This window comes from Aeromonas sp. QDB17 (assembly GCF_027705305.1).
Taxonomy (GTDB): domain Bacteria; phylum Pseudomonadota; class Gammaproteobacteria; order Enterobacterales; family Aeromonadaceae; genus Aeromonas; species Aeromonas caviae.
Genome location: NZ_JAPDBP010000018.1, coordinates 1 through 57671 on the forward strand (window position 1 = coordinate 1; position 57671 = coordinate 57671).

At 63.8% G+C, this 57671-nt stretch carries 49 protein-coding genes; 26 read left to right on the forward strand and 23 right to left on the reverse strand.

What is annotated here, in order from left to right; all coding sequences use genetic code 11:
• Window positions 1-7: 7 nt before the first annotated feature.
• Window positions 8-1333 (reverse strand): RidA family protein, encoded by a 1326-nt coding sequence (locus OKC41_RS15130; protein WP_270672131.1) that lies wholly within the window; start codon window positions 1331-1333, stop codon window positions 8-10.
• Between the two features lie 1071 nt (window positions 1334-2404).
• Between OKC41_RS15130 and OKC41_RS15135 the strand changes: the two genes are divergently transcribed.
• Window positions 2405-3277, forward strand: coding sequence for a hypothetical protein (locus OKC41_RS15135; RefSeq protein ID WP_270672132.1), 873 nt, complete (start codon window positions 2405-2407; stop codon window positions 3275-3277).
• Window positions 3278-3653: 376 nt separating this feature from the next.
• Window positions 3654-4055, forward strand: a complete 402-nt coding sequence (locus tag OKC41_RS15140) for a hypothetical protein (protein WP_223302527.1) — start codon at window positions 3654-3656, stop codon at window positions 4053-4055.
• 110 nt (window positions 4056-4165) lie between these two features.
• Here the strand turns inward: OKC41_RS15140 and OKC41_RS15145 are convergent, their stop codons facing one another.
• Both OKC41_RS15145 and OKC41_RS15150 read right to left on the reverse strand, forming a co-directional pair.
• Window positions 4166-5296 (reverse strand): anhydro-N-acetylmuramic acid kinase, encoded by a 1131-nt coding sequence (locus OKC41_RS15145; protein WP_201894324.1) that lies wholly within the window; start codon window positions 5294-5296, stop codon window positions 4166-4168.
• 64 nt (window positions 5297-5360) lie between these two features.
• On the reverse strand, window positions 5361-6671 hold the full coding sequence (locus OKC41_RS15150) for a peptidoglycan DD-metalloendopeptidase family protein (RefSeq protein WP_069784477.1): 1311 nt from the start codon (window positions 6669-6671) through the stop codon (window positions 5361-5363).
• Between the two features lie 114 nt (window positions 6672-6785).
• Between OKC41_RS15150 and tyrS the strand changes: the two genes are divergently transcribed.
• On the forward strand, window positions 6786-7985 hold the full coding sequence (tyrS, locus tag OKC41_RS15155; protein ID WP_039040151.1) for a tyrosine--tRNA ligase: 1200 nt from the start codon (window positions 6786-6788) through the stop codon (window positions 7983-7985).
• 81 nt (window positions 7986-8066) lie between these two features.
• On the opposite strand, the gene ygjK is transcribed toward tyrS, so the two are convergent.
• From ygjK to OKC41_RS15175, 4 genes are all read right to left on the reverse strand, one after another.
• Window positions 8067-10547, reverse strand: coding sequence for an alpha-glucosidase (gene ygjK / locus OKC41_RS15160; RefSeq protein WP_201894323.1), 2481 nt, complete (start codon window positions 10545-10547; stop codon window positions 8067-8069).
• Between the two features lie 184 nt (window positions 10548-10731).
• Entirely contained in the window at window positions 10732-11544 is an 813-nt protein-coding gene (locus OKC41_RS15165) for a helix-turn-helix transcriptional regulator (protein WP_017786423.1), read from the reverse strand.
• An 11-nt stretch (window positions 11545-11555) separates the two neighbouring features.
• Entirely contained in the window at window positions 11556-12089 is a 534-nt protein-coding gene (locus tag OKC41_RS15170) for a YbhB/YbcL family Raf kinase inhibitor-like protein (RefSeq protein ID WP_039040154.1), read from the reverse strand.
• 178 nt (window positions 12090-12267) lie between these two features.
• The gene (locus OKC41_RS15175; protein ID WP_010673886.1) at window positions 12268-13524 is read right to left on the reverse strand and encodes an adenylosuccinate synthetase; all 1257 of its coding nucleotides are present in this window, start codon (window positions 13522-13524) and stop codon (window positions 12268-12270) included.
• Window positions 13525-13714: 190 nt separating this feature from the next.
• Between OKC41_RS15175 and OKC41_RS15180 the strand changes: the two genes are divergently transcribed.
• Window positions 13715-14617 carry a LysR family transcriptional regulator gene (locus OKC41_RS15180; RefSeq protein WP_041212603.1) on the forward strand — a complete coding sequence of 301 codons (903 nt, stop codon included), beginning with the start codon at window positions 13715-13717 and terminating at the stop codon, window positions 14615-14617.
• Window positions 14618-14680: 63 nt separating this feature from the next.
• On the opposite strand, the gene OKC41_RS15185 is transcribed toward OKC41_RS15180, so the two are convergent.
• Window positions 14681-16036 (reverse strand): TAXI family TRAP transporter solute-binding subunit, encoded by a 1356-nt coding sequence (locus tag OKC41_RS15185; protein WP_201894322.1) that lies wholly within the window; start codon window positions 16034-16036, stop codon window positions 14681-14683.
• A 148-nt stretch (window positions 16037-16184) separates the two neighbouring features.
• On the reverse strand, window positions 16185-17324 hold the full coding sequence (locus OKC41_RS15190; RefSeq protein ID WP_010673889.1) for a MalY/PatB family protein: 1140 nt from the start codon (window positions 17322-17324) through the stop codon (window positions 16185-16187).
• A 164-nt stretch (window positions 17325-17488) separates the two neighbouring features.
• Between OKC41_RS15190 and OKC41_RS15195 the strand changes: the two genes are divergently transcribed.
• Window positions 17489-18661, forward strand: coding sequence for an MFS transporter (locus OKC41_RS15195; protein WP_069652864.1), 1173 nt, complete (start codon window positions 17489-17491; stop codon window positions 18659-18661).
• A gap of 71 nt (window positions 18662-18732) precedes the next feature.
• Here OKC41_RS15195 and OKC41_RS15200 read toward each other — a convergent pair whose 3' ends face one another.
• The gene (locus tag OKC41_RS15200) at window positions 18733-19617 is read right to left on the reverse strand and encodes a LysR family transcriptional regulator (RefSeq protein WP_042015608.1); all 885 of its coding nucleotides are present in this window, start codon (window positions 19615-19617) and stop codon (window positions 18733-18735) included.
• A gap of 89 nt (window positions 19618-19706) precedes the next feature.
• Window positions 19707-20462: a YciK family oxidoreductase gene (locus OKC41_RS15205; protein ID WP_042880314.1), complete on the reverse strand. Its 756-nt coding sequence runs from the start codon at window positions 20460-20462 to the stop codon at window positions 19707-19709.
• A 224-nt stretch (window positions 20463-20686) separates the two neighbouring features.
• On the opposite strand from OKC41_RS15205, the gene sohB reads away from it, so the two are divergent.
• Window positions 20687-21694 (forward strand): protease SohB, encoded by a 1008-nt coding sequence (gene sohB, locus OKC41_RS15210; protein ID WP_039040521.1) that lies wholly within the window; start codon window positions 20687-20689, stop codon window positions 21692-21694.
• 230 nt (window positions 21695-21924) lie between these two features.
• Here the strand turns inward: sohB and astB are convergent, their stop codons facing one another.
• Window positions 21925-23262 (reverse strand): N-succinylarginine dihydrolase, encoded by a 1338-nt coding sequence (astB, locus tag OKC41_RS15215; protein WP_270672133.1) that lies wholly within the window; start codon window positions 23260-23262, stop codon window positions 21925-21927.
• Between the two features lie 360 nt (window positions 23263-23622).
• Here astB and topA point away from each other — a divergent pair, with 360 nt between their 5' ends.
• Both topA and OKC41_RS15225 read left to right on the forward strand, forming a co-directional pair.
• Window positions 23623-26244, forward strand: coding sequence for a type I DNA topoisomerase (topA, locus tag OKC41_RS15220; RefSeq protein ID WP_010673895.1), 2622 nt, complete (start codon window positions 23623-23625; stop codon window positions 26242-26244).
• A gap of 115 nt (window positions 26245-26359) precedes the next feature.
• Window positions 26360-26530, forward strand: coding sequence for a hypothetical protein (locus tag OKC41_RS15225; protein WP_164882955.1), 171 nt, complete (start codon window positions 26360-26362; stop codon window positions 26528-26530).
• Between the two features lie 83 nt (window positions 26531-26613).
• Here OKC41_RS15225 and OKC41_RS15230 read toward each other — a convergent pair whose 3' ends face one another.
• The 11 genes from OKC41_RS15230 to rimO form a co-directional block, all read right to left on the reverse strand.
• Window positions 26614-26964: an MGMT family protein gene (locus OKC41_RS15230; protein ID WP_039040524.1), complete on the reverse strand. Its 351-nt coding sequence runs from the start codon at window positions 26962-26964 to the stop codon at window positions 26614-26616.
• A gap of 66 nt (window positions 26965-27030) precedes the next feature.
• Window positions 27031-28584: a PAS domain-containing methyl-accepting chemotaxis protein gene (locus tag OKC41_RS15235; RefSeq protein WP_201894321.1), complete on the reverse strand. Its 1554-nt coding sequence runs from the start codon at window positions 28582-28584 to the stop codon at window positions 27031-27033.
• Between the two features lie 192 nt (window positions 28585-28776).
• Window positions 28777-30633, reverse strand: coding sequence for a beta-N-acetylhexosaminidase (locus tag OKC41_RS15240; RefSeq protein WP_270672134.1), 1857 nt, complete (start codon window positions 30631-30633; stop codon window positions 28777-28779).
• 67 nt (window positions 30634-30700) lie between these two features.
• A complete protein-coding gene (locus tag OKC41_RS15245) occupies window positions 30701-31573 on the reverse strand; it encodes a BadF/BadG/BcrA/BcrD ATPase family protein (RefSeq protein WP_219604556.1) in 873 nt (290 codons plus the stop codon).
• Window positions 31574-31677: 104 nt separating this feature from the next.
• A complete protein-coding gene (locus tag OKC41_RS15250) occupies window positions 31678-33405 on the reverse strand; it encodes a glycoside hydrolase family 9 protein (RefSeq protein ID WP_270672135.1) in 1728 nt (575 codons plus the stop codon).
• 107 nt (window positions 33406-33512) lie between these two features.
• Window positions 33513-34511 (reverse strand): ABC transporter ATP-binding protein, encoded by a 999-nt coding sequence (locus OKC41_RS15255; protein WP_039040529.1) that lies wholly within the window; start codon window positions 34509-34511, stop codon window positions 33513-33515.
• An 11-nt stretch (window positions 34512-34522) separates the two neighbouring features.
• A complete protein-coding gene (locus OKC41_RS15260) occupies window positions 34523-35545 on the reverse strand; it encodes an ABC transporter ATP-binding protein (protein WP_270672136.1) in 1023 nt (340 codons plus the stop codon).
• Window positions 35542-36447 carry an ABC transporter permease gene (locus OKC41_RS15265; RefSeq protein WP_010673904.1) on the reverse strand — a complete coding sequence of 302 codons (906 nt, stop codon included), beginning with the start codon at window positions 36445-36447 and terminating at the stop codon, window positions 35542-35544. The genes OKC41_RS15260 and OKC41_RS15265 overlap by 4 nt, the downstream gene beginning before the upstream one ends.
• A 1-nt stretch (window position 36448) precedes the next feature.
• Window positions 36449-37432, reverse strand: coding sequence for an ABC transporter permease (locus OKC41_RS15270; RefSeq protein ID WP_010673905.1), 984 nt, complete (start codon window positions 37430-37432; stop codon window positions 36449-36451).
• 117 nt (window positions 37433-37549) lie between these two features.
• Window positions 37550-39232: an ABC transporter substrate-binding protein gene (locus OKC41_RS15275; protein ID WP_010673906.1), complete on the reverse strand. Its 1683-nt coding sequence runs from the start codon at window positions 39230-39232 to the stop codon at window positions 37550-37552.
• Window positions 39233-39776: 544 nt separating this feature from the next.
• The gene (rimO, locus tag OKC41_RS15280; protein WP_010673908.1) at window positions 39777-41105 is read right to left on the reverse strand and encodes a 30S ribosomal protein S12 methylthiotransferase RimO; all 1329 of its coding nucleotides are present in this window, start codon (window positions 41103-41105) and stop codon (window positions 39777-39779) included.
• A gap of 267 nt (window positions 41106-41372) precedes the next feature.
• Here rimO and OKC41_RS15285 point away from each other — a divergent pair, with 267 nt between their 5' ends.
• The 18 genes from OKC41_RS15285 (at window position 41373) to fliQ (ending at window position 57588) form a co-directional block, all read left to right on the forward strand.
• Window positions 41373-42464 carry an HD domain-containing phosphohydrolase gene (locus tag OKC41_RS15285; protein ID WP_201889851.1) on the forward strand — a complete coding sequence of 364 codons (1092 nt, stop codon included), beginning with the start codon at window positions 41373-41375 and terminating at the stop codon, window positions 42462-42464.
• A 391-nt stretch (window positions 42465-42855) separates the two neighbouring features.
• Window positions 42856-43224 (forward strand): helix-turn-helix transcriptional regulator, encoded by a 369-nt coding sequence (locus tag OKC41_RS15290; protein ID WP_270672137.1) that lies wholly within the window; start codon window positions 42856-42858, stop codon window positions 43222-43224.
• 88 nt (window positions 43225-43312) lie between these two features.
• Window positions 43313-44377, forward strand: coding sequence for an ACR3 family arsenite efflux transporter (gene arsB, locus OKC41_RS15295; RefSeq protein ID WP_201887801.1), 1065 nt, complete (start codon window positions 43313-43315; stop codon window positions 44375-44377).
• 51 nt (window positions 44378-44428) lie between these two features.
• Window positions 44429-44854 (forward strand): glutaredoxin-dependent arsenate reductase, encoded by a 426-nt coding sequence (gene arsC / locus OKC41_RS15300; protein WP_113977750.1) that lies wholly within the window; start codon window positions 44429-44431, stop codon window positions 44852-44854.
• Window positions 44855-44957: 103 nt separating this feature from the next.
• Window positions 44958-45734 carry a hypothetical protein gene (locus OKC41_RS15305; RefSeq protein WP_201894310.1) on the forward strand — a complete coding sequence of 259 codons (777 nt, stop codon included), beginning with the start codon at window positions 44958-44960 and terminating at the stop codon, window positions 45732-45734.
• 378 nt (window positions 45735-46112) lie between these two features.
• A complete protein-coding gene (gene fliE / locus OKC41_RS15310; protein WP_029314161.1) occupies window positions 46113-46430 on the forward strand; it encodes a flagellar hook-basal body complex protein FliE in 318 nt (105 codons plus the stop codon).
• A 55-nt stretch (window positions 46431-46485) separates the two neighbouring features.
• On the forward strand, window positions 46486-48186 hold the full coding sequence (fliF, locus tag OKC41_RS15315; protein WP_010673916.1) for a flagellar basal-body MS-ring/collar protein FliF: 1701 nt from the start codon (window positions 46486-46488) through the stop codon (window positions 48184-48186).
• The gene (fliG, locus tag OKC41_RS15320) at window positions 48179-49240 is read left to right on the forward strand and encodes a flagellar motor switch protein FliG (RefSeq protein WP_010673917.1); all 1062 of its coding nucleotides are present in this window, start codon (window positions 48179-48181) and stop codon (window positions 49238-49240) included. Before fliF ends, fliG begins: the two co-directional genes overlap by 8 nt.
• 70 nt (window positions 49241-49310) lie before the next feature.
• On the forward strand, window positions 49311-50114 hold the full coding sequence (gene fliH, locus OKC41_RS15325; RefSeq protein ID WP_010673918.1) for a flagellar assembly protein FliH: 804 nt from the start codon (window positions 49311-49313) through the stop codon (window positions 50112-50114).
• Window positions 50115-50188: 74 nt separating this feature from the next.
• On the forward strand, window positions 50189-51520 hold the full coding sequence (gene fliI / locus OKC41_RS15330; RefSeq protein ID WP_029314163.1) for a flagellar protein export ATPase FliI: 1332 nt from the start codon (window positions 50189-50191) through the stop codon (window positions 51518-51520).
• A 16-nt stretch (window positions 51521-51536) separates the two neighbouring features.
• On the forward strand, window positions 51537-51977 hold the full coding sequence (fliJ, locus tag OKC41_RS15335; protein ID WP_039039911.1) for a flagellar export protein FliJ: 441 nt from the start codon (window positions 51537-51539) through the stop codon (window positions 51975-51977).
• 87 nt (window positions 51978-52064) lie between these two features.
• Entirely contained in the window at window positions 52065-53984 is a 1920-nt protein-coding gene (locus tag OKC41_RS15340) for a flagellar hook-length control protein FliK (protein WP_270672138.1), read from the forward strand.
• A 57-nt stretch (window positions 53985-54041) separates the two neighbouring features.
• Window positions 54042-54548 (forward strand): flagellar basal body-associated protein FliL, encoded by a 507-nt coding sequence (fliL, locus tag OKC41_RS15345; RefSeq protein ID WP_010673922.1) that lies wholly within the window; start codon window positions 54042-54044, stop codon window positions 54546-54548.
• 10 nt (window positions 54549-54558) lie between these two features.
• A complete protein-coding gene (gene fliM, locus OKC41_RS15350; protein WP_041212627.1) occupies window positions 54559-55632 on the forward strand; it encodes a flagellar motor switch protein FliM in 1074 nt (357 codons plus the stop codon).
• Between the two features lie 42 nt (window positions 55633-55674).
• Complete coding sequence (gene fliN / locus OKC41_RS15355) at window positions 55675-56070, forward strand: flagellar motor switch protein FliN (RefSeq protein WP_010673924.1); 396 nt, start codon at window positions 55675-55677, stop codon at window positions 56068-56070.
• The gene (gene fliO, locus OKC41_RS15360; RefSeq protein ID WP_010673925.1) at window positions 56067-56450 is read left to right on the forward strand and encodes a flagellar biosynthetic protein FliO; all 384 of its coding nucleotides are present in this window, start codon (window positions 56067-56069) and stop codon (window positions 56448-56450) included. Before fliN ends, fliO begins: the two co-directional genes overlap by 4 nt.
• Window positions 56437-57195 carry a flagellar type III secretion system pore protein FliP gene (fliP, locus tag OKC41_RS15365; protein WP_010673926.1) on the forward strand — a complete coding sequence of 253 codons (759 nt, stop codon included), beginning with the start codon at window positions 56437-56439 and terminating at the stop codon, window positions 57193-57195. Before fliO ends, fliP begins: the two co-directional genes overlap by 14 nt.
• Window positions 57196-57318: 123 nt before the next feature.
• Window positions 57319-57588 (forward strand): flagellar biosynthesis protein FliQ, encoded by a 270-nt coding sequence (gene fliQ / locus OKC41_RS15370; RefSeq protein WP_010673927.1) that lies wholly within the window; start codon window positions 57319-57321, stop codon window positions 57586-57588.
• Window positions 57589-57671: the final 83 nt, after the last annotated feature.

Sequence of the window (57671 nt, forward strand, 5' to 3'; positions counted from 1 at the left end):
CGTTTTGTTATCCGGTTTGAAGCCGTATGACCACTCCCTTTTGTGGGCAACTGTCAGGTGAATACCATCTCCATACAGGCGGGGTGCTTTCGGCGTTGGACATCACCGTATCCATCTGCACCAGTGCGCCGGCGGGCAGCTCGCTGACGCCAATCACGGTGCGGGCGGGCAGGTAGGCCGGGAAGTATTGGGTGTAGATGGCATCCACGTCCGCCAGATCCGCAATGTTGGCAAGCTGGATATTTACCTTGACGATATCGTCCATCACGTGGCCGATGCTCTCCACAATGGTCTTGATATGGCCGAGGCACTGGGCGGTCTGCTCACGGACGCAACCGGTCAGCACTTTGCCGGTGGTCATGTCGAGCGGCAACTGGCCCGCGATATGGTTGTAGTGGGAGAAGGCGACGCTCTGGGTATGCAGCGGGCTTCTCGGTGCCTTGTCGGTATTGCGGGCACGGATCACCAGGTTGTGCCTGTCTTCCACCAGCTGGGGCGGGGTGCCGTCACCGTGGGAGATGACCGCATCCATCTGCACCCGGGCACCCAGCGGCAGGGCAGAGGCCGCGATCACGCTGCGGGCCGGCAGATAGGCGACGGCACGGGCAATGGCCGAATCGGGGAAGAAGGTGGTGTAGACCTCGTTGACGGCGTCCAGATCGGCGAGGTGGGTCAGATAGACAGTCACCTTGACGATATCGTCGAAGGGCACGTCGATGCTCTCCAGCACCGCCTTGATATTGCGCAGGCACTGGCCCGCCTGCTCCTTGATGCCACCGGCAACCAGGGCGCCGGAGGCGGGGTCGAGGGGCAGCTGGGCGCCGATATTGTTGTAATGGGAGAAGGCGACGCTCTGGCTGGAGAGCGGATCCTGCGGCGCCTTGTCGCTGTTGCGGGAGATCTTGAGCAGCGGGCAGGGAGCCTGGGGGAAGGTGCCTTCCCCGTTGGAGAGCAGGGCGTCCATCTGCACCCTGGCGCCGAGCGGCAGACTGGCGACGGCGAGCACTGTGCGGGTCGGCAGCGAGTGGGGGAAGAATTCCCGATAGACGGCGTTGACGGCATCGAGGTCGGCGATGTCCGCGAGGAACAGGGTCACCTTCACCATGTCCTCCATGCCGTGGCCAATGCTCTGGACGATGGCCTGGATATTGGTGAGACACTGTCTGGCCTGCGCCTGGATATCCCCTGCGACCAGCGCGCCCGTGTTCGGATCGACCGGGAGCTGGGCGGCAATATTGTTGTAGTGGGAGAAGGCCACGCTCTGGGTATAGGGCCCCAGATCCTGAGGCGCATTGGGGGTATTTCTGGCGGATTTGATGATGGTACCACTCATGGCGATACTCCTTTTTCGTTTTTGATGTAGGGTCCGGGCCGCATTGTTCTTCCCTGGCCGAATACGGCACGCTGATGACTCGTGATATTGCGGCAACAGTTGCCCGTTCCCGCCACAGGGCGACGGAGAAAAGGAGAACGATCATCACAGTGTCGAGCCCTGTTTCGATGCAGACAGCGCGTGCAACAGACAAGGGAGAGAAGTTGGCCTGGTGATTCAGACGGGAGAATTCTAGGGGGCGGTTATCCCGGGATGCAAACCGGGATCCTGTTTCTATGAAGTGGCTCAACAGAGTGAAATATATTCATTTTGCGATTCAATTCATGACGGGTATGGCAAATAAAGGTGATGATGATCCCGCTTTACCATGAAAGTGGAACCAGATAGCGCCATATTGTCGCGCATCAGGGTTACAGCCTGTGAATCCTCCGTTAATACTTTTGGCGACATTGCAGCTTATTCTCCCGGTTTTGCATAGCTATCTATTTATCGCTCTCTCGACGCCCTGTTCAGCGCCGCCAAAATATGCTGCGGTGAGCACACTGAAATAACATTCACCCTCTTTGCATGGCCACAGGTCATGACATAAATACGGGAGAAAGAGAGGGCGCTTTTTAGTCCCTGCGGCGGAGGCTGACATGGGCGGGTCGCCACACCGCCTATGCCATATCTTTTCAGCGGCGCGAACACAGCCCGCCAGCAGGGCTCATAAGCAAGGGGAGGGGTGCCTTCCCCTTGCCTGCCCCGACTTGCCGCCCCCCGATGCATATCACTCCTGTCATGACCCTCCCTGTGAGGGGGCCCCGGAGTCCGCCCTGCTTTGCCGCCCTGACGTATCCCGCACTCCTTGCGATGCTGCCGGCTCATCTTCCCCGCACCACCCTTATTTGTGTTTTTTGTCATCAACTGCCGTTATTGCGACCTGGGTCGGGGTTTGGGTGGATTATTAACTGTATGATTAATAATGAAATCAGGGACCCTGCCGACGAGCAGCACGGATCGGCACTCATCTGCCCGGGAGTGGCACATGCGATCGCATCGCGATCCCCGTCATCTGACTTCGGAGGTTTTATGCTTGGATTCATTCTGGGTGACATGTACAGCCACACCAGCGGGTTTCGGCCACCCCCCCGCCTAGGCAAGCACTTCCCCCTCGCCCCCGACTATCAACTGCGCGGTCGCACCGGCGCCGCCATCCTGACCATGGAGACCCTGCTCGATACCCCCTATCCCCAGAAGAAGTTCAGGGCCCTGATCTATGGCGCCTTTATCGAGCGCCAGCGTCGCCTCTTTGCCGAGCAGGTGGTCATCGGCCGGATGGAGGAGGGCCAGGACCTGGCGATCGCCATTGACCTCGCCTTTATCAGCACGGCGGTGCCCATCGGTCTGCTCGCCATCTCGGAGGAGATCGCGCTGCTGACCACCCCCCGTCCCACCCAGACCCATCCTCATCAGGCGGCCTTGAGCCAGGCGCTAGACTGCACCGCCATGCTGATGTTCTATGCCAAGGTCATTCGCCAGCGCAATGCGGTGCTTGAGCACATCGGCCACCAGTTCGGCTACAGGCCGCAGGCCGGGCTGGTGGCCAGGGTGGGCCACGGCGGGGAAGATGACTATGCCGCCTTCATGGTCAATGTGATGACCTGCATCGCCCATTCGGGCTCCTTCAAGGAGGCGCTGGAGAATGGCGTCAGGATGGGCATGCACGAGCCCGCCTTCTTCTGTATCGTCGGCGCCCTGGCCTCGACCCTGTGGGGAGTCCCCAAACCCTGGGCCCATGAGATCTCTCGATTCATCCAGCGCCAGCATCCCCACTATCTCCAGATCCTGCTGCGGGGCGAAGCCAGGGTGGGCCGCAGACAGATCAACCTGGAGCCTCCCAAACCGCCGCTCTGTGCACCGGTCAAGCGCCAGGTAAACCGCTTCCTGAAGTGGGCCTTCTAGGGCCATGGGAGTGCTCTCGAGGTGCGGGTCCATGGTGCCATCCCATCGGCCCGCCCCTCCTGAGGGTCATCACGGGGCTGTAATCTCACTGACCCCTGATCCCCCGGCTACCTTGCCCATGAGAGGATGGCCAGAAAAGCCAACGGCTGCACGGGGGACAAGGGGCGGGTAGAAGGTGATCCACCTCGCCTTTTGATGTGAACGTCTTTTGATGTTTGGCGCCATACGATACCATGCGCAGCGTGTGTTCCTGTTGGGGGAGGTGCCGCTCATCGCCCCGTGGCTGGCCGCTGGTCCTGTCATGATCACGGGATGCACAACCCGGGGCCGCCACGGCAACCCCTTATCGCCATAGCCAACAGGACGGAGTATCAGGATGGCCATTGCCATTGAACAGTCGGACAACACACTGAGGGTCAACAAGGATCGCTACGATCTGGGCCGCATCGTCGGCGTGCAGGTAAAAGCTCTCGGCTGGATGGATAGGCTCAAGAAGAGCTTGTTGCTGGGAGTGGTCACCTCCAGTGTGCTCTTTTACTTCACCCCTTCCTACGAGCAGGCGGGCAACTGGCTCATCGTGCTCTTCCTGCCCCTGGTGGGTTTTCTGTCTGGCGCCCTGATGGGGCTGCTCTCCAGCACGAAATATGAGTTTTGCATCGAATTTTCCCACGCCGACGAGACGGGCGTGCAGTGGATCACCGCCGCCAGGAGTCGGCATGTCGCCGATTATGAGACCTTCAAGGCGCAGGCGGCCAGGTTGAAAGAGCGGCTCGGGTAGGGAGCACAGAGTGACGGGTCTGCGCCATCTGGCGCCAGGCATAACAACAAGCCCGATCAAGTGCACCTGTTCGGGCTTGTTTCATTAGGGGAGGGCGCTCGGGGAGCGGCTCAGGCGGGATAGAGGGCGCCCAGCACCGCCGGGCGGCTCGCCCCGGTCACCGCAGGCAGGTTGCCCGGCTTTCGCTGGATAAAGCGCTGTGCCAGCCAGGCAAAGGCGGCCCCTTCCACCCAGTCCGGTGCAAGGCCGAGCTGGGCGGTGCTGGTCAGATGCCAGTCGGGCAGCAGGGCAGCAAGCTCCGCCAGCAGCGGGGCGTTGTGGGCGCCGCCGCCGCAGACAAACAGCTCGGGCCGGGTTGGCGCATCACGGTGGGTGGGCAACTGGCGGGCGATGCTGTGGCAGGTGAGGGATTGCAGGGTACGCTGCACATCAGCGGGGGCGTATGCGCAGCCGTCCAGCTCGCCGTCGAGCCAGTCGAGGGTGAACATCTCACGCCCCGTGCTCTTGGGGGCGGGGGCGGCGAAGTAGGGGTGAGCCAGCAACTGCTCCAGCAGCGCAGGGATAAGCTTGCCGCTGGCGGCCCACTGGCCACCGGCATCATAGCTGTCACCGTGCGGATGGTGGCGGCGATACCAGCCGTCGAGCAGGGTGTTGGCGGGGCCGGTATCGAAGCCATATACCCCTGAACCAGAGCCAGAGCACCCGTCGGTCTGGCCGGGCAGCACCGAGATATTGGCAATGCCGCCGAGGTTCAGCACCACCCGCAGGGCGCCGGGGCGAGCAAAGAGCGCCTGATGGAAGGCGGGCACCAGGGGGGCCCCCTGACCGCCGAGGGCCATGTCCATGGTGCGAAAATCGGCCACCACGTCGATGCCGGTCAGGGCCGCCAGCAAGGCCGCGTTGCCGATCTGCAGGGTAAAGCCGAGCTGGGGGCGGTGGCGTATGGTCTGGCCGTGACTGCCGATGGCGCGAATCTCCTGGGGAGTCAGCGCCGCCTTGGCGAGCAGGGCCTGGGTGGCGGCGGCAAATTCGCGGGCCACCAGGTTGTCGGCGACCCCCATGCGGTCGATTTCGTTCTCCCCCGGGGTGCAGAGGGCGTGCAGCTCGTGGGCGGTCTCCGCTGGCCAGGGATGGCACAGCGCCGCCTCTACTCGAAGCGCTTCCCTATCCATCGTCACCAGCACGGCGTCGATACCGTCCATGCTGGTACCGGACATCAAGCCTATATAGCGTTCCGTCATGACAACCCCTTTCAATGATGCGGGGGAACCGTCCGATACCGTGTTCCACCTTGGTCGACAGCGGTCAGCTGTCGTCGCCGTTGCCCTTGTTTCTGGCCAGTTGCAGCTCGGGGCTGTCCAGCTTGGCCAGTTGGGGCATGGCCTGGGCCTTGAAGCTGGCCAGCGCCCGCCCGCTGAGAGACTCCGCCTGGGGCAGGTTGAGGGTGCGCGGGTTCTTGTGCACGCCGCCCACCACGAATTCATAGTGCAGGTGCGGGCCTGTGACCCGGCCGGTGCCACCGAGCAGGCCGATGGTCTGCCCCTGCTTCACTCGCTGCCCCTTGTTGACGGTGCGCTTGGAGAGGTGCAGGTACTTGGTCACGTAGTTGCCCGCGTGCTTGATGAAGACGTAGTTGCCGTTGAACTGGTTGTAGCCGGCGGCCACCACGCTGCCGCCGCCCGCCGCCATGATGGGGGTCCCCACCGGCGCCACGTAGTCGATGCCGTTGTGGGGACGCACCTTGCCGGTGACCGGGTGAAGGCGGCGCGGATTGAAGTTGGAGCTGATGTATTTGAAGTTGACCGGCGCGCGCAGGAAGCTCTTGCGCATCGCCTTGCCGTCCGGGGTGTAGTAGTTGCCATCCTCATTCAGCACGGCGCGGTAGATGGCCCCCTGGTTGATGAACTCGGCGGCCAGGATGTCGCCGGAGGCAACCCGCTCGTCATCCTGGTATTTGTCCTGGTAGACCACCCGGAAGCTGTCCCCCGGTTGCAGGTCCTGGGCAAAGTCGATGTCCCAGCCGAAGATGGCGGCGAGATCCATGATCTGGTCTTCCGTCATGCCCGCTTCGACGGCGGCGCCCCAGAAGCTGGAGCGGATTTCCCCCTGGGCCACCTGTTCGCGGGTGTCGAGCTCGATCTTCACCGGCCTGGCCACGAAGCCGTCATCCCGGCGGTTCACCTTGAGCGCCTGCTCCAGGCTGTGGGGGTAATAGAGGCTGTGCAGCTCGCCGCCCTTGGTGAGCTTGAAGGTGAGCTCCTGACCGGGCTTGAGCAGGCGCAGGGTATCCGTGCCCTCGAGCTGGTCGATGAGGTGCAGATCCGTGGTACTGAGGCCCAGGCGCTGGAAGATGACCCCCATGTTGTCGCCGCTGCGCACCTTCACCTGTCTGGTGACATAGCGCGGTTTGGGCGGGGTGACGGGCTCGGCCCGTGCCAGCTGGGCCTCCTCGTCGACCTGCTGCTCGACGGCCAGTTCGTTGTCGTTGTCATCGACCCGGGTGGCGACTGCCTGTTCGCTCGGCCAGGCCGCCAGCATCATCACCATGATGCTCAGGATCAGCACCATCTTGCGGTGCCAGTGAGGGAGAGAGTTGAAGGCGTGCCAAAGGACCATGAGAAACAGACAAAGTTGAACCCGGAAGAAGGTCGGAGTTTACCGCCTTTCCAATTGGCCCGCCATTCCAGTAATATGTCTGGCCCTGTGGAATCGTGATTGGAGAGTCAAAAAATGTCCCAGCTCGAGGTGGCGCTAGCCGAGATCAAGCGCGGAGCGGAAGAAATTCTGGTTGAAGAAGAACTGATCGCCAAGTTGAAGGAAGGGCGCCCCCTGCGCATCAAGCTGGGGATGGACCCGACCGCGCCGGACATCCACCTGGGTCATACCGTGATCCTCAACAAGCTGAAGACCTTCCAGGATCTGGGCCATGAAGTGATCCTGCTGATCGGTGACTTCACCGCCATGGTGGGTGACCCCTCCGGCAAGAACGCCACCCGTCCGCCGCTCTCCGAAGAGGCCATCAAGCACAACGCCCTCACCTATGCCGAGCAGGCGTTCAAGATCCTCGACCCGGCCAAGACCCGCATCGAGTACAACTCCACCTGGCTGAGTGAGCTGGGCGCGACCGGCATGATCAAGCTGGCGGCCAAGCAGACCGTGGCCCGCATGATGGAGCGCGACGACTTCAAGAAGCGCTACAGCAACGGCCAGTCCATCGCCATTCACGAATTCCTCTATCCGCTGCTGCAAGGCTATGACTCGGTCGCGCTGAAGGCGGATGTCGAGCTCGGCGGTACCGATCAGAAGTTCAACCTGCTGATGGGCCGCGAGCTGCAAAAAGATGCGGGCATGGCGACCCAGTGCGTGTTGATGATGCCGCTGCTGGTAGGCCTGGACGGCGTCAAGAAGATGTCCAAGTCCGCTGCCAACTACATCGGCGTACACGATGCCCCGGGGGAGATGTTCGGCAAGATCATGTCCATCACCGACGATCTGATGTGGAACTACTACGAGCTGCTCTCCTTCCGTCCGCTGGCTGAAATCGAAGAGTTCAAGGCAGGTATCGCCGCCGGCACCCTCAACCCGCGCGACGTGAAGATCTGGCTGGCCAAGGAGATCATCGCCCGTTATCACGATGAAGCGGCGGCCGAAGCGGCCCACGAAGACTTCACCCAGCGCTTCTCCAAGAACGCCATTCCGGACGACATGCCGGAAGTCGAGCTGGCACTGGAAGGGGAAGGGCTGGCCATCGCCAACCTGCTCAAAGACGCCGATCTGGTGGCCACCACCTCCGAAGCGCTGCGCATGATCAAGCAGGGCGCGGTCAAGGTTGATGGCGAGAAGCTGGACGATGGCAAGGCCCTCATCGGTGCCGGTACCGCCGTCTACCAGGTCGGCAAGCGCAAGTTTGCCCGGGTGACCGTGAAGTAAGTCGCCACCTGTGGCGCTGCCATAAGAAAGGCCTCCCTTGCGGAGGCCTTTTTGTTGGGTCATTGACCGGGTCGGTTGGGATCAACCCTCGGTTTTCAGGAAGTTGCGATAGAGCATGTAGAGGTGGGCCGAGCTCCAGCTGAAGTTGCTGGCCCCCTGCATGGCGCCGGTCTCCGGGTTGTAGTTCTCGCGGATGGGGCCGCTGCCCGCCAGCCCCTCGGCGTTGGCAAACAGCTTGTTGACGAGCTGTTGGGCATCGCTGCGATAGCCGTAGTTCTCCAGCCCCTTCACCCCGAAGTAGAACTGATCCAGCCAGACCCGACCGCGCCAGTAGATGTCGGGGTCGTAGGCCGGGTTGGTCAGTGCCGCCGTGCCGAGCGGCACCTTGGTGTTGAACTCCTGGGCATTGAGCATCACCTCGCGCACCCGCGCCGCCTTCTCCTTGTCTGCCACCTCGGCCCAGAGCGGGCTCCACCCTTCCGGGCCACGGCCGCGGGCGGTCAACAGCTTGCCGACGCAGCCGTTGGCGTCGGGCAGATCCCCCTGGGCTATCTGGCGGTCGTAATAGAAGCCGGAGGCCTCATCGAACAGGCAGCTGTTGATGTAATCGGCCAGCTGGGTCGCCCCTTCGCGATAGCGGCTCGCCTCGTCCGGCTTGCCGAGCAGCTCGGCCATGTCGGCCAGGATGCGCTTCTCCTTGGCGAGGAAGGCGTTGAGCTCCACCGACTCCTGATCGATGGAGAAGCCGATGAGGCTGCCGTCGTCCTGATGGTTTTCAAAGAAGAAGACGTTCCAGTCCTGGCGCGCCTTGGCCATGTCGCCGCCATAGGTCTTGTCGGCATAGCGCTTGAGCTGATCCGGCTCGATAAAGCCGAAGCGGGCGGCGTTGTCCATGCCGGATTCCCAACCAGCGCCGTGCTGGGCGCCGATATCCATGTCGGCGTAGCCGCCAACGCTCAATACCTGCTGATAGAGCGCCATGCCGGCGCAGCCATACCAGCCATCTCCCTCATTGGTACAGCTCGACAGATCCAGCCCGACCGGTGCCCCCGTCGGGTACTGCACCTTGAAGGTGATGTTGCCGAACTCGTCGTTGTGCTCGACGTGGCGGGTGGCGCCATATTCGATGATGCCGTTGCGGTTGTTGTCCCGCGCCCGATACCACCAGTCGTGATAGGCCTGGATCTTCGGATACATCTCGGCGATGAAGGCCTTGTCCTGGGTGGCGCTGTAGATCTCCCAGATGGCCCAGGCGGAGAGGGGCGGCTTGGTGTCGCGCTCGTTCCAGTTGCCGCCGTCGCCACCGCGATCGGCGAGCTTGTTGTAGAAGACGGCGTCGATCACCATGCCGGCATCCTGCGGCCGAACCGGGTCATCGGCCTGGATCTGGTAGTCATACATGGCGCGCACGTTGTTCTTGGCTACCTCGGGGTTGAAGTGGGCCATGGCGTAAGCGTGCTTCCAGCTGTCCCAGGCCCAGACCCCGTCGAACCAGCGGGCGGTGTTGGAGGGGGTGACCCCGTCGTGCAGGATGGCACCGGCCGGCGAGCGCCAGTTGCCGTTGAGGGTCTCCATCGCCTTGACCGCGATGCGCCGCTCCGACTCCGGGATCCCCTGATTGGAGAGGCCGCGCGCCAGGTAATCCTCCCAGCGGCGGATGGAGTCGTCGAAATGGCTGGCGGGGTCGGCCAGCAGCGCCTGGCGGCTTCGCTCGAAGCGGCTCGCGTCAGCACTGCTGTGGACATAGCTCTGCAGGGTGTAGATATCCTGCTGGCCCTTGGCGGCCAGGGTGAGGCTGGCCTCGCTCACGTAGCCGAGCCCCTGCTCGTCGAGGGTGGTGCTACTCGGCAGGGTGCGATCGATGCGGTAGCTGGCGCTGCCGCTTTGCATGATGTTCCAGGTGCTGCGCAGTTTGCCGAACTGGAATGCCACGCCGCGCTCGGTCTGGCTGATGGTGCGGGTCCAGGCGGGGTACTGCTCGGCTACCGTCTTGTTGGCATCCCACTGGTTGAGCAGCTCCCCCTGCCAGTTGAGCTTGAGGGTGAGGGGGGCGTCAGTGTGGTTGATGAGGCGGGTGCGAACCAGCGCAGTGCGGGCATCGCCGTAGCGCAGCTCCAGCTCCAGGGTGAAGGGGTCGAATTCGAAGCGTTGCACCAGCGCCCCCGGGATGGCGTACAGCGCCTGTTTGCTGGCGCTGGTGAGGGGAAAGGCGCGGCCGCTCTCGTCGCTCAGGGTCAGCTTGTCCAATTCGCTTGCGAAGAACAGGCTGTACTCCTCTGCGATGACCATGGGGCCGGTAAAGCCGCCCCACTCGCTGTCGCTGGCGGGCAGCAGGAAGCCGTGCCAGGCGCCGAGATCGAGCAGCGGGTTGTATTTGAGGTTGGCGTAGCTGTCAAAGTCACGGAACTGGAGCGGGGTGCCGCTGCGGTCGATCACGTTCTGATACTGATTCGCCAGGGTGGCGCTGGGGGCGGCCGAGCTGCTGGAGTCATTGCCGTTGCAGGCAGTGAGGCCGAACAGGGCGACGCTCAGGGTGATGGAAAGTAAATTTTTACGAAACATCTCTCGCTCCAATGACAGTTTTTGTAGGTTGAGGAAGGTGTTTTATAGTGATTATTTTAGTGAAAGCGTTTGCGAGAGCCATTATAGGGCGATTTTGGCGGGATTATTGGCGCTGTGTCACAGTGCAGGAGGGGCGAGTGTGAGCCGGATCACCCGGTTACACGAGGTTACATAGTCTTTTGTTTTAGTAATTGTTTACTTTTGTGGTGGCAGTCAGCGAGAGAGAGGAGGGGCAGGTACGCAGGTATTGGTGGGGGGTCAGGCCGAACTCCTCCTTGAAGCGCGCGGCAAAGCGGCCGGGGGAGTCGTAGCCACAGGCGAGGGCGGTCTGAAGCGGCGTGAGCCCCTGTTGCAGCAGGGTGAGGGCGTGCCCCAGGCGTACCTGGGTCAGCACCTGGCGAAAGCTGCGCCCCTCGGCGGCCAGTTTGCGGACCAGAGAGGCGCGGCTCATGGCGAAGTGGGTCGCTACCGTCTCCAGCCGGTGATCAAGACCAGGCTCCACACTGAGGTAACGGGCCAGCCGTTCCCCCAGGGTCATGGTGGTGGCAGGAAAGAGCAGGCCAAGGCCCCCCGCTTCCCTGAGCTCGCCATAAAACCCTTGCAGCAGCTGGGTCTGGGCCGTCTCGCAGAGCTGCCGCTGCGCCATGGTGGTGACGAGATCGAAGCAGAAGGCGAGGGCCGACGTCACCCTGATGGCCGGTGGCTTGAGGAGATCGAGGGGGCTCTCTGCCAGCCACTCGGCCGGTGGCGGGGCCAGCAGGGTGAGCGCCTGGGAGCGAAACGAGCCCTGCTCCGGCTGGTTGACGAAGGTGAGCCGGTGACCCGCCGGGATCAGCAGCCAGCTCTCCTTGTCAAAGGAGAGGCGCTGCTCCCGCCACCACAGCTGCTTGCGGCCCTGCTGCACCCAGATGAGGGTCGGCGCGTAGATGAGCACCCGGCGCAGGGGCTGCTGGCGGATCCCGAAGTAGTGATTCAGTTGCAGCAGGGGCGTGCTCATCGGGCGGGCTCCTAGGGGGTGGTGAAGGTGGCGGTCAGGGTGGCCTTGCCAAGGGCCAGGCTGTTGAGCATGTAGCCTACCATGGCGGGCGGGGTGTTGGCCTTCACCTCCAGCGCCTTGGGCAGGGCCCAGACGGTGAACTGGTAGCGGTGCATGCCGTGACCGGCGGGCGGGCAGGGGCCGCCATAACCCTGGGTACCGTAGTCGGTGCCAAGCTCCAGCCCCTGCTTGATCTTGCCGGAGGCATTGCTCGGCAGCTCGCTCTGGCTGGCCGGCAGGTTCACCACCAGCCAGTGCCACCAGCCGCTGCCGGTGGGGGCGTCCGGGTCATAGGCGGTGATGGCGACGCTCTGGGTGCCGGCGGGCAGGCTCTGCCAGCTCAACTGGGGGGAGCGGTTCTCGCCGCTGCAACCAAAGCCGTTGAAGCTGAAGACCTTGTCCATGGGTTCACCCTCGCGGATGTCGGTACTCTTGAGGGTCATGGCGCCGGCGGGCAGGGCCGCGAGGCAGAGCAGGGGCAGCAGCGGGATAATGGGGGATCTCATGATGGGCACTCCTTTGTGTGAAGATGGCATTCACTCTAAGGGGGTTGGCTCAAAACAGAGTGCCCATATGGCTCAAATTATGCCATGGAGACGGCTTTTGTGAGCTGTTCGGGGCTTTTGAGGGGCATAAAAAAAACCGGCATCCTGGGATGCCGGTTTTTGGGAGAGGCGAGGGGCCTTAGCGCAGGATCATCTCGTCACGGCCCGGGCCGACGGAGACCATGGGCACCGGCACGCCCAGCAGGGCTTCGATGCGCAGCACATAGTCCTGGGCAGCCTTGGGCAGCTCGGCGAAGGTGCGGCAGCCGCTGATGTCTTCGCTCCAGCTCTCCATCTTCTCGTAGACGGGGGTGAGGGCGGCGGTTTGCGGCCAGATCGGGTTCTCGGTGTGGGCACCTTCGTAGGCCACGCAGATCTTCAGATCCGGCAGACCGGTCAGGCAGTCCAGCTTGGTCAGGGCCACTTCGGTGGCAGCCTGCAGCTCGACGCCGTTCTTGGTGGCGACGGCATCGAAGTAACCCACGTCACGGGGACGGCCGGTGGTGGCGCCGAACTCGTTGGTGATCTTGCGGAACTCGTCCTGGTTCTCCATGGCGGTCAGCAGGGTGCCGGTACCGACGGAGGAGCTGAATGCCTTGGCCACGGCGATGACGCGCTCCGGGCGCAGGCCCGGCAGACCGCCACCGATGCCGGCGTAGGCGCCGGAAACGTGGGAGGAGGTGACCCAGGGGTATTCGCCGTAGATGAGATCACGGCCGGCACCCAGCTGGGCTTCGAACAGCAGGGTCTTGCCTTCGGCTTGCAGTGCCTTGAGGGGCATGCTGACGTTGCAGACGGCGTCCAGCCAGGGAGCGGACACTTCCAGCAGCCAGTCGGCCATCTCCTGGGCGGTCTGGGTGAATTCGAAGTCCGGATAGAGAGCCTTCATCTGCGGCAGTTTCCAGTCCAACATGAACTGGATGCGCTCGACCAACACGTCCGGCTGTTTCAGCCAGCCCACCAGGATCGCCTTTTTCATGACCCGATCACCGTAAGCCGGGGCGATGCCCTGACGGGTGGAGCCGTAGGCGCCGTCACCCAGGCGTTGCTCTTCCAGGGTGTCTTCCAGCGCGTGCAGCGGCAGGCAGAGGGTGGCACGGTCAGAGATGGCGAGCTTGGGAATGACGCCGGAGGCCTTGACCTCTTCCAGCTCGACGGTGAGCTTCTCGGGGCTGATCACCATGCCGGGGCCCAGCACGACCAGGCAATCCGGGTTGAAGACGCCGCTCGGCACCTGGTGCAGCTTGAAGGTGCCCAGATCGTTGACCACGGTGTGGCCGGCGTTGTTGCCGCCCTGGAAACGAATACTGGCGCCAGCCTGGCCTGCCAGATAATCGACGATGCGGCCTTTGCCTTCATCACCCCAGTTAGCACCTACGACTACGATAGACGACATGACTCTTTCTCCTAAGACGTTAGGCGTCCATCCTAGGAGCCCCGTGAGGATTAGAAAAATTAATTATCTTTATAATTCCGATAAGGAAGTCATATAATTCCGGTGCAATTATCGACACCGCGCTCCCTTGCGTGGTGCCCGTGCCCTGGCGGCGCTGGCCCTGCCATCGACCCGGGAGAAGAGGAACCCCATGCTGGACATTCACTGGCTGCACACCTTCGTCACCCTGGCCCGGTTGCAGCACTTCGGCCAGACGGCCACCGAACTGCACATGACGCAACCCAATGTGAGCCTGCACCTCAAGAACCTGGAGCAGGCGACCCGGGTCAAGCTGGTGGAGCGCAGCCCGTTTCGCCTGACCCAGGCGGGGGAGCGGCTGCTGCAAAGCGCCGAACGCGCCATCAACGAGTTGCAGCTCTGCCAGTCCGATCTCAATGCCCTGAGCCAGTTGAGCCAGGGGACGCTCGCCATCGCCGCCAGCGACATCATCTCGCGCCTGCTGCTCATCCAGCCGTTCCAGCGCTTCAAGCAGGCCTTCCCCGGCATCGACCTCACCCTGTTCAACACCACCTCGGATCAGGCGGCGGATCTGGTGCGGGCGGGCAAGGCGGATCTGGGCTTCGTGATGGCACAAAAGCGCAGCGAGCCGCTCTTCTACACCGAGTTGCAGCAGGTGACCTGGTGTGCCCTGGGGCACGGCCTGGCCCGCTGGCAGGCGCGGGCCAGCTCGGGGGAGAGCGATCCTCTGGACGAGCCGACCCTGATCCTGCTGGGGCACGACACCCGGACCCGGGCATTGATCGACCCCTCCCTGCCCCTGCTCGGCCTGCCGAGCTGCCGCATCATGGAGGTGGGGAGCGTGGATGCCCAGCTCGACTGGGCCGAGGCGGGCTTTGGCGTCGCCATCGTGCCGGATTTCTCCCTTCACCCCAGGCTCAAGCTGACCGCCCCGGTGACCCGGCTCACCGATTTTCCCGGTACCAGCCTGGGGTACGTGGTGCGCCAGAACCAGGTGCTGTCGCGGGCCATCAAGCAGCTGCTGCACTGGGTGGAGGAGGAGATCCAGAATCCGGCGCTGCTGCTGGCGCCGTGACAGGCCAGGCGCCCGTTCCCCATAACCAAGAGGCCACCCCTGGGGTGGCCTCTTGGTTGGTGTTCATTGCCCGGCGGGGGTTGTGGTCCCCACCGCGTGGCTGGGCGGGCTGGCCGGCATGGCCTCCGGTGATGGCGCCTCCAGCGGTGTTGCCGACGAGGCGGGCGCCTCAGGCGGGGTCAGGGGATGGCCTGGTGCCAGGGTTGCGCTGCCCGGTGTGGGCGGCTCGGTCAGGGCCGGGGCCTGGTTGGTGGAGGCCGCCCCCGAACTGGTTGAGAGGGTCGCGGCGGCCGGCTGCTCCGGCAAGGTGTCGGACCCCTCCAGTGGCGCGGTGCCTTCCTGGGGGCCTGCCCCATCGGTCGGTGTGGCCGCGCTGCTCGCCGGGGGCAAGGTTGGCAGGGCGCCCGAGGTGGCCACGGCACCGGATGCCGTGAGGGTGTCCGCCGGGAGGGTGGGCACGGCATCCAGCATGCCGGGATGGAGCAGGGCGATGCTGCCCGCCTGCATGCCTTCCCAAGTGAGGGTGGTCAGTGCCGGATGCAACCGGGTGAACTGCTTGAGCCGCTCGTTCAGCACGTCCCGCAGGGTGCGCACCTCGCTCTCGGGCAGGCTTGCCAGCGCCACCAGTTCGGCGGTGACGGCGAAGGTATTGACGCCGCTTGTCTGCCCCGGATAGAGGTTGGCGCCGATGCGGCTGCGATCATAGTAGGGGTGCTGCTTGAGCAGCTTGTCCACCTGTTCCCCCTCGATGGGAATGAGGCGGGCCTGACAGCGGCCGGTGAGATCGCCGATGGCCTGATTGGGGTGACCGGCGACCACGAAGGCAGCATCCAGGGTGCCGTCACAGAGCCCCTCCAGCCGGTTGCCCGGGGAGATCACAGGCGGTCGGCTGAAGTCGGCGACCCGCCACCCCATGGCATCGAGCAGGGCCCGGCTGGTGACCCTGTCCCCGGAGTTGGGGGCGCCGACATCGACCCGCTTGCCCTTGATGTCGGCCAGGGTGGTGATGTTGCTGGTGGCGCTGGCAATCAGGGTCAGGGACTCCTTGTGGAGCCGCAACAGGCTGCGCAGCTGATCGTCCGGGGCCTGGCCCGCGAAGGGGCCGGTGCCGTGCACCGCATGGTAGAGCACATCCGACTGCATCAGGGCGAGCTGTACCTCTCCCTTGGCGAGCGCCGCCAGATTGGCGATGGAGCCCGAGGTACTCTGCACCGTGCAGTGCAGGCCGTGGCGGGCACTCTCCTCGTTGAGCAGGCGGCAGATGGCCCCCCCTGTGGGGTAGTAGACGCCGTTGAGGGCTCCCGTGCCGATGGTGACATAGGCGGGGGAGGCGAAGAGGGAGGGCGCCAGCACGGCCGCGAGCCAGGGCAGGGCGGTACGTGACAGACGCAACAGGGCAGAGAAGGCGAATGGGCGCATAGTGGACCGAAACCGTGGCTGAACATGAGGAGGAGGCGGGCTCATCCGGTGATGAGCCTCATCTTATCCGTATCAGACGGGAAGCTGAACGGATTTTACCGCTTTTGCGCGCATCGGGCGGCCTGGAGCCGCCGCCCGGGACGGTTCGCTAGCGGGTCTGGAGAATGGCTTTCTCCATGCGGGCCAGGGCCTCGGTGAGACGGGCCCGGGTGCAGCCAAAGTTGAGCCGCACGAACTGGCCGTTGCCGAACTGGGCACCGGGGGAGAGACCCACGCCCGCCTGTTCGAAGAAGGCGACGGGATCGTCCAGGCCCAGGGCGCTCATGTCGATCCAGGCGAGGTAGGTGGCCTGGTTGCGGGCCAGCTTGACGCCGGGCCAGCGGGCCACGGCCTGCTCGATCAGGGCCAGGTTGCCGGCCAGGTAGTCGAGCTGTTCATTCAGCCACTGCTCGCCCCCCTCATAGGCCGCCTCGGCCGCCACGAACCCCAGCAGATTGACGTCGGCGCTGATGCCGCGCATCGCCTGTTGCAGCTTGAGCCGCAGGCGGGCATTGGGGATCACGGCGAAGGAGCAGCACAGCCCTGCGATGTTGAAGGTCTTGCTCGGCGCCATCATGACGGCGGAGCGCTCGGCCGCCTCCGGGCTCAGGGCACCATAGGGGATGTGGCGGGCATCCTTGTCCAGCAGCAGGTCGCAGTGGATTTCGTCGGAGCAGATCACCAGGTTGTGGCGCTCGGCGATGGCGTCGATGGCCAGCAGCTCTTCCCGGGTGAAGACGGTACCGCCCGGGTTGTGGGGGTTGCACAGCAGCAGCAGATCCGCCGAGGGGGCCTGACGCTCAAGCTCTTCGAGATCCAGCACCCAGCGGCCTTCTTCCTCCACCACGGGGACGGTGAGCAGGGGGCGGTCATTGAAGCCCGGTGCCTGCAGGAAGGGGTAGTAGACCGGCTTGGGGGTGATGATGCCGCGCCCGTGCTGGCTCCAGGCCTTGCAGGCGAGATTGAGGCCCGGCACCACCCCGGGCAGGAAGACGAGCCATTCGGGCTGGATGGTCCAGCCATAGCGGCTGGCCAGACGCGATACGATCAGTTCGATGAGCCGGGGAGAGGGGCGCGAATAGCCGAAGATGCCGTGGGCGACCCGTTTGGTAAGGGCCTCCAGTACGGCGGGGGGAGAGACGAAGTCGGTGTCTGCGACCCACATGGGCAGGACATCCTGACCCTTGTATTTGTCCCATTTCAGGCTCATGGTACCGCTGCGATCTATTTCCCGGTCAAAATCAAACATGTTAAATCCTTGTACTGGCGCTGGATGGGCTTCCAATGTACGGACTTGGACGCCCCCCCGCAACCCTTGAGGTGGCTGTTGATAATGACATAAAATAGCCGCCGCCATACGCCAAGCCCGCCCACATCTGGCTCCTTTTTTTCTTCCATATCAATGGTATCTCTATGAGTTTGCTGTCTGTTGCCCGCAAGAGGCCGGATCCCGTCTCTCTCTCGTTTCTCGCCGTGACCTTCATGACCGGGGTGGCGGTGGCGCTGCAGGTGCCGACCTTGAGCCTGTTTCTGGCCGAGGAGGTGCAGGTGCGCCCCTTCCTGGTGGGGCTCTTCTACACGGTGAACGCGGTGATCGGCATCCTCATCAGCCAGTGGCTCGGCCACCGCTCCGACAACAAGGGGGATCGCAAGCAGCTGATCCTGCGCTGCTGCTTCGCCGGCATCGTGCTCTCTCTGCTGTTTGCCTGGAACCGGCAGTACTGGTTGCTGGTGAGCCTGGGGGTGCTGCTGGCGAGCCTGACCGCCACCGCCAGCCCGCAGCTGTTCGCCCTGGCGCGGGAATACGCCGACAGCCGCAACAAACAGGCCGACATGTTCAGCTCAGTGCTGCGGGCCCAGTTCTCCCTGGCCTGGGTGATCGGGCCGCCCATCGCCTTCGCGCTCGCCATCGGCTACGGCTTCAAGGTGATGTATCTGGCCTCGGCGCTGGCCTATGTCATCTGCGCTTTCGTGGTGTGGCGCTGGCTTCCCTCCCTGCCGCTGCCGGTGATGGACAGCGAGGTGGAGCGGGTGAGCAGCTGGCGGGATCCGTCGGTGCGGGCGCTCTTCATTGCCTCCACCCTGATGTGGACCTGCAACAGCATGTACCTCATCAACATGCCCCTCTACATCACCCGCGAGCTGGGGCTGGAGGAGAAGCTGGCGGGTTTGCTGATGGGCACGGCGGCGGCCCTGGAGATCCCCTTCATGCTGCTGGCGGGCTACTACACCCGGCGCTTTGGCAAGCGGCCCATGATGCTGCTGGCGGTGCTGGCCGGGGTCGGTTTCTATGGCGGTCTCGTGACCCTGTCGAGCCAGCATGCCCTCATTGCGCTGCAACTGCTCAATGCCATCTTCATCGGCATCGTGGCCGGCATCGGCATGTCCTATTTCCAGGACTTGATGCCGGGGCGCGCCGGGGTGGCGACCACGCTCTTTTCCAACAGCATCCGCACCGGCTCCATCATGGCGGGGGCCATCGCGGGGACGGTGGCGGAGCTCTGGAGCTTCCACGGGGTCTTCATGGTGGCGGCGGCCCTGGCGCTGATGGCACTGGCCGCCTGCTGGCGGGTCCCCAACGTATAGGGGATGCAAAGGGGAGCCGATGTCCGGCTGTGCCGGCACCAGTGCCCCGGTCGTGCGGGGAAGAAGCGGCCTTACCTGGGGTTGTCTCCCTGGTATTCGATGCGCAGGCAGCGCAGCAGCAGCTCGGCCGCCGGTCCCAGCGCCTCCACCGAGGGGGTGAGCAGGTAGGTGTAGAGATAGCGTTCGTTGCCGCCGGTGAGATCGAGCTGCACCAGCGAGCCCTCGGCGAGCTCCTCCTGCACCAGGTGGCGGGGCACCCAGGCGTAACCCATGCCAAGGCGCACCATGTTGAGCACCTCATGATAGTGGGTCGCCTTCCAACCGGTGTCGTCCGCATCGTTCCAGTCCACCGAGCGGTGGATGGGGGGATGCAGGCTTATCTGGTTGTGGCTGGCCAGCACCTCGGCGGTGATGGGCTCTCCCTGCTCCGCAAGGGGGTGGCCCGCTGCGCACAGAGGAAGCAGACAGACTTCGTCCAGCGGCAGGCCGGTGCGATCCTGTGGCAGGTGCTCGGAGAGCATCAGATCTCCCGCCTGCAGCGCATTGAAGTGGCAGTGGATCCGCTCGTGCAGGTTGATGCGGCAACCGCGGCTGCGGGGATAGAAGTGGGCCAGCGCCCGGTAGAGGCGCTCCCGCGGCTGCACCACGGACACATAGAGGTTGATCTGCGGCTCCCACTGCCGCTCCAGGTTGTTGGCCAGGTTTTCCAGCTCTTCCACCTGCTGGCTGAGCTGGCGCGCCCGCTTGAGGAAGATCTCCCCCGCTGGCGTCAGCACCGCCTTGCGCCCCCGCACCTCCAGCAGGGCCACCCCCAGACTCTGCTGCAGCTTGGCAACCGCATGATTGAGGGAGGATTGGCTCTTGTTCAGCGCCTCGGCAGCCTGGGCATAACCGCCGCAGTCCACCACCGCCTGAAAGATCCGCCATTGCTCAAACGTGCTCTTGGGACGAAACATAGTGCAACCTGTCTGGGGCCGATGGGATTCAACAGGGCGCGCCTTGGCACCCCCTCTTCACTGTAATCCCATCCGGTTGATTTGTTGATTTATTTGGGCTGGGCCACGAAGGTCTTGCCGCTCTGGCCCTGACTGTCACGCCCCATCAGGTAGAGATAGAGGGGCATCAGATCGGCCGGGGTCTTGAGGGTCTGCGGATCTTCCGCCGGGAAGGCGCTGGCCCGCATCCTGGTGCGGGTGCCGCCCGGGTTCAGGGTGTTGACCCGCACCCTGGTGTTCTCCAGCTCGTCCGCCAGCACCTCCATCATCCCCTCGATGGCGAACTTGGAAATGGCATAGGTGCCCCAGTAGGCGCGCCCCTTGCGGCCCACGCTGGAGGAGGTGTAGACGATGGACGCCTCGCCGTGCTCCTTGGCGGTCTGGCGAATGAGGGGCAGCAGCGCCTGGGTCAGCAGGAATTCGGATTTGACGTTGACCTGCATCACCTCGTCCCACTCCTGCTCCTGAATGTGTTCGAACGGCGACAGGGTGCCGAGCAGCCCGGCGTTGAACAGCACGCCGTCGAGGCGGCCGAACTGCTGGGCGAAGGTCTCCGCCATGCCGCGGTAGTGGGCGGCAGTAGCCCCTTTCAAGTCCACCGGCACGATGGCGGGCAGGGGGTGACCGGCCGCTTCAATCTGGTCGTAGACCGCCTCCAGCTTGGCACTGGTACGCCCGAGCAGGATCACGGTGGCGCCGTGGGCCGCATAGGTGAGGGCCGCTTCGCGGCCGATGCCGTCACCGGCACCCGTCACCAGAATGACCTTGTCCTTGAGCAGATCACGGGGGGCCTGATAGTCGAGCATGTGGACTCCTGTTAACAATGCCTGGCGGCTTGGCGCAACGAATCGAGTGGGCAAGTGTACTGACCCGGCCCGGCAGTTGACCAGTATGAGACGGCAAAAATGTGAATAAAACAGGGCGATAGCGTCGATCACTCCGTCCTTGGCACGGGAGATGGCAGAGTTTTTGCGCGAGGGGGGCAAACTCCTTACTATGTGAAAAAACCGGACATTGAGCGGAGCATCAAGTGGCATTTTTGACCGAATACGGCCTGTTTCTGGCCAAGACCCTCACCTTCCTGCTGGCCATCGGCGCCGTCATCCTGATGGTGGCGAGCAGCCGCCAGCCCAAATCCCGCAAGGGGGAACTGGTGGTGACCGATCTCTCCGGCGAGCTGGAGCAGGGGCGCCATCAACTGCAGGCAGCCCTGGCGGGCAAGGCCGAGCGCAAGCAGATGGAGAAGACCCGCAAGGCCGAGCACAAGGCCAAAGCCAAGGGGGAGGATGAGCGCAGCCGGCTGTTCGTCATCGACTTCAACGGCAGCATGGATGCCAAGGAGGTGGCCTCCCTGCGGGAAGAGGTGAGTGCCGTGATAGGCGTGGCCCGGCCCGGGGACGAGGTGCTGCTGCGCCTCGAATCCGGCGGCGGCGTGGTGCACGGCTACGGCCTGGCCGCCTCCCAGTTGCAGCGGCTGCGGGACAAGGACATCACGCTGACCGTGGCCATCGACAAGGTGGCGGCGAGCGGTGGCTACATGATGGCCTGCGTCGCGGACAAGATCCTGGCGGCGCCGTTCGCCATCGTCGGCTCCATCGGGGTGATTGCCCAGATGCCGAACTTCAACAAGCTGCTCAAGAAGCACGACATCGAATTCGAGATGCACACCGCAGGCCAGTACAAGCGCACCATCACCATGTTCGGCGAGAACGACGACCTGGGGCGGGAGAAGTTTCGCGAGGAGCTGGGGGCCATCCACGAACAGTTCAAGGCCTTCGTGGCCGAGCACAGACCCGGTCTCGACATCGACAAGGTGACCACCGGCGAGCATTGGCTGGCGAGCCAGGCCAAGCAGCTCGGACTGGTGGATGCGCTTTGCACCAGCGATGACTACCTGCTGGCCCAGGCCAGCCATCACAAGGTGGTCGGCATCCGCTACAGCAAACCAAGGAGCCTGACCCAGAAGCTTGGCAAGCAGGCGGCACTGGGGCTGGAGGCCGGCCTTGGCCGGCTGTGGCAACAAAGCCCCTGGCGCTGAGAACCTGTTTCGAGCTTACTGCGAGGTCGTGATCAAGGCTCATGTGCTGCTCGGAATCCTCATGTGTATCTACACACTCCGGTTCCTGCGCTGCTCTTCACCTTGCTGACGATCTCTCGCTACAGCTCGTGAACAGGTTTTATAGCTCAGTGCAAAGGACTAAAAAGAGAGCCGGGCATTGCCCGGCTCTCTTTTTTTATTGCGTCGGCTCTGCAGGCCGATGGCGCACCTCAGCGCTGGAAGGGGTAAACGGAACCCAGTTTCAGGATCTGGGTCAGCTCGTCCAGGGCGGTGCGGGTCTCCAGCACCAGGGAGGGGTCCCGCAGATCGTCCAGCGCCAGGCTGTCGCGATAGTGCTTCTCGACCCACTGATCCAGGCGGGCAAACTGGCTGTCGGTGATGAGGCAGGCCGGGTTGACCGCGGCGAGCTCGGTGTCGTTCATGGCGACCCGCAGGCGCAGGCAGGCGGGGCCGCCGCCGTTTCTCATGCTCTGCTTCACGTCCATGTAGTGGACGTCCTTGATGGGGGTGCCCAGGGTCACCAGCCTGGCCAGATAGGCGGACACCGCCGGGTTGTCGCGGCATTCGGTGGGGGCGATGATCGCCATCTCGCCGGATGGCAGGGTCAGGATCTGGGTGTTGAACAGGTAGGATTTCACCGCATCCTGCACCGACACTTCGCTGGTCGGCACTTCGATGAAGTGCAGTTCCCCGTCGCCGAACTTGGTACGCACCTCGGCCAGCGCCGCCTCGGTATGGAGGAACGCCTGCTGGTGGAAGAAGAGCACGTTCTGGTTGCCCACCGCGATGACGTCGTTGTGGAACACCCCCTGATCGATCACGTCCGGGTTCTGCTGAATGAAGACCGCACTCTCATCCCCGAGGCCATGCAGGCGGGCGATGGCCTGGCTCGCTTCCAGGGTCTGGCGGGCCGGATAGCGTTTGGGGGCGGGCTGGGAGACGTCGAAGGCGCTGCGGCCATAGACGAACAGCTCGACCCCCGCTTCGCCATAGGCGCGGCACAGCCGGGTGTGGTTGGCGGCGCCTTCGTCACCGAAGTGGTCGTTCTCCGGCAGATGCTGGTGGTGATAGAAGTGGCGATCGTTGTTGAACACGGCCCGCAGGATGCGCCCGGTCACCTCGGGCTCCAGGGAGCGGTGGAACTTGTTGGTCAGGTTGGCGGGGGTGAAGTGAATGCGGCCATCCTGGGTGTCGGCGCTCGGGGAGACGGTGGCGGCGTTGGCGGTCCACATGCTGGAGGCGGAGTAGCAGGCGGCCAGCACGGCGGGGGCCTGTCTGGCAGCCTGGGCCAGAATGCTGGCGTCGTTGCCGGTGAAGCCCAGGCGGCGCAGGGTCGCGAGATCCGGTCTCTCCTGTGGCGCCAGCACGCCCTGCACCATGCCGAGGTCGGTCAGCGCCTTCATCTTGCGCAGCCCCTGCTTGGCCGCTTCCTTGGGGTTGGAGGCCTCTTTGGCGTTGCTCTGGGAGGCGACGTTGCCATAGGAGAGGCCGGCATAGTTGTGGGTGGGGCCGACCAGGCCGTCGAAGTTGACCTCGAAGTGCTTCATGATCACATCCTTTCGATTTTTATATGGGGAGCGGTTCCTTCCGCGCACAAAGCTGCGGTGTGCGGCCATTATAAAGAGATTTCATCCTTTGTAACAAGCTGATAACCAGAATGGGTTTTTATGTCACAAGGGTGGCTGGATATGTCATTTCCAATCTAAAAAAGGGGGGGATATAGCATAAAAACAAAAAAGCGGTTGCTTCCCGCGCCCCGGCTTCGCATTAATAAATAAAGAAGCAGGGCGGTTCGGGCTGTCGGGCAAATTGACCCGCAAGATTGCTTTTTCCCGTCAAATCTCTTATACAGCCCCACAAAACCGCACGCCAACCCCGTCGGGTGCAATGAGGATAATAGTTACAGCATGGGCAAATCACTGGTCATCGTGGAGTCTCCGGCCAAGGCCAAGACCATCAACAAATATTTGGGCAAGGACTACGTGGTGAAATCCAGCGTAGGCCACGTGCGCGATCTGCCGACCAGCGGCAGCGCCAGCACCGAGCCCAAAAAACCTGTCATTCGCGGCATCAAGCTCAGCGAATCCGAGAAGGCGGCCAAGGATCGCAACGCCCTGTTCTCAAGGATGGGCATCAACCCGACCGCAGGCTGGCAGGCCAACTACCAGATTTTGCCCGGCAAGGAAAAAGTGGTCAGCGAGTTGCAAAGTCTGGCCGCCAAGGCTGACACCATCTATCTCGCAACCGACTTGGATAGAGAGGGGGAAGCGATCGCCTGGCACCTGCGCGAGATCATCGGTGGCGACGACAGCCGCTACAAGCGCGTGGTGTTCAACGAGATCACCAAGAGCGCCATCCAGGAGGCGTTCGCCCAGCCGTCCGAGTTGAACATTCATCGCGTCAACGCCCAGCAGGCCCGTCGTTTCCTCGACAGGGTGGTGGGCTACATGGTCTCCCCGCTCTTGTGGAAGAAGCTGGCCCGCGGCCTCTCCGCCGGTCGGGTGCAATCCGTCGCGGTGCGCCTCATCGTCGACAAGGAGCGCGAGATCAAGGCGTTCGTGCCGGTGGAGTTCTGGGATCTCAACGCCGACCTGCTCACCGCCGAGAAGAGCGAGCTGCGCATGGAGGTGGTCAGCCGCAACGGTGCCGACTTCAAGCCGGTGACCCAGGCCGAGACCTTCGCCGCCGTGGCGGCCCTGGAAGGGGTCGACTACAAGGTGGTCAACCGGGAAGACAAGCCGACCGGCTCCAAGCCGTCCGCTCCCTTCATCACGTCCACCCTGCAGCAGGCGGCTTCTACTCGTCTCAGCTTCGGGGTCAAGAAGACCATGATGATGGCCCAGCGTCTCTATGAAGCGGGTTACATCACCTATATGCGTACCGACTCCACCAACCTCAGCAAAGAGGCGGTGGACGCGGTGCGGGAATACATCGGCGAGCAGTATGGTGCCGCCTACCTGCCGAGCGAGCCGAACCTCTACGGCGCCAAGGCCAATGCCCAGGAGGCCCACGAGGCGATCCGCCCCTCCAGCGTCCAGGTGACTGCCGAGATGCTGGAAGGGATGGAGCCCGATGCCATGCGGCTCTATGACCTCATCTGGCGCCAGTTTGTCGCCTGCCAGATGACCCCGGCCCAGTACGACTCCTCCACCCTGACCGTCAAGGCAGGGGAGTTCGAGCTCAAGGCGCGCGGTCGCACCCTGCGCTTCGCCGGCTGGACCAAGGCCCTGCCGCCCATGGGCCGCAAGGGTGAAGACAGCCAGCTGCCGGCGGTGACCGTCGGCGAGGTGCTGAAACTGGTCAAGCTGGATCCGCGCCAGCACTTCACCAAGCCGCCCGCCCGCTTCACCGAAGCGGCCCTGGTACGCGAGCTGGAAAAGCGCGGCATCGGCCGTCCGTCCACTTACGCCTCCATCATCTCCACCATCGTCGACCGTGGGTATGTGCGGGTCGAGAGCCGCCGCTTCTTCGCCGAGAAGATGGGGGAGATCGTCACCGACCGCCTGGTGGAAAACTTCGTCGAGCTGATGAACTACGAGTTCACCGCCAAGATGGAAGACAAGCTCGACGGCATCGCCGAGGGGAGCCTGGAGTGGAAGAAGGTGCTCGACGCCTTCTACGCCGAGTTCACCCAGGAGCTGGAGCAGGCCGACAAGCCCCATGAAGAGGGAGGCATGCGTGCCAACCAGATGGTGCTGACCGACATCGACTGCCCGGATTGTGGCCGCAAGATGGGTATCCGTACCGCCACCACCGGCGTCTTCCTCGGCTGCTCCGGCTATGCCCTGCCGCCCAAGGAGCGCTGCAAGAAGACCATCAACCTGGTCAGTGCGGACGAGTTCGTCTCCGCCACCGACGGGGACGAGGCGGAAACCGATGCCCTGCGAGCCAAGCATCGTTGCGGGATCTGCGGCACCGCCATGGACGCCTACATCATCGACGACAGCCGCAAGCTGCACGTCTGCGGTCGCAACCCGGATTGCGATGGCTACGAGGTGGAGCAGGGGCAGTTCAAGCTCAAGGGCTACGAAGGGCCGAGCATCGAGTGCGATCGCTGCGGCTCCGAGATGCAGCTCAAGAACGGCCGTTTCGGCAAATACATGGGTTGCACCAACGAGAGCTGCAAGAACACCCGCAAGATCCTGAAAAATGGCGATATTGCACCGCCGAAAGAGGATCCGGTACCCCTGCCCGAGCTGAAATGCACCCAGTCCGACGCCCACTTCGTGCTGCGGGACGGCGCTGCAGGTCTCTTCCTGGCCGCCAGCAACTTCCCCAAATCCCGCGAGACCCGTGCGCCCCTGGTGGAGGAGCTCAAGCGCTTCCGCGATCGCCTCTCTCCCAAGCACCAGTACCTGGCGGACGCCCCTGCGTCAGATCCTGACGGAAACGCCTCCGTGGTGCGCTTCAGCCGCAAGACCAAGGAGCAGTACGTGATGACCGAGGTCAACGGCAAGGCGACCGGCTGGACAGCCCATTACGACAACGGAAAATGGCAGGAGAGCCTGCCCAAGGCGAAGAAAGCCTGATGGCGACGCCACTCACGGCATGATGAAAGAGGCCCCTTGCGAGGGGCTTCTTTGTTGGTGGATGGCGATATACTGGAATGGCTGCATGGATGGCAGCGCAAGACAGGGAGTTGTCATGGAGATACATGAAATACGGCCGGGCATGACCTGCCTGACCCGTGAAGGGACAGCCTATGTGCTGGAGGTGGACAGACAGAGTCTGCTGGTGCTCTTGCAACGGGAGGATGAGACCATCCCGGTACAGGTGCGCAGCGATGACATTCTGGGGCCCATTGCCGGCGACTAGGGAAGAGAACGTGACGGAGGGCGACCACAGAGGCCCTCCCTTTGTTGCAAGAGCCCCCATCCCTTCGGGGCGTGCCAGCCTCGTCAGAAGGGAACCAGAAAGAGCAGCTCGGCCAGGTCGGGCTGCCACTGCCACTCCCGCATCCTGACCCGCCCGCCAATCACGGGCACCCCCTCCTCCTGCAGCAGCCCCGCTTGCTTGTCAAAGCCTGCGGATCCTTTTGGAAGCGAAATGGTGCCTGCCGCCCCCAGCACCCGGTGCCAGGGCAGCACCTTGTCGGTCTCCCGCAAGACTTTTCCCACCAGTCGTGCCCGTCCGGGCAGGCCCGCGAGATCCGCCACCTGGCCGTAGCTCACCACGCGGCCGGGGGGGATCAGGGCGAGGATCGCCTCGATGCGGGCCGTCTTGTCCAGAGGGGGCGCGTTCGTTCTCATGATGATGGCTCGTCAAAAACAGCAGAAGCGCCATTGTGGCGCTTCTGTCATGGGGCTTGCAATCTGTCAGCCGAAGGTCTGGCTCAGTCCCCTGAGCTCGCGGGCCCGCCTGAGCAGCTCCTGGCTGGAGTCGTCCACCGCCTGGATCTTCTGGCTGTTGGCGCGGGAGTATTCGGAGATCTGGTGGATGTTGCGGCTGATCTCCTCCACCACCACCTGCTGCTGCTCCGCGGCGGCGGCGATCTGGGTGGAGAATTCGGTCACCTGATCGATTTCCCCCAGCACCAGGTGCAGGTTGCCTGATCCCTGGCGGGTCATCTCGACACATTCCCGTGTCTGGGCCAGGTTGTCCTGCATCATGCCCTGCCAGCGTTCCAGGGTGTGCTGGATCTGTCTGATGCTGCCCTGGATCTGCTCGGTCGCCTTGTGGGTACGGGTCGACAGGGTGCGCACCTCGTCCGCCACCACCGCAAAGCCGCGCCCTTGCTCGCCGGCACGGGCGGCCTCGATGGCGGCGTTGAGGGCCAGCAGGTTGGTCTGCTCGGCGATGCCCTGGATTTCACCCATCACGCTGCCAATGCGCTCCGACTCGCTGGCGAGCTCCACCGCGGAGTGGAAGGCCTGCTCCGCCTGGCTGGCCAGCCTGGTCATCTGCTGCTGGGTCTGGTCCAGCTGTTCCACCGTGCTCTGGCAACTGCTGCGCGCCTCGGTCACCTGGCCGTTGGTGTCCTGGATGTTGCGGGCAATCTCGTGGGCGGTGCTGGCCATCTGGGTCATGGCGGCCGCCATCTGCTGGGTCTGGGCATCCTGCTCGTTGATGTCGAGGAAGGCGCGGTGTGAGGAGTCCTGCAGATCGGTTGCCAGGGCCTGAAGCGGATGAGTGGCATCGTCGACCCGCCCCAGCACGGTGCGGATCCGGGCCTGCAGCATCTTCAGGTGAAAATCGGCGATGGCACCCGGGGCATCCCCCGAATAGACCAGTCGGGTCAGGCTGTCATATTGCTGACCGAGCTGCCTGAGATAGCGGGGCAGGGCGATGAGTTCGCGCCAGTAGGCGCCCGCAATGGCGAGGGGGGGAAGCAGCATCAGCAGCGCGGTGAGGGGGCCCTGGATGAGGGCGGCCCAGACCAGCAGCGCCAGCAGCGGCAGGCCGAGCATCAGCGGCCTGAAACGGCGCAGTGAGGGGCGGGCCGGGGTGCCCCGTTGCTCGGCCGAAAGCAGGGCCCGATAGGCCTGGGCGGCTGCCTGCTTGAGCTGGGGGTCGGGCTTGCAGCGCACCGACTGGTAGCCGCTTATCTTGCCGTGCTCGTAGATGGGGGTGACGTAGGCGTCGACCCAGTAATAGCGGCCATCCTTGCAGCGGTTTTTCACCACTCCCCGCCAGGGGTTGCCCTCCTTGAGGCGATCCCAGAGGTCGGCGAAGGCGGCCTTGGGCATGTCGGGGTGGCGAACCAGGTTGTGGTTGTGGCCGACCAGTTCATCGACCTGATAACCGGCGATGCGGCAGAAGGCGGGGTTGGCGTAGGTAATGACGCCGCGCAGATCCGTGGTGGAGACGAGTTGCACGTCGGCGGGAAATTCCACTTCACTGTCCACGACCTGGGCGTGTTTGCGGGCCATAAGGGTAAGCTCCGATCTGTTTGCTGATTGTTATTGTGGCGGAACCGCAGGGAGGTGCATCCCCTGTCTGGTTTCATCGGGGGCCTTATTTTGCCAACAAAGGCAGATGAAAAGTAGGGGCTAGGTTGGGTTTTTGTTGTTGATGGGTAAAAAAACGGCGACCAAAAGGTCGCCGAAAAGAAAAAGATAACACTACCTCTGTGGCACCCGGTAACGCACTTGCAACTGGTCGAGGATGTGCAGCTGGCCGGGTAGACGGGCGACGAAGTGCTCCCACACCTTGCGGGCGGGAGTGCTCCAGGCCACCTCTGCCGTGGCCAGCATGCGCGGGAACAACATGTAGTCGAGACGATCGCGAGAGGTGATCAGTTCCGACCACAAGGGGCTCAGCACCCCCAGGATGTTATCGTTGGCATGGAAATCGGCCGGGGCAGGATCGCATGCATGCACCTGCGCCAGGTTGAGGGTACCCGCCCAGTAGAGTCCCGGCTCGTGGATGTCCTGACTCCAGGCGAGATCCAGATAGAGGTGCTGGGCAGGCGCCATCACCACGGGGTAACCGGATGCGGCGGCATCCAGGCCAGCCTGGAAGCTGGTCCAGGCGAAGACGGTGGCCTCCCGGCTCACCTTGTCACCGTGCAGTATCTCTTCCCACCCCAGCATCTGCTTGCCCTTGCTGGCCAGGTATTGCTGGCAGTGGCGCAGCAGGTGCCCCTGCAGCTCGCGGCAATCCTGATACCCCTGCTCGGCCATCAGCTGCTGGCAGGCGGGACTGTCGGTCCAGACGCCGGTGGGCACTTCGTCCCCCCCCATGTGAACCTGACTCCCTGGGAAGAGATCGCACACCTCGTCCATCACGGCGTCCAGGAACCGGTAGGTGCCGGGCAGGGCCGGGTTGAGCACGTTGTCGTCGAAATATTGCACCGAGAGGTAGCGGGAGCGGTCTGCCTCTTCCACCAGCAGCTCGGGCAGCGCCTTGATGGCGGCGTGACAGTGCCCCGGGATGTCTATTTCCGGAATGATGGTGATGCCAAGCCCGGCGGCGTAGGCGACCAGCTCGCGCACCTCGCTCTGGGTGTAGTAGCCGCCGTAGGGATCGGGGCCGCCGCTCAGCTGAGGCCCCACCGCCAGGCCATGGCCGCGCCAGGCACCCACGGCGGTCAGCTGGGGGAAGGCCTTGATCTCCAGGCGCCACCCCTCGTCATCGGTGAGGTGCCAGTGGAAGCGGTTGAACTTGTAGAGGCTCATCTGCTTGAGCAGGCGCTTGAGGGTGGCGAGGGAGTGGAAGTGGCGGGCACAGTCGAGGAAGATGCCGCGAAAACCGAAGCGCGGTGCATCCCGCACCGTCAGGCAGGGCAGGCTCTCTCCGTGTTGCAGCGCCCACTGGGCCAGGCTCACCAGTCCGTGTCGCCAGCCCGCCTCGCCGGCGGCCCGGATGACGATCTCCTCCGGCGTGATGGTGAGCTCATACCCCTCGGGGGGAAGTGTCGCCTCGACGAGGTGGATCTCCGCATCGTGATCCTGGGTCAGGGCCAGGCCTGTCAGCTCGTTGAAATGGGCGAGCAGGGAGGCGAGGGGAACGGGGCCGTCGACGTGGGCCCGCTCGGCCAGCCGGAAGTTGCCTTCTGTATAAATCAGGTGGGCGGGCTGGGGCACGAGGCCGTTGACGGCCTCCACCTGTGGCAGGTCGGGGCCCGGGGAGGGCGGGTTGGTCAGGCCAAGGTCTTCCCCCTCCAGCACCAGGGGTTGCAGCTGTCCCTTGCTCTCCAGGCTCAGGAAGAAACCCTTGGGCATATCGGAGTCATGCTTGAGCGGGGTGTTGCGACAGCAGAAGCGCAGCTCGCTCACCCCCTCGCGGGGCACCATGACCTTGTAACTGCCGCTCTGGCGCTCCAGGGCGCCCCCTTCGATCGAGTGGGGATCGATCTGGCGGGCGAGGCAGAAGTGGAGTTTCCAGGGGGTGGCCGGGAGTTGGCTCAGGGTGAAGCGAAACCAGACATCGTCACCATCACGGTGATCGACCCGGGTGTGGATCAGGGGTGCGGACATGGGAATTCCTCTGATGGGGTGAAGGAAACGGGAACCTGTCCCGCAGGTGTTGTCGGCCCGACCAGGCTCAGGGATGCAGACATGGCAGCGCCTCCGTCCTGGCAAACAGGATGGCCCCCTCCAGCGCGTCGCGCTTGGGGGCGACCAGATGGAAGTGGCCCAGACGGGGGGCGAGGCGCGTGCCGATGCCACCCAGCAGGGCGATCCGGTCTGCCCCGAGCTGGGTCATGCCCTCCAGCAGCATGCCGAGCTGGGCACAGGTCTCATCCAGCAGGGCGGTGGCGAGCTCGTCCCCGTCGCTCGCGGCATCGAATACCCAGGGGGCGAAGCGGCCATAGTCGGCCGGGATGGCGCGCGCAGCCCAGCGCACCACCTCGGCCTGATCACGCTTGAAGTGATCCATCAGGCGCACCGCCAGGGTGCTGGGGGGCAGGATGCCGTCGTGGCAGAGCAGGGACTGCTGGATGGCGCGCAGCCCGAGCCAGGCGCCGCTGCCGAGATCCGAGACGGGGAAGCCGCGACCCGAGCAGGTGCGAAGGCGTCCCTCCCGGTAGATGAGACCCGCCGAGCCGGTGCCCGCGATCAGGATGGCCCCCTCCTGGCCGTCGAAGGCGCCGAGGCAGGCACCAAAGGCATCGGAGGTGAGCTTCACCCGCGCAAACGGGAAGGGCATGGTCAGCATGGCGTGGTAGCAGTCGGCGAGCTCGGCGGAGGCGAGTGCGAGCCCGACTCCCATCCGCTGTTCGCTCTCTCTGGGCAGACCCGCTTCGATGCGGGCCTGATCGATGGCAGCCAGCACATGACCGTGGGCGAGGGCGATGCCCAGCTCCAGATTGGAGCCGGCGGCGCGCCCCTCGCCGAGCAGCTTGCCTGCGTTGTTGCGAATGCGGGCCCGGGTGTGGGTGCCGCCGCCATCCACCCCGACCCAGAACTCAATCATGGGGGCCTCCCTGCGCGCTTTGCCAGGTGACGGCCAGGGTAAACCTGGCTGGCGGTATGGAGGATCCAGGGCTCTCCCCGGTGCCAGTGATGTGTGAACCGCTCTCAATCATGGTGGCCTCCTTGTGCGCTCTGCCAGGTGATGGCCAGGGCGAACCAGGCGGCGTGCGGGATCCATTGCTCCCCCCAGCGCCAGTTCTGATCCAGCCGATCCTTGTACGCCTCTGGAATAAAGGCCACGTCATTTTCGTCATCGAAGCCGGCGGTGATGCCGTTGCAGATCCCCCCCTGTGCATTGGGGTAGCCGGCGGTGTATTCCGGGTTGTTGATGCCCTGACCCGCCAGCATGCAGGTGTTGAAGGGGTTTCTCCCCAGGATCCAGTCGAGCTGCTGCTGGCCGAAGGTGCGCAGCAGTGCGCTCTGCCCGGGCAGGTGCTGTGCGGCAGCAAACGCCATGGTGGCGAGCGACGCGAGGCGAGCGTTCTCCCCTTGCCACCAGTAACCGGATTCGTTGTGGTGGGGCATGAAAAAGCTCACCCGGGGCGCCTCATCGACCCCTTTCACATACTGGCGGGCGAGGGCGAAGGGATTGCCTGCCCGGGCCGCGAGGGCCAGCTCGGCGGCCAGGGCCTGCTCGGCGACGGTCCGGGCCGCCCACTGGCGCGCCGGATCCGGCTCGATGGCGAGATACTCCAGCAGCGCCAGCACCGGCAGGCCCGCCTCAGCGGCGTGGTAGTAGGGGCGAGAGCCATCGTCGTTGGCCGACCAGTAGTGACCCAGCTCAGGATGAGGGCGCTGGCGGGCACAGAGCTTGCTGGCACGGGCTCTCGCCTCATTCAGCCACTCGGCGCCGAAAGTGCGGGTTAGCTCGACCGCCGCCAGCAGGGCGCAGTAGTCGTCGATGATGTTCTCGACCCCGTCGTCCAGGTAGGCGAGGTTGTGCTCGCGCAGGTGCAGGTAGCCGCGTCTGGCCGCCTCGGCGTACTGGCTTGTGTCAAGGTCGCCGCCAATCGGTTCCCGGGCGGCGCGGGCCAGGGCGGCGATGGCCATGCCCCCCCCCTGGCGAAAACCCGCCTGCCAGCGGGCGGACTTGATCCCCTGCTGGGTCGCATAGGCGCACAGCTCTCGCTGCTCGGGATCCTTGCTCCACTTGTCGAACAGGGTCATGTAGAAGAAGCCCGACTCATCCTGCATCCGGCAGAGGAAATCGGCGCCGTGCAGCCCCTCGTCATTGAGCCGCTTGCAGAGGTTCAACCCGTCGATATCGCGGCGTGGGGCCAGGAGTTCCCGGCACTTGAGCAGGGACCAGACCACCATGGGGGTCTGCTGGGGATTGAGGTAGTTGGCGTAGGAGAGGTGACTCAGGTACTTGCTCATGTCGCCGCTGGCGTCGAACCAGCCGCCATGTACGTCCCGGTGCTGATCGGTGCCAAAGAGGCGTGCCCTGCGGTCCGCCCGGTCGAAGGTGCCGCTGGCGCGTTGTCCCTTGAAGTAGTGGATGACATCGGAGAGGCAGCGGCGCGCCAGCAGCCCCCGGCCGATGGCAAAGGGGGGGGAGCGCACCAGACGCTCCTGCGCTTCCGTGGTCACGACGGCCTCCAGCCGGTAGTGGCCGGGCTCGGTGAAGGCGGAGAAATCGGCCCGCCAGTAGTGGCGCCCCTGCCAGCCGGGGACGCATCCCGCTGCCACCAGAGGCGCCTCCAGCAAAAGGTGGTCGTCCTCCTGGCGCAGCAACCTGACGTGGCCGCGGATATCGAGGTCGGCGCCGCACTGCAGCAGGACGCTCTTCTCCCCGTCACATTCGTAACCCACCTGGTTGATCAAAAGTTCCATCAAGGTCTTACTCCGAAGGCTCGCCCCTGACGGGCGAGGCTCATTGCGGGGCCTTGCGGCCCCGACGCGAGGCATGGCCGGGCGACGGCGCCCGGCCGCGGGCCTGCTTACCCCTGCTCGTGGAGGTAGCAGCGCACGAAGTGGTTGTCGGCGAGCCGGGTCACCGGCGGCAGGCTCTCCTTGCAGCGGGGCATGGCCTGATGGCAGCGCCCGGCAAAGGGACAGCCCCGGGATTCCGGGGTCCAGAGCGGGATTTCCCCTTTGCGGCCTCCCTCCAGCTCGGCGTGGATGCTCTTCTCGGGATCCGGCACCGCCGAGATGAGCAACTGGGTGTAGGGGTGCTGGGGGTGGTGCAGGATCTCGTCCACCTCTCCCCACTCCACCATGTGACCCACGTACATCACCGCCAGATCTTCCGCCACGTAGCGGGCGGTGGCGATGTCGTGGGTGATGTAGAGCATGGAGACGCCGAGCTCGTTCTTCATCTGCTCCATCAGGTTGAGGATGCCGATGCGAATGGAGACGTCGAGCATGGAGGTGGGTTCGTCCGCCAGCACCACTTCCGCCTCCACCGCCAAGTTGCGGGCGATGTTGACCCGCTGGCGCTGGCCGCCGGAGAGCTGGTGGGGGTACTTGGCCGCGGTCGCCTTGGCGGGGGTCAGCCCCACCTTTTCAAGGAGGCCATAGACCATGTCGGGTAGATCCCGCTTGTCGCTCACCTTGCTGTGAAGCAGCAGGGGGCGGGCGATGTGGTGGTAGATGGTGTGGGTCGGATTCAGTGAACCGAACGGATCCTGCCACACCATCTGCACGCTCTGGCGATAGTCCAGCAGGGCGGTGCCCTTGTTGAACTCCTCCAGATCCCGGCCACGGTAGAGGATGCGGCCGTTGGAGAGCTTGTACATCTTGGCGATGATCTTGGCGATGGTGCTCTTGCCGGAGCCGGATTCCCCCACCACTGCCAGGGCGCGGCCCCGGTGCAGGTTGAAGGTGATGTCGGACAGCGCCCGCATCTTGCCGCTCTTGATGGCGTTGGAGTTGACGGCGAAGTCCTTGTAGAGGTGCTGGACCTCGATGATGGGCGCGTCGGTTTGGGCGATTTGCATGACAGACATCCTTAACAGCCAGCGGCCTTGTCCAGATGGATCGGAAGATCCGGTTGTTCCTCTGCTGCCTCATGAAGGTGACAGGCAGCCTGTTGGCCGGGCCGGATCTCGGCCAGCCGGGTGTATTCCTGGCGGCAGCGCGCGTGCACCTTGGCGCAGCGTGCCTGGAAGCGGCAGCCTACCGGCACCTCCAGCAGATTGAGGGGGCTGCCAGGGATCCCCTCCAGCACGGTCTTGGGCCCATGCAGGGGGGGGAAGGAGTTGCCAAGGCCCCGGGTGTAGGGGTGCAGGGGCGCGGTCAGGATCGCCTTGGCCGGCGCCACCTCCACCAGTTCCCCCGCGTACATGATGCCGATGCGATCGCAGAACTCGACCATGAGCGAGAGGTCATGGGTGATGAAGAGGATGGAGAAGTTGAACTTCGCCTTGAGCGCATAGACCTTCTGCAAAATCTCCCGCTGCACCACCACGTCGAGCGCCGTGGTGGGCTCGTCCATGATCAAGAGCTCGGGGTTGAGGGCCATGGCGATGGCGATCACCAGCCGCTGGCGCATGCCGCCGGAGAACTGGTGCGGGTAGTCCTTGAGCCGGCTCGGGTGGATGTCGACGATCTCCAGCAGCTCCTGGGCACGCTTGATCGCCTCATAGCGGGTCATGCCGGGGTTGTGGGCCAAGAGCACGTCGCAGAACTGCTCCTCCATGCGCAGCACGGGGTTGAGCGCATTCATGGCGGACTGGAACACCACGCTCGCCTGGCGCCAGCGGTAGCTGCGCAGTCGCTCGTCGTCGAAGCCGAGGATGTTCTCTCCCTTGAACAGGATCTCGCCGCCGCTGATGTAGGCGGGCGGCTTGTGCAGCCTGGCCACCGAGAAGGCGACCGTGGACTTGCCGCAGCCGGACTCGCCGGCGAGGCCGAACACCTCACCCGGCATGATGTCAAAACTGACCGAATTGACGGCGCGCACGTCGCCGCTCTCGGTGATGTAGTCGACGCAGAGATTGCGCACCGACAGCAGGGGTTGTTGCAGGGTCATGCTGTCTTCTCCTGAGCTGTGATGGGAGTGGCAAGCTGCTTCCAGCGACGCAGGCCCTTGTGGGAACGAAGCTGCGGGTTGGCGATTTCGTCGATGGCGAAGTTGAGCATGGCCAGGCCCGCCCCCAGGGTGGCGATGGCGAAGCAGGGGGCCAGGATCTCCCACCAGGCACCCACCAGGATGGCGCTCGAGGTCTGGGCGTTGTAGAGCATGATGCCCCAGCTGACCACGGTCGGGTCGCCGAGCCCCAGGAACTCCAGGGTCGCCTCGGTGACGATGGCGTAGATGATGGACCCGATGAAGCTCACCCCGATGATGGAGATGAGGTTGGGCAGTATCTCCACCAGGATGATGCGCCAGGCCGGTTCACCCAGCACCTCGGCGGCGATGACAAACTCCTTTTCCCGCAGGGCCAGGGTCTGGGCACGGATCACCCGGGCACCATAGGCCCAGGAGGTCAACCCTATGATGAGGGCGATCACCATGGGGGAGGCCTCTCCGATGAAGCTCGCCAGCACCAGCAACAGGGGGAGGTTCGGGATCACCAGCACCACGTTCATCAGGAAGGTGAGGCACTCGTCCACCACGCCGCCGAAGTAGCCGGCGGTGATGCCCACCGTGATGGCCAGGGCGCACACCAGCAGGCCTGCCCCGAAGCCCACCATCAGGGAGATGCGGGCGCCGTTGGTGAACTGGGCCCAGAGATCGTGGCCCATGCGGTTGGAACCCATCACCAGCTCCACGCTGGGGGGCTGGTGGGGGCGGGCGACCCGCTTGGTGGGTTCGTTGCTGGCGAGCAGCGGGGCGAACAGGGCCATCAGCACGAAGGTGACCACGATGGCGAGGCCGAAGGCGGCCTTCTTGTTGCCCAGCAGGATTTTCAAGATAGTCGGCATACGCATCTTATTTGCCTCCTGTACGCAGACGGGGATCCAGGAAGACGTAGAGCACGTCCGCCAGGAAATTGAAGCTGAGCATGGTGATGGTCATGATGAGCAGTTGCCCCTGGATGAGGGGGTAGTCACGGGCCAGGATGCCCTGATAGAGGGTCAGTCCCAGGCCGGGGTAGTTGAAGATCACCTCGGTGATGAGGGATCCGCCGATGACGAAACCGAGCGCCATGGAGAGGGCGGTGACGCTGGGCAGCACGGCGTTGCGGGCGCCGTAGTTGAAGATCACCCGGTTGCTGGAGAGCCCCTTGGCCTTGGCCATGGTGATGTAGTCCTCGCCCAGGAGGTTGATCATGTTGTTGCGCATGGTGATGAGAAAGCCCCCTACCTGCACCGCGGCCAGGGTGCCCACCGGCATGATGGCGTGCAGCAGGATGCTCTTGATGTGTTCCCAGCCAAAATCGGCGGGGATCTCGGGGCTGTAGGCGTAGCCGATGGGCAGCCAGCCGAGGCTCACGCCGAACAGGAAGAGGGCGAGCAGAGAGACCACCACGGGGGGGATGGCCTGCATCACCAGGGTGAGCGGGGAGAGGATGCTGTCCATGCGTCCGCCCCGGTACCAGGCGGCGAAGATGCCGACGATGGAGCCGATGGAGAAGCTCAGAATGGTGGAGGTGCCCACCAGGAACAGGGTCCAGCCGATGGCGCGGCCGAGGACGTCGGCAACCGGTTGGGGGTAGTAGCGCACCGAGGTGCCGAGATCCCAGGTGAAGACGCTCTTCACATAGGTGAGAAACTGGGTGCCGATGGGGCCGTCCACGAAACCGAAGGTGGCTTTGAGGGCTTCCAGTGCGGCGGGTTCCATCATGGCGCCGGCCCGGGCAAACATGACGGAGACGGGGTCTCCCGGCATGGCTCTGGGTAGCAGGAAGTTGATGGTGGCGGCCACCAGGAAGGCGACCAGATAGAAGGAGAAGCGTCTAAGTATAAATCCCATGGTGATACCTTTTACTGCAAGCCTGCCCCGCGCCGGGCAAAGCTCCCCCAACCCCGGCAGGTGCGGGGGATGGAAGACATGGCGGGGAAGAGGGCCCCCCGCAGGGGGCCGGGGTGATTAGCTGTTTGGCTTGAGTGACAGCACGTGCAGCAGACGCTCCGGAGTGTCCGGGTGAACCTGCGGCTTGGCGACCGGGTTGTCGGCACTGAACCAGCCATTGAAGCGCTTGGTGCTGTATTCGTACCAGGTCGGGTTGTTGAACACCGGGATGATGGTCTGGTTGGCCCCGACACGCTCCTGGATGGCGAACATGATCTCCTTCTGCTTGGCCGCATCGGCGGTCTGGGTGAAGTCGTCGATCAGCTTGTCGAGCTCGGGATCCTTGTAGCGGGGCGCCGCGAAGCGGTTGCCGCGCTCACCCATGTTGCGGGAGTGGAAGGCGGTCTCGAAGTACTTGTGCGGGTTGGCACCGGCAAAGTAACCCTGCAGGGCGACGTCGAAGTCACCGGTGATCAGGGACTCGGTCCAGACGGTGGCTTCCGGGGTGGCGGTCTTGGCGTTCAGGCCCAGGGCCTGCAGGCCTTCGACCCCGATCTGGACGGTGTTGACCCAGTCGGTCCAGCCGTTCGGTACCAGCACTTTGAACTCGATCTTCTTGCAGCTCGGGGTGTCGAGGAACTTGTCGCCGTCACAGTCCTTGTAGCCCGCCTGTTTCAGCAGGGCCTTGGCCCCTTCCAGGTCGAACTTGTTGTACTTGCCGTACTTCTTCTCGACGTCCGGGTTGTCCCAGGAAGCGAATGCCTTGCCAAGCCCTGACGGGTACTCGTTGACGGTGGGGTAGCCGTAGCCCGCGATGTCCACCATGGACTGGCGGTCCATGGCCATGGAGAAGGCGCGGCGGAAGTTGATGTCGTTGAAGGCTTCGTGGTTGCCCGGGTTCTTGCTCTGGAAGTTGACGTTGAACGCCACTGTGCCGGAGGCGGGGAACCAGTACTTGTTGTTCTTGGGATCGTTGCCGACGTAGAGGCGCTCGATGTCCGGTACGAAGGAGCCGAACCAGTCCACGTCACCCTTCATCACGGCGGCCAGTACCTGGTCGTTGGTGGCCATCTGCGGCATGCGCAGGCAGTCGATGGAGAGGCTGGCGTTGTCCCAGTAGTGCGGGTTGCGGCACTGGGTGTAGAGCTGGGCGGAGAAGTTGTCCACTTCGGTGAAGGGACCGGTCCCGACCGGCTTGTCGTTGGTGAAGGCCACCGGGTCTTTCACCGACTTCCACTGGTGCTCCGGCACGATGGGCACCAGCACCAGGTCGTTCACCACGTTGGTGTTGATCTCGGCCAGGTCGAATTTGACCTTGTGGTCACCCAGCTTCTCGACACCCTTGATCTGGGTCCAGATGGAGCGCTCGTCCAGCGCCTTGTTGGCCTTGACCAGGTTGAAGGAGAAGAGGATGTCGTCGGCGGTGAAGGCTTCACCATCGGACCACTTGACCCCTTCGCGCAGGTCGAAGGTGACGGATTTCAGATCATCGCTGAAGGCGTAGTGGGTAGCCAGACGATAGACGGGTTTGCCACCCTGCATATCGTTGAAGATCACCAGCGGCTCATAGATGAAGTGACGGGTGGTGTGGAGCAGACCCGCTTGCAGGAAGGGGTTGAAGTTCTTGACCCATGCGGTTTCCTGCTGGGCAACCAGGGTCAGCACCGTCTTGTTGTCGGCGGCCATGGCTGTGCCGGTGGCACCGGCAAGCAGAGTTCCCAGCATGACTGAGGTTGCGATTTTGGATACTTTGGCAAGCATATTTTTTCCTTTCTTATTGGTCTTCCATGGTTTTGGAATGGAGCACCGACATCGCATGCTTGGATACCGGCCCTCGCTGTTGGTCAGGTTTTGCACCCTTGTAGTTGTGTCGTCCAACGCCCTTAGAAAAGCAGAATTAACAGGAAAACAACAACTCTTCATTTCGTCGATATCGTAAAAATTGCACGGCGCACGTCATTATCGTCAAAATGTATTTTTAATCCTTTTAAATTATACAGTTGCATTAATTCTCACAAAGTAAAAAGTCACCTTGCCACTCCCTGTGACAACGATAATGTGAGCTGGATCGTGCTCGTTTTTTCCCCGTTGACACGGCTTATTTTTGTGCAGGAAACAAGCGACTCACGCGAGCGGAGAGAAGTGTGCGCTGGTTCACGGGCGCGTGCGAAAAGAGCAAGGGGAGGGAGATCAGTGATGAGGGGCGGGACAGGGGATGATATGGGGGCATGCAAGAGCCTGAGGGGCGGCGGACATTAAAAAAGCCAGTCGGTGAGACCGACTGGCTTTGAGGGGGAGTGCGTGATTATTCCACCAGGCTGGCCCAGAGGTCGTACTCGTCCGCTTCGTCGATGCGGACCTTGACCATGTCGCCGGGCTTGAGGCCGGTTTCACCGTTCAGGTAGACCAGGCCGTCGATCTCGGGGGCATCGGCGGCGGAGCGGCCGGTGGCGCCCTCTTCGTCCACCTCGTCGATCAGCACCAGCATCTCTTTGCCCACTTTACGGGCCAGCTTGCGGATGGAGACCTGCTGTTGCAGCTCCATGAAGCGCTGGAAGCGTTCTTCCTGCACCTCGGCCGGCACCGGATCCGGCAGCTCGTTGGCCTTGGCCCCCTCGACCGGGCTGTATTTGAAGCAGCCAACCCTGTCCAGTTCCGCCTTGTCGATGAAGTCCAGCAGCATCTGGAACTCTTCCTCGGTCTCGCCGGGGAAGCCGACGATGAAGGTGGAGCGCAGGGTGATCTCGGGGCAGATCTCGCGCCACTTCTGGATGCGCTCCAGGGTGCGCTCGACGGAGCCGGGGCGCTTCATCAATTTGAGGATGCGCGGGCTGGCGTGCTGCAGCGGGATGTCGAGGTAGGGGAGGATCTTGCCGTCGCGCATCAGGGGGATGACGTCATCCACGTGGGGGTAGGGGTAGACGTAGTGCAGGCGCACCCACATACCGAGCTTGGCCAGCTCTTCGCACAGGGCCACCATGCTGGTCTTGACCGGCATGCCGTCGTAGAAACCGGTGCGGTGCTTGACGTCCACGCCGTAGGCGGAGGTGTCCTGGGAGATCACCAGGATCTCCTTCACGCCAGCCTCTTTCAGGCGCTTGGCCTCGGCCAGTACTTCGCCGATGGGGCGGCTCACCAGATCCCCGCGCATGGAGGGAATGATGCAGAAGGTGCAGCGGTGGTTGCAGCCTTCGGAAATCTTGAGATAGGCGTAGTGGCGCGGGGTCAGCTTGACGCCCTGGGCCGGCACCAGGCTGGTGAAGGGGTTGTGGGTGGGTTTTTCCACGTATTTGTGGACGTGGCCCAGCACCTCTTCATAGGCGTGGGGACCGGTGATCTCGAGCACCTTGGGGTGGATCTCGCGGATCTGGTTCTCTTTGGCACCCAGGCAGCCGGTGACGATCACCTTGCCGTTCTCGGCCAGGGCTTCACCGATGGCTTCCAGGGACTCCTGCACCGCGCTGTCGATGAAGCCGCAGGTGTTGACCACCACCAGCTCCGCATCGTCATAGCTGGGCACCACGTCGTACCCTTCGGTACGCAGCTGGGTCAGGATGCGTTCGGAATCGACCAGGTTTTTGGGGCAACCCAAGGAGACGAATCCTACTTTGGGGGCCTGTTTTGTGTTGGACATCGCTCAATCACTCTTAGGTGGCTCTTATTCAAGGGCGCGGATTTTACCGGAATGGCTAACCAAAAACTATACAGCCGACACGTCGGAAGCGAACAATCTCTTTGCCCGGGGAAGCGGGGTGGGGCGGGCGTGACATGACCACGGGCAGGGAGGGGGCCGTCGCCGGTGCGGGCGGGATCACGATCCCTGTGCGCCGTCACCATTTGGCAGGAGGGGCAAAACGGGTGTCACTATACTCCCAACAGGCCTATCAGAAGGATGTGCGGGATGGAGAGTTCATTTGGTGAGAAAGTGCAGAATGTGCACGCCACCCTCAGGCAGCGGTTTGACAAGTTGAGCCGGGTGGCGATCGCCATCTACGACCCGCAGACGGACCAGCTCAAGACCTTTGCCCACAGCACGGACGGGGGCTCGCCGCTGTTGCAGTACGAGGTCAGGCTGAGCGAGGTGCCTTCCCTGCGCTACCTGGCCGAGCACCAGCAGCCCAGGGTGCTCGATACCCTGGATTCCCTGCTGGGCTCCCCCTCCGAGCACAGCCGCAAAGTGCTGGCGGCCGGGTACGCGTCGAGCTATACCGAGCCGCTGCTGCTCAACAGTCGCTTGTTCGGCTTTCTGTTTTGCGATGCCAAAGAGCCCGGTTACTTCGATGGCGCCATTTGCGGTGAGCTGGCGGCCTATGCCCAGATCCTGGCGGCCATCATCGCGGTGGAGTTCTTCTCCATCCAGACCCTGAACGGGGCGCTGACCACGGCGCGGGAGTTCAGCCGCTACCGGGACGAGGAGACCGCCAATCACCTGCACCGGATGTCGGCCTATTCGCGGCTCATCGCCCGGGAGGTGGCGGCCCATTACCCCTTGAGTGACGAGGAGGTGGAGTTCATTCACCTCTTCTCCGAGCTGCACGATATCGGCAAGATTGCGGTGCCCGACGCCATCCTGCTCAAGCCGGGCAAGCTCACGGCCGAGGAGTACGGGGTGATGAAGACCCACCCCTTCAAGGGGCGGGAGATGATCGCCCTGATGATCCGCGAGTTCGGCCTGGACGGTATCCATCACACCGACATGCTGAAGAACATCATCGCCTACCACCATGAGCGTTTCGACGGTCAGGGTTACCCGGAAGGACTGGCGGGGGAGGCGATCCCCCTGGAGGCCCGCATCGTCGCGGTGGCGGATGTGTTTGACGCCCTTACCAGCGAGCGACCCTACAAGCAGGCCTGGCCCCTCGAAACGGCCTTTGAATACCTCAAGACCCATGCAGGCAGCCAGTTCGACCCTGTCTGCGTCGCGGCGGCGCTGCAAAGCCGGGAGGCGTTTTGTGCGATCCATCGGCAATATCGGGATCCCGTGATCACCTGATTGCGCCCCTCTCTCCTCCCCGGTTTCTCCCGGATTCCCCAGGCCCCGTCATCTGACGGCGGGGCCCTGGGGCCATTTCTCGTTTCATCACCTTTTGGTGCATCCGGCGCCGGGGGTTGTTCTGCGGCATTGCGGCTTTGCGGCGGGGCAGGGCGCCGCGGTGAGCGGGGCGGCCAACGGGAGGATTGTCCGGGGTAAGGTCATAAGAGTGCCTTATAAAGAGAGGCCAGATATTAGCCGTATGACTGACATGAGGCCGCTGGCGGGCACGACATGGCCGGGGCGGCGCCTCTGGTGGCCCGTCCCGTCGCGATGTCGGCTCGGTGGTGACACTTTGATCATTTCAATAATTCTTGTATAGTTGAAATGAAGCATCCAAGGGGGGAGACCCATGAACAAAGAGACGGCCACCAAGGTCTTTGAATCGCTGGCTTCCGGCATCCGGCTCGAGGTGTGGCGGCTGCTGGTCAAGGCCGGGCTGGAGGGGCGGGTCGCGGGGGAGCTGGCTGGCGAGCTCGACATCGCCCCCAATACCCTCTCGTTTCACCTCAAGGGGATGCTCAACGCCGGGTTGCTGTCGGTGGAGCAGGAGGGGCGCTTTCTGCGCTATCGCGCCAACATCCCCCTGATGCTGGGGGTGATCGCCTACCTCACCGAGGAGTGCTGCGCCGGTCATCCCGAGGCGTGCGGCCTGCTGCCCGCCGGGCCCGGCAGCGCTTCCCGCGCCGAGGCGTCGTCGCCCTGCTGCGGCGAGTCGTAACGGGCCATGCCGGGCTGTCTATGCCCATGTGCCGTGTCATTCATCTATTCAACCTGGGGTGCGAGCGTGGATCGCACCGGGAGTCATCATGTCTGCAAGCTGTGAGGCCAAGGCAGCCCCTGCCATCGGCTTTTTTGAACGTTATCTGACCGCCTGGGTCGCCCTCTGCATCCTGGTGGGCATTGGCCTCGGGCAGGGGTTGCCGAGTCTCTTCAAGGCCATCGGCGCCATGGAGGTGGCCAGGGTCAACCTGCCGGTGGGGCTGCTTATCTGGGTGATGATCATCCCCATGCTGCTCAAGATCGACTTTGGCGCCCTGCACCAGGTGAAGGGGCACCTCAAGGGAATCGGGGTCACCCTCTTCATCAACTGGCTGGTCAAGCCCTTCTCCATGGCCTTCCTCGGCTGGCTCTTCATCCGCGTGCTGTTTGCCGACTGGCTGCCGGCGGATCAGCTGGACAGCTACGTGGCGGGCCTCATCCTGCTGGCGGCGGCCCCCTGTACCGCCATGGTGTTTGTCTGGAGTCGCCTCACCAACGGCGATCCCTACTTCACCCTGTCGCAGGTGGCGGTGAACGACCTCATCATGGTGTTTGCCTTTGCCCCGCTGGTGGCGCTGCTGCTGGGGGTCTCCAGCATAGTCGTGCCCTGGGATACCCTGCTCACCTCGGTGGTGCTCTACATCGTCATCCCCGTCATCCTCGCCCAGCTGCTGCGCAAGGCCTTGCTGAGAAAGGGGCAGGCCCATTTTGACGGCGTCATGACCCGCATCCAGCCCTGGTCGGTGGCGGCCCTGCTGCTCACCCTGGTGCTGCTGTTCGCCTTTCAGGGCAACGCCATCATCGAGCAGCCGCTGGTCATCGCCCTCCTGGCGGTGCCCATCCTGATCCAGGTGCTGTTCAACTCCGGGCTCGCCTACTGGCTCAACCGCAAGGTGGGGGAGAAGCACTCGGTGGCCTGTCCTTCCGCTCTGATCGGGGCCTCCAACTTCTTCGAGCTGGCGGTGGCCGCCGCCATCAGCCTGTTCGGCTTTCATTCCGGCGCGGCGCTCGCCACCGTGGTCGGGGTGCTCATCGAGGTGCCGGTCATGCTGCTGGTGGTGCGCGTGGTCAACGCCAGCAAACCCTGGTACGAGGCGGGGCTAAAGCGCTAACGGATGGCCACTAACCCATTTCTATTCACTTGAGTCATGAGAGACAGGTAAATGAGTGCAATCACTATCTATCACAATCCAGAGTGCGGCACCTCCCGCAACACCCTCGCGCTGATTCGCAACAGCGGTGTGGAGCCCACCATCATTCACTATCTGGAGACGCCCCCCTCCCGCGACGAGCTGGTGGCCCTGATCGCCGCCATGGGCATGCCGGTGCGCGATCTGCTGCGCAAGAACGTGCCCCCCTACGAGGCGCTGGGGCTGGCAGAAGATCGCTTCAGCGATGACGAACTGATCGACGCCATGCTGGCCCACCCCATCCTCATCAACCGGCCCATCGTGGTCACCCCCCTCGGCACCCGGCTGTGTCGCCCGTCGGAGGTGGTGCTCGATATCCTGCCCGACCCGCAGCAAGGGGCCTTTGCCAAGGAGGATGGCGAGCAGGTGGTGGACGGCCAGGGCAAACGGCTTCGTTGAGCCCCTGCGCGTCAGCGTCTGACCCGCGCCGGGGGGATGCCCTTAACGGGCAGGCGCCAGATCTGCTACTGTGACCTTCGACTCATCACAGAGGGTGGAAACAATGAAGATTCGATTCTTGGTGATAGCCACGGCACTGGCGCTGGCCTCAACCCCCGGTCTGGCCGACTGGGCAAAGCTGAAGGAGGCCGCCTCCGAACTCGGTACCGCGGTGAGCGATACCAGCAAGGAGGCGTGGAAGGGGATCACCGATTTTTCCAAGGAAACCTGGGAGTCGGTGTCCAGCTGGGGGGCCGAAGCCTACAACAAGGCGGGGGCCTGGACGGCAGAGAGCGCGGCCACCGGCAAGGAGTGGCTGACCGCCGCCGACAAGAAGCTCGACACCATGCTCGAGCCCAAGACCCCGGAGGAGGCGAGAACCGCCCTCGATACCATGGCCGATACCGCCCTGGTGCGGCTGTTCAACGAGCAGCCCTCGGCCAAGTTGCTGTTTGACAAGGCTTATGGCTATGCAGTGTTCGACTCGCGCAAGTTCTCCCTGATGATCCATACCAATCAGGGGGCCGGGGTCGCCATCAATCGCACCAGTGGCAAGCACACCTACATGAAGATGTTCGGTGCCGGTCTTGCGGCCGGGATCGGCGGCAAGTTCTACCAGCAGGTGATCCTGTTCGAGGACAAGGCGAGGTTCGATGCCTTCGTCAGCAAGGGGTGGGAAGCCACCTCCGAGGTGGGCGCCGTGGCGGGCAAGGAGAGCGCCGAGCTCACCGCCAAATACAATGGCGGCATGGCCATCTATCAGATTGGCGAGAAGGGGCTGTTGCTTGACGCCAACATCTCGGGCTCCAAGTATTGGCTGGATGATGAGCTGAACAAGTAACCCCTGCCAATCTGACCCGGTCTTTCATGGATGGCTAGAGATGTACCCTGTTTACTTGTCGGGACTTGCAGTAAAAAGAGGGCCTTGGGCCCTCTTTTTCATGGGCGCCGCACAGAGTCCAGCGACAAGGAGAGCAAGATGACCCATGAGGCCGAGCAGGATCGGATGGCTACCCACCGCCGGGAGTGGGACAAGCAGAGCATCTATCTGCGGCGGCGGCTGGGCGATCCCCCCGGCTCTACGGCCTGATCCCCGGATGGCCGGTGCCCGCCGGCCTGATCGCGCCCCGCTTTTATCCCTGATCTCGAGATCTCGCTCTGGTTGGCACCTTTATTGCTTCAAGCCAGTCAGTGTCAATGATTTGTCTGGGAAGGGAAGATGGAAATTAGCGCAAGCAGCCTGATGCAAGAGATGCAGGCCCTCAAGGTGGAAGCCGGTGCCACGCCGTTGACCCAGCCCGGTCGTCCGGTCAGTTCGGATTTCGGCCAGATGCTGCAACAGGCCCTGGACAACGTCAACGAGTTGCAGGGCACCGCCAACGATCTGCGTACCCGCTTCGATCTCGGCGACAAGTCGGTGGATCTCTCCCAGGTGATGATCGCCGGCCAGAAATCCTCCATCGCCTTCGAGGCGACGGTGCAGGTGCGCAACAAGATGGTCGATGCCTACAAGACCATCATGAACATGCCGGTGTAACTCGGGCCCATGGCGACCGAGCATCATGAAGATGTCAGCAATAAGGACATAAACCGTGGCAACTGATCAAAACGGCGATCTGCTGATCAACAACGAGGGGGCGGCCGCCCTCGACGAGCACGAGCAGAAGAGCTCGGCGCTGGGCTTCCTGTCCAACACCGATGTGTTGCGCCAGATCACCCTGATCCTGGGGCTGACCATCTGTCTGGCCATCGCCGTCTTCATCCTCTTGTGGGGCAAGGAGCCGGAGATGCGTCCCCTCGGCACCTTCACCACCCAGGAGCTGGTCTCCACCCTGGATTACCTGGATCAGCAGAAGATCCCCTATCAGGTGGACGGCAAGAGTGTGCTGGTCAGTGCCGAAAACTATGCGGACATCCGGTTGCGCCTGACCCGCGCCGGTCTGGCCAACAACAGCGACGCCAGCAACGACGGCGAAGCCATCCTGCTCAAGGACTCCAGCTTCGGCGTCAGCCAGCGCATGGAGAGCGAGCGCCTGAAACTGAGCCGTGAGCGCCAGCTGGCGAGCGCCATCGAGCAGTTCCAGAACGTCGCCAAGGCCCAGGTGCTGCTGGCTATCCCGAAAGACAACGTGTTTGCCCGCAACGAACGCAAGCCCAGCGCCACCGTGGTCCTGAGCCTCAAGGGCAACGCCCTGGGCCAGGGTGAGGTGGACTCCATCGTCGACATGGTCGCCTCCGCCGTTCACGGTCTGGAGCCGACCCGCGTCACCGTGACCGACCAGAACGGTCGCCTGCTCAACTCCGGCTCCCAGGATCCCCTCTCTGCCCAGACCCGCAAGGAGTTTGCGATGCAGCAGAAGCAGGAGCTCGAATACAAACAAAAAATTGACGCCATCCTGATCCCGGTGCTGGGGGCCGACAACTATACGGCGGAGGTGGATCTCTCCCTCGACTTCTCCCAGCAGGAACAGACCCGCAAGACCTACAACCCGGACCTGCCGGCGGTGCGCTCCGAAATGACCATGGAAGAGAACAGCGCCAGCGGCAGCAACGGCGGGGTGCCCGGCGCCCTCTCCAACCAGCCGCCCGCCGCGTCCAACATTCCCGAGCAGGCTGCCGGCGCAGAAGGAACCGCCTCTTCCGGCCGTTCCCGCAAGGAAGCGACCCGCAACTTCGAACTGGACACCACCGTCAGCCACATCCGGCGCCAGCAGGGCGGCATTCGCCGCATGACGGTGTCGGTGGCGGTGGACTACAAGGCCATCCCCGGCGCCGACGGTGCCGTGACCCGGGAAGCCCGCAGCCAGGCCGAACTCGATACCCTGCGCCGTCTGCTGAGCGGCGGTCTGGGCTTTGACGTGACCCGGGGGGATACCCTGGAGGTGGTCGCCATTCCGTTCAACCGCCCGGAACTCGAGACCGTGGCCGACATCCCTCTCTACGAGCAGCCCTGGTTCTGGCGCGCGGTGCGCATCGCCGCCTCCGTGCTGGTCATCATAGTGCTCATCGTCACCGTGGTGCGGCCCATGCTCAAGCGCCTGCTCTACCCGGACGCCAAGCCGGAAGGGGAGCTGGACTTCGACAACCACACCGTGCTGGGTGGCGACGACGAACTGAGCCTGCTGGCCGCCCAGGCCGAGGCCGAACCGGTATTCGGTCTGCGGGATGGTCAGCTCAAGCTGCCTGACCTGCACCGTGACGAGGATCTGCTCAAGGCCGTGCGCGCCCTGGTAGCGAACGAACCTGACCTGGCTGCCCAGGTCATCAAAGAATGGGTAACCAAAGATGCCTGAAGAGAATAAAAGCCAGGTCACCGGCAACGACATCACCGAAAGCCAGCGCCTGATCCTGGATCAGATGGGCGGCATGGAGATGGCGGCGGTGTTGATGCTGAGCCTCAACGAGGAGGACGCGGCCCAGATCTTCCGCCACCTCGAGCCCAAGCAGGTGCAGCGGCTCGGCATGTCCATGGCCTCCATGTCGGATTTCAGCCACGATCGGGTGGCGGCGGTGCATCGTCAATTTATCGACGACATCCAGAAGTACACCAACATCGGCATCGGCAGTGAAGACTTCGTGCGCAAGGCCCTGGTGGCGGCGCTCGGGGAGGACAAGGCCAGCAACCTGGTGGATCAGATCATCCTGGGGTCAGGTGCCCGCGGCCTCGACTCCCTCAAGTGGATGGATGCCCGCCAGGTGGCCAGCATCATCCAGAACGAGCACCCGCAGATCCAGACCATCGTCCTCTCCTATCTGGAGCCGGAGCAGTCCGCCGAGATCCTGAGCCAGTTCCCGGAGCAGGTGCGCTTGGATCTGGTGATGCGCATCGCCAACCTCGAAGAGGTGCAACCGGCGGCGCTGCAGGAGCTCAACGACATCATGGAGAAACAGTTCGCCGGTGCGGCCGGTGCCCAGGCGGCCAAGATGGGCGGCCTGAAGGCTGCGGCCAACATCATGAACTACCTGGACACCAACATCGAAGGGCAGCTGATGGACTCCATCCGCGAGTCGGACGAGGAGATGAGCCAGCAGATCCAGGATCTGATGTTCGTGTTCGAAAACCTCATCGACGTGGACGATCGGGGCATCCAGACCCTGTTGCGGGAAGTGCCCGGGGATCTGCTGCAACGGGCCCTCAAGGGGTCGGACGACCAGATGCGGGAAAAAGTATTCAAGAACATGTCCAAGCGGGCCGCCGAGATGCTGGCGGACGACCTCGAGGCCATGGGGCCGATCCGGGTCTCCGAGGTGGAGGCCGCCCAGAAGGAGATCCTCTCTACGGCGCGCCGCCTGGCGGATGCGGGCGAGATCATGCTGGGGGCGGGTGGTGGCGAAGAGTTCCTCTAAGCCATGGGCCATGGAATGTGCGATGATGTCGGCCCCTGTACTCGGCCCTCGATAGGAGTCTCTTCGGCACATGAATGACAAGAACAGCAAACTGCGCGGCTATCTGAGGCCCGAGTCCGACACGGCGCAGATTGAGACCTGGGGCTGGCCAGAGATGGAGACCGAAGCCGAGGTCGAGACCAATGCCCTGGGGCTGGCTCCTGACTGGTATCGTCAGGAGCAGGCCGATGCGGCCCTGCCGGAAGAACAACCCGAAGAGCCCGCCCCCAGCATCACCGCCGAAGAGGTGGAGGCGATTCGTCAGGCCGCCTGGGAAGAGGGGATGCGCGATGGGCGCGAGGCCGGTTTTGCCAAGGGGCTGGAAGAGGGCAAGCTCGAAGGCTTGCAGCAGGGCCACCAGGCCGGGCTGGAGCAGGGCAGGGAAGAGGGACTAGCCATGGGGCGGGAGCAGGTGGAGCTGGAGATAGCCCGCTGGCAAGCCCTGGTCTCACGCCTGGCCACTCCCCTTGGCGAGATGGACGAAGCGGTGGAGCAGCAGCTCATCGCCCTGGTGCAACAGCTCGCCCGCGCCCTCATCCGCCATGAGGCGCAAACCTCCCCCACGCTGCTGCTGGAGGCCCTCAAGCAGGGGTTGGCCCTGCTCCCTGCCGCCGAGCAGGGGGTCACCCTGATGCTGCACCCGGAGGATGTGACCCGGGTGGAGGCCGCCTTTGGCGCCGAGGAGTGCGCCAGGCGCCACTGGCGGCTGCAAAGCGAGCCCACCTTCTCCCCCGGCGATCTGCAACTGGCCACCGAGCTTTCCAGCATCGATCTCACCCTCTGTGGGCGCATCGATCAACTGCTGCGCAATTTCCTGCGTGACAACGCGAGCTGAGCCATGGCCTGGTTCGAACCCGTCGTGCAGCGCCCTGCTGACGGCATCATCAGGCACTCATCGTCGGAGGCGACATGACGGCACCCCTTCTTGATCGGCTTAAAGGCTACCGGGTTCGCGAGCAGGCCCCCATACCACCGGTGGCAGGCAAGCTCACCCGGGTGGTGGGGTTGACCCTGGAAGCCATTGGCTGCCGCGCTGCCATCGGCTCCCTGTGCCGCATCGATACCCAGGATGGGGCCCTGGAGGCCGAGGTGGTGGGGTTTGCCGGGGATCGCCTGTTCTTGATGCCGAGCGAGCAGCTCAAGGGGGTCATTCCCGGCGCCCGGGTGGTGCCCGTCACCGAAGATCACGGCATTCCGGTGGGCATGAGTCTGCTTGGCCGGGTCATCGACGGCATCGGCCAGCCCCTGGACGGGCTCGGTCCCATCCTCTCGTCCCAGACGGTGCAGTTCGCCCAGCACCGCATCAATCCCCTGGCCCGTCGCCCCATCCATCAACCCATGGACGTGGGGGTACGGGCCATCAATGCCGTGCTCACCGTGGGCCGGGGTCAGCGTATGGGGCTGTTCGCCGGCTCCGGTGTCGGCAAATCCGTGCTGCTTGGCATGATGACCCGGGGCTCGGTGGCGGATGTGGTTGTGGTGGGCCTCATCGGCGAGCGGGGCCGGGAGGTGAAGGAGTTCATCGAGGAGATCCTCGGCGCCGAGGGGCGCGAGCGCGCCGTGGTGGTGGCCGCCCCTGCCGATGCCTCGCCGCTGATGCGCCTCAAGGGGTGCGAGACGGCGCTCGCCATCGCCGAGTATTTCCGCGAGCAGGGGCTCAACGTGCTGCTGCTGATGGACTCCCTCACCCGCTACGCCCAGGCACAGCGGGAAATTGCACTGGCGGTGGGGGAGCCGCCGGCCACCAAGGGCTATCCCCCCTCGGTGTTTGCCAAATTGCCGGCGCTGGTGGAGCGGGCCGGCAACGGCAGCGACGGCCAGGGCTCCATCACCGCCTTTTTCACCGTGCTGACGGAGGGGGACGATCTGCAGGATCCCATCGCCGACGCGGCCCGGGCCATCCTCGATGGCCACATCGTGCTGGCGCGGGAGCTGGCGGATGCGGGCCACTATCCGGCCATCGACATCGAAAAATCCATCAGCCGGGTCATGCCCATGGTGACCTCACCGGAGCACATGGAGCTGGCGCGCACCTTCAAGCAGTTCTACTCCCTCTACCAGCAGAACCGGGATCTCATCACCATCGGCGCCTATAGCCAGGGCTCGGATCCGCGCATCGACCGGGCCATCATCCAGAAACCCTATCTGGATCAGTTCTTGCAGCAGAAAATGCGCGAGGTCATTCACTACGATGAAGGCCTGCAATCCCTGCAACTGGTGGCCATGCCCCTGATGCGTTGACCGGTGGAGAGCCCTTATGAGTAAAGGATTGACGTTGCTGGCGAGTCGGCTGGAGGAGGCCGAACAGCAGGCCGCCATGGCGCTGGCCAAGGCCCAGCAGGATCTCAAGCTGTTCATGGATCAGCAAAACGCCCTCAACCAGTATCGCCAGATCTACCACCAGCAGTGGACGGAGCGCGGTCTGCAGGGGATCAGCCCCCAGCAGAACAGCCAGTATCACGCCTTCATCAACAAGCTCGAAAACGCGGCGACCCAGCAGTACCAAGGGGTATTGCAGGTGCGCGAGGCACTGGCCGAGTGCCGCACCCAGTGGCTCGAAGCCCAGCAGCGGCGCAAGGCGGTCGAGCTGCTGCTGGAGAAGAAGGCGGACAAGGTGCGCCAGAAGGCCCAGCGCCAGGAGCAGAAGATGCTGGATGACTACGCCATCCTGCGTCGTTATCACCAATCTGGCCTGTAATTTGCTTTCTTCCAGTCATGCGAGGCCGATGGGCCAAGCCATGACCGCACGTGCGGCCGTCACCGAATCGTCGTCAGGGATCCCAGCATGATACAGACCCCCTTGATTAGCACTCTCCCCCAGGCGCCTTCTGCCGATGGCAGCGCCACCCTGCTGCCTCCCACCGTCGGGGGCGAAGGGGGCGTGCAGCCGTCAGGCGAGGGCAAGGCCGCCTTCTCGCAAGCCATGGCCATGGCCCAGCTGATGGGCAAGGCGCCAGCCAGTCAGGGCAATCCACCACTCCAGGGGCCCGCCGAGGGCACCCGGGAGGGGCTTGCCCCGGCTGCCAAATCTTTGGCGTCTGACGAGCCCGCCACCGAGTCCGCGTCTTCCTCGAAGGGGGCGGACGACGAGGGGGAGCTGCCTCCCGACGACTTCCTGCAACAGTTGCAAGCCTCCCTGCGCCAGGATGTGAGCCTGGTGGTGCCCCCGACATCGCCCGCCATGGCCGGTGAGGCGGCGGCGTCTGTGGACGGCAACCCCTTGCCGCCTGGCGCCGCTGCGCCTGGGATGGCAGAGGGGGTGGGAATGGCAGAGGACGTGGGGTTGGCAGAGAGCGTGGAGGCGACAGAGGGGAGCGCCTCCCTGCCGCAGATGGCGCCAGAGCGTCAGCATGAAGGGAACAAAACGAAAGCCAACCCCGGTGTGGCCCAAGGCGCCAGCGCCGTGCCGAGCGGTCAGGGGGCTCTGCCGCTGGGGGCCGAAGAGCCCCCCTTGGCCGATGACACCGCCGTGGCCGACCAGGGCGGGGTGACCCGCCAGCCCATGGCAGGCAAGGGAGCGGAGCCGGATGCCAAGGGGGGCGAGCCCCCTCTCTCGGGTCAGGAGCGTGCCGCCCTGCTCGCCAAAGTAGTGGCCGGAGAAAACGCCCAGGCTCCCACTGTCACCCGGGCTGACTCATCGCAAGAGGCACAGGTGACCAATCCCCTGGCGTCGGCCGGACAGGGGACAACCGCTTCCCATGCCACCAGCGCCTATGGCGATGGCGTGATCCGGACGGTGGCGCAGGGGCCGGCCTCTGCGGCCACACCGGAGTCCGTCCCGCCCGCGACGGCGACAGGGGCAGAGAAGGACGCCCCTGTCGCCGGTGAGGCCAGACAGGCTGAGGCCGCGAGCGGGCAGGGAGCCCGTGCAGGGGCCGAGCCTGCGGTGAATGCAGGGAGCAGCCAGCCCGTGACGACGGAGGACCCGGCCCCCGTGCAGGTGGCGCCGCAGATCCTGGCCCGTCATGAATCCCAGGGGGCACAGGCTCCCCTGACGGCCCTCTCGGCGGGCCTGGACCAGATGGAGAGCGCCCCCGTGGTGGCCGCCGGCGTTGCCGTGTCGGTGAAGCCCGCGGTGGACAAGTCCCGGCTCGATGAGCTGGGCAAACAGTCGGGGATGGAGGTCAAGGGCAGTGAACCCGCCGAGGGGAGCCAGCCTTTGCATCAGGCCCAGAGCCAGGTCGGCGAGAACAGACCGCTGGCCGAGGTGACCGTCAGACGAGAGCCCCAGAGCCTGCCCCACCTCAAGCTGGCGACCCCTGAGGCTCCCGAGCAGCTGCACCACAAGGTGAACCTGATGCTGGCGGACAAGCTGCAACAGGCGGAGATCCAGCTAGACCCCCTGGGGCTTGGCAAGATGAAGATCCAAATCCAGATGGATGCCTCCAGCCAGGCCAGCGTGCACTTCGTGGTGCAGCATGGCCAGACCCGTGAGATGCTGGAGCAGGCCATGCCGCGCCTGCGTGACATGCTGGCAGGGCAGGGGATCCAGCTCGGCCAGACCGTGGTGCAACAACAGGCGCAGCAGCAAGCCTTCCAGCAGCAGGGGCAGTCATCCTCCCAGGGTCAGTCCGGTTTCGGTGACCAGGGGCGACAGGGGGGAAATGGCGGCGGCAGCGATGGCAGAGAGGCCGAGGGGAGCGCTCGCAACCTCACGCTGCTGGTGGAATCGGCAAACGATGCCGGAATCGATTTCTATGCTTGATGCATTCTTAAGTAAGTTTATGATACCGAACAAGTTTGAGACTAGGGTGGACAAGGGATGGCAGACGATAACGAACTGACGCTGAAGGATCCGGCGGCAGGCAAGAAAAAGAAGCTGATCATGATAGTCGCCCTGGCCGTCGTGCTCCTTGGCGGGGGCGGCGCCGGCGCCTGGTTCATGCTCGCCGGTGGGGATGAGCCCGCTGCCGAAAAGAGCGAGGCCAAGCCGGAGGCGAACACGCCCCAGCCCTCGCTCTATGTGGGCATGCCCCGTCCCTTCGTGTTCAACGTGGCGGGAGGCCAGCGGGATCGGCTGGTGCAGATCAAGATCCAGCTGATGGTGCGCGGCACCGCCGACGAAACCCTGGCCAAACAGAACATTCCCCTGATCGAAGGCACCTTGCTGCGGGTCTTCAGCTCGGCGACCGCTGAACAGCTGATGACCTTCGAGGGCAAGGAGAAGCTGCGTCAGGATTCGCTGGAAGAGTGCCGCCGGGTGCTGAACGACCTGGTCTCTTCTCCCGTAATCGAACAAGTGCTGTTTACCGGCTTTGTCATGCAATGAAAGGTGAAGCGTGAGCGATCTGTTAAGTCAGGACGAGATTGATGCCCTGCTGCACGGCGTCGACGATGTCGAGGAGGAGGAGCTGGGATCAGCCGGGGATCCCGGTATCGCCCAGTTCGACTTCTCCTCCCAGGACCGCATCGTCCGCGGCCGCATGCCGACCCTGGAGCTGGTGAACGAACGGTTTGCCCGCCACATGCGCATCAGCCTGTTCAACATGATGCGGCGCACCGCCGAGGTCTCCATCAACGGCGTGCAGATGCTCAAGTTCGGCGAATATGTCCACACCCTGTTCGTGCCCACCAGTCTGAACATGGTGCGTTTCCGCCCCCTCAAGGGGACGGCGCTCATCACCATGGAGGCGCGGCTCGTCTTCATCCTGGTGGAGAACTTCTTTGGCGGTGATGGCCGCTACCACGCCAAGATCGAGGGGCGGGAATTCACCCCCACCGAGCGGCGCATCATCCAGATGCTGCTCAAGCTGGTGTTCGAGGACTACAAGGATGCCTGGGCGCCGGTGATGGACGTGGGCTTTGAATACCTCGACTCCGAAGTGAACCCGGCCATGGCGAACATCGTCAGCCCCACCGAAGTGATCGTGGTGAGCTCCTTCCACATCGAGCTGGACGGCGGCGGCGGCGACTTCCACGTGGCCATGCCCTACTCCATGCTGGAACCCATCCGCGAACTGCTGGATGCGGGGGTGCAGAGCGACAAGGGGGATACCGACGTGCGCTGGAGCAAGGCCCTGCGCGACGAGATCATGGACGTCAAGGTGGAGCTCAAGGCCAAGCTGCTGGAGACAGAGCTCTCCTTGCGTGAGCTGATGGAGCTCAGACCCGGGGACATCATCCCGGTGGAGATGCCGGAGAACCTGCTGGTGTTCGTGGAGGACTTGCCCACCTTCCACGCCAAGATGGGGCGCACCAAGGAGAACGTGGCGCTCAAGATCACCGACAAAATCAAGCGCCCTGACGGGGTCAAGACAGAGATGCATCTGGTGACCCGCGGGGGCGTGCGCATTGATGGCGAAGCCGAGCTGGAAGAGCTCGAGCGAAGCATCTCTGACAAACACCCTGATTGATCCTCCCCCCGGGGGAGGTGTTGCAACACTGAGGAATTGAAGATGAGCGGAACCGATGACGAGCAGGATTTGATGGCTGACGCCTGGGCGGCCGCACTGGAGGAGCAGGTCACGGCCGAAGCCAAGCCTGCCCCCCTGGAGGAGTTGAAGGACGAAGCCCCCATCAGCGCTGAAGAGCGGCGCAAGCTGGACACCATTCTGGACATCCCGGTGACCATCGCCATGGAAGTGGGCCGCAGCCAGATCAGCATTCGCAACCTGCTGCAACTGAACCAGGGCTCGGTGGTGGAGCTGGATCGGGTGGCGGGTGAACCCCTGGACGTGCTGGTCAACGGCACCCTGATCGCCCACGGCGAGGTGGTGGTGGTGAACGACAAGTTCGGTATCCGCCTCACCGACGTCATCAGCCAGATTGAAAGGATCAAGAAGCTCAAATGATCCGTGTGCTCCCGTTGTGGCTGTTTTCCCTGCCTGCCCTGGCCAACCCGGGGGTAGGGGCCAATCCCCCCAGCCTCACCTCCTGGCTGCTCTCCAGCCTGATGGTGATCGGCCTTATTCTGGTGCTGGGCTTCCTGCTCAAGAAGAGCAAGCTTTCCCAGGTGATGGGAGGGGGCCAGATGAAGGTCATCGCCACCCTGCCCCTTGGCTACAAGGAGAAGCTGATGGTGGTCAAGGTGGGCGGCCAGCAGCTGCTGGTCGGGGTGACGCCGCAGCAGGTCAACTTCCTCTATCGCCTGGAGGAGCCGCTGGACGAGAGCCAGCCCCAGGCGTTCTCCGAGCAACTGGGCAAACTGATGGGCAAGCATGAAAAACGTTAACTGGACCCGGTGGCTGGCACTGCTCTCCCTGGTGCTCTCGCCCCTGGCGATGGCCCAGGACGGCATGTCGGCACTCACCGTCAAGACCATGGCGGATGGCAGTCAGGAGTACAGCCTGACCCTGCAGGTGCTGGCGCTGATGACCGCGCTCTCCTTCCTGCCGGCCATGGTGATCATGATGACCTCCTTCACCCGGATCATCGTGGTGCTCGGCATCCTGCGCCAGGCCATCGGTCTGCAGCAGAGCCCCTCCAACCAGGTGCTGATCGGCATCGCCCTCTTCATGTCGTTTTTCATCATGTCGCCAGTGCTGGATCGCATCAACAACGAGGCGTTGCAGCCCTATCTGGCCGAGACCATCGGGGCCAAGGAGGCCCTGGAGAAGGCGGAGCTGCCCATTCACCAGTTCATGCTGGCCCAGACCCGGGTCAAGGATCTCAATACTTTCATGGAGATAGCGAACGTGCAGGTGGCCGAGCCTGCGGACGTGCCGCTGCGGGTGCTGATCCCGGCCTTTGTCACCAGCGAGCTCAAGACCGCCTTCCAGATAGGCTTCATGCTGTTTCTGCCCTTCCTGGTCATCGATCTGGTGGTCGCCAGTATCCTGATGGCCATGGGGATGATGATGCTCTCCCCCATGCTGGTCTCCCTGCCGTTCAAGCTGATGCTGTTCGTCATGGTGGATGGCTGGAACCTCATTCTGGGCTCCCTGGCCACCAGCTTCGGGCTGGGCTCGGGTGGTTAGGGGAGGGCAGACCCTCCCCCTGGCTCTCCCCTTCACTCGGGGAGGGCGCGAGGCCTCTCTTCCTCTCGAAGGAGGAGGCCGGGAGGATGCGGCCTTGGGCAAACCCATCACAAGGAGCGAGCAATGAGTCCTGAAACCTTCGTCGACGTCTTTCGCGAGGCGCTTTGGCTGGTGACCATCATGGTGTGCGCCGTGATCCTGCCGAGCCTGATGGTGGGGTTGGTGGTCGCCATCTTCCAGGCCGCCACCTCCATCAACGAACAGACTTTGAGCTTCCTGCCCCGTCTGGTGGTCACCCTGCTGGCCCTGGGGGCGGGGGCTCACTGGGGATTGCAGAGTCTGATGGACTTCTTCCAGCTGATGGTGAGCCAGATCCCCGAGGTGGTGGGCTGATGCCAGCCAAGGGCCACCCTTTCGCTCTGGCAGACCGGTGCCTGCGTCCTCCCGTTGGCCTGCCCCTGCCGGGAGTGTTGCTG

Bases quoted from the DNA above. Each gene is read 5' to 3' on its own strand.
- fliQ (WP_010673927.1), top strand. From the start codon at position 57,319: ATGAGTCCTGAAACCTTCGTCGACGTCTTTCGCGAGGCGCTTTGGCTG.
- OKC41_RS15150 (WP_069784477.1), bottom strand. From the start codon at position 6,671: ATGGTCCTTTGGCACGCCTTCAACTCTCTCCCTCACTGGCACCGCAAG.
- OKC41_RS15285 (WP_201889851.1), top strand. From the start codon at position 41,373: ATGGAGAGTTCATTTGGTGAGAAAGTGCAGAATGTGCACGCCACCCTC.
- OKC41_RS15175 (WP_010673886.1), bottom strand. From the start codon at position 13,524: ATGTCGTCTATCGTAGTCGTAGGTGCTAACTGGGGTGATGAAGGCAAA.
- fliN (WP_010673924.1), top strand. From the start codon at position 55,675: ATGAGCGGAACCGATGACGAGCAGGATTTGATGGCTGACGCCTGGGCG.
- OKC41_RS15200 (WP_042015608.1), bottom strand. From the start codon at position 19,617: ATGTTTCGTCCCAAGAGCACGTTTGAGCAATGGCGGATCTTTCAGGCG.
- OKC41_RS15260 (WP_270672136.1), bottom strand. From the start codon at position 35,545: ATGACCCTGCAACAACCCCTGCTGTCGGTGCGCAATCTCTGCGTCGAC.
- fliE (WP_029314161.1), top strand. From the start codon at position 46,113: ATGGAAATTAGCGCAAGCAGCCTGATGCAAGAGATGCAGGCCCTCAAG.
- fliO (WP_010673925.1), top strand. From the start codon at position 56,067: ATGATCCGTGTGCTCCCGTTGTGGCTGTTTTCCCTGCCTGCCCTGGCC.
- OKC41_RS15290 (WP_270672137.1), top strand. From the start codon at position 42,856: ATGAACAAAGAGACGGCCACCAAGGTCTTTGAATCGCTGGCTTCCGGC.
- OKC41_RS15305 (WP_201894310.1), top strand. From the start codon at position 44,958: ATGAAGATTCGATTCTTGGTGATAGCCACGGCACTGGCGCTGGCCTCA.
- OKC41_RS15230 (WP_039040524.1), bottom strand. From the start codon at position 26,964: ATGAGAACGAACGCGCCCCCTCTGGACAAGACGGCCCGCATCGAGGCG.
- OKC41_RS15145 (WP_201894324.1), bottom strand. From the start codon at position 5,296: ATGACGGAACGCTATATAGGCTTGATGTCCGGTACCAGCATGGACGGT.
- topA (WP_010673895.1), top strand. From the start codon at position 23,623: ATGGGCAAATCACTGGTCATCGTGGAGTCTCCGGCCAAGGCCAAGACC.
- fliJ (WP_039039911.1), top strand. From the start codon at position 51,537: ATGAGTAAAGGATTGACGTTGCTGGCGAGTCGGCTGGAGGAGGCCGAA.
- OKC41_RS15275 (WP_010673906.1), bottom strand. From the start codon at position 39,232: ATGCTTGCCAAAGTATCCAAAATCGCAACCTCAGTCATGCTGGGAACT.
- OKC41_RS15225 (WP_164882955.1), top strand. From the start codon at position 26,360: ATGGAGATACATGAAATACGGCCGGGCATGACCTGCCTGACCCGTGAA.
- OKC41_RS15185 (WP_201894322.1), bottom strand. From the start codon at position 16,036: ATGCGCCCATTCGCCTTCTCTGCCCTGTTGCGTCTGTCACGTACCGCC.
- OKC41_RS15195 (WP_069652864.1), top strand. From the start codon at position 17,489: ATGAGTTTGCTGTCTGTTGCCCGCAAGAGGCCGGATCCCGTCTCTCTC.
- OKC41_RS15265 (WP_010673904.1), bottom strand. From the start codon at position 36,447: ATGCGTATGCCGACTATCTTGAAAATCCTGCTGGGCAACAAGAAGGCC.
- fliL (WP_010673922.1), top strand. From the start codon at position 54,042: ATGGCAGACGATAACGAACTGACGCTGAAGGATCCGGCGGCAGGCAAG.
- OKC41_RS15205 (WP_042880314.1), bottom strand. From the start codon at position 20,462: ATGCTCGACTATCAGGCCCCCCGTGATCTGCTCAAGGACAAGGTCATT.
- OKC41_RS15245 (WP_219604556.1), bottom strand. From the start codon at position 31,573: ATGATTGAGTTCTGGGTCGGGGTGGATGGCGGCGGCACCCACACCCGG.
- OKC41_RS15340 (WP_270672138.1), top strand. From the start codon at position 52,065: ATGATACAGACCCCCTTGATTAGCACTCTCCCCCAGGCGCCTTCTGCC.
- OKC41_RS15180 (WP_041212603.1), top strand. From the start codon at position 13,715: ATGCTGGACATTCACTGGCTGCACACCTTCGTCACCCTGGCCCGGTTG.
- fliP (WP_010673926.1), top strand. From the start codon at position 56,437: ATGAAAAACGTTAACTGGACCCGGTGGCTGGCACTGCTCTCCCTGGTG.
- fliI (WP_029314163.1), top strand. From the start codon at position 50,189: ATGACGGCACCCCTTCTTGATCGGCTTAAAGGCTACCGGGTTCGCGAG.
- arsB (WP_201887801.1), top strand. From the start codon at position 43,313: ATGTCTGCAAGCTGTGAGGCCAAGGCAGCCCCTGCCATCGGCTTTTTT.
- OKC41_RS15240 (WP_270672134.1), bottom strand. From the start codon at position 30,633: ATGTCCGCACCCCTGATCCACACCCGGGTCGATCACCGTGATGGTGAC.
- OKC41_RS15190 (WP_010673889.1), bottom strand. From the start codon at position 17,324: ATGTTTGATTTTGACCGGGAAATAGATCGCAGCGGTACCATGAGCCTG.
- OKC41_RS15250 (WP_270672135.1), bottom strand. From the start codon at position 33,405: ATGGAACTTTTGATCAACCAGGTGGGTTACGAATGTGACGGGGAGAAG.
- OKC41_RS15170 (WP_039040154.1), bottom strand. From the start codon at position 12,089: ATGAGATCCCCCATTATCCCGCTGCTGCCCCTGCTCTGCCTCGCGGCC.
- rimO (WP_010673908.1), bottom strand. From the start codon at position 41,105: ATGTCCAACACAAAACAGGCCCCCAAAGTAGGATTCGTCTCCTTGGGT.
- fliH (WP_010673918.1), top strand. From the start codon at position 49,311: ATGAATGACAAGAACAGCAAACTGCGCGGCTATCTGAGGCCCGAGTCC.
- astB (WP_270672133.1), bottom strand. From the start codon at position 23,262: ATGAAGCACTTCGAGGTCAACTTCGACGGCCTGGTCGGCCCCACCCAC.
- arsC (WP_113977750.1), top strand. From the start codon at position 44,429: ATGAGTGCAATCACTATCTATCACAATCCAGAGTGCGGCACCTCCCGC.
- fliG (WP_010673917.1), top strand. From the start codon at position 48,179: ATGCCTGAAGAGAATAAAAGCCAGGTCACCGGCAACGACATCACCGAA.
- OKC41_RS15255 (WP_039040529.1), bottom strand. From the start codon at position 34,511: ATGCAAATCGCCCAAACCGACGCGCCCATCATCGAGGTCCAGCACCTC.
- ygjK (WP_201894323.1), bottom strand. From the start codon at position 10,547: ATGTTTCGTAAAAATTTACTTTCCATCACCCTGAGCGTCGCCCTGTTC.
- OKC41_RS15165 (WP_017786423.1), bottom strand. From the start codon at position 11,544: ATGAGCACGCCCCTGCTGCAACTGAATCACTACTTCGGGATCCGCCAG.
- OKC41_RS15235 (WP_201894321.1), bottom strand. From the start codon at position 28,584: ATGGCCCGCAAACACGCCCAGGTCGTGGACAGTGAAGTGGAATTTCCC.
- tyrS (WP_039040151.1), top strand. From the start codon at position 6,786: ATGTCCCAGCTCGAGGTGGCGCTAGCCGAGATCAAGCGCGGAGCGGAA.
- OKC41_RS15135 (WP_270672132.1), top strand. From the start codon at position 2,405: ATGCTTGGATTCATTCTGGGTGACATGTACAGCCACACCAGCGGGTTT.
- OKC41_RS15140 (WP_223302527.1), top strand. From the start codon at position 3,654: ATGGCCATTGCCATTGAACAGTCGGACAACACACTGAGGGTCAACAAG.
- OKC41_RS15130 (WP_270672131.1), bottom strand. From the start codon at position 1,333: ATGAGTGGTACCATCATCAAATCCGCCAGAAATACCCCCAATGCGCCT.
- OKC41_RS15270 (WP_010673905.1), bottom strand. From the start codon at position 37,432: ATGGGATTTATACTTAGACGCTTCTCCTTCTATCTGGTCGCCTTCCTG.